The sequence below is a fragment of the Pseudomonas sp. WT-JTC genome (assembly GCF_056711565.1).
In genome coordinates this window covers 2,748,797-2,804,930 of sequence record NZ_CM160042.1, presented here as the reverse complement: position 1 = coordinate 2,804,930, position 56,134 = coordinate 2,748,797, and the positions used below count along the sequence as shown (strand labels likewise).

Annotated in this window: 55 protein-coding genes and 2 pseudogenes (1 of these 57 only partly in view); 35 read left to right on the top strand and 22 right to left on the bottom strand. The window is 59.7% G+C overall.

The window, feature by feature from the left end:
* Positions 1 to 56: 56 nt before the first annotated feature.
* From AC06G5_RS12895 to AC06G5_RS12860, 8 genes and pseudogenes are all read right to left on the bottom strand, one after another.
* Entirely contained in the window at positions 57 to 473 is a 417-nt protein-coding gene (locus tag AC06G5_RS12895) for a hypothetical protein (protein WP_480459941.1), read from the bottom strand.
* Positions 474 to 731: 258 nt separating this feature from the next.
* Positions 732 to 1,127, bottom strand: a pseudogene (locus AC06G5_RS12890) (hypothetical protein); the annotation flags it as partial.
* Positions 1,128 to 1,460: 333 nt separating this feature from the next.
* Positions 1,461 to 2,210, bottom strand: a complete 750-nt coding sequence (locus AC06G5_RS12885) for a hypothetical protein (protein WP_413428863.1) — start codon at positions 2,208 to 2,210, stop codon at positions 1,461 to 1,463.
* Between the two features lie 101 nt (positions 2,211 to 2,311).
* The gene (locus AC06G5_RS12880) at positions 2,312 to 3,901 is read right to left on the bottom strand and encodes a DUF5666 domain-containing protein (RefSeq protein WP_413428864.1); all 1,590 of its coding nucleotides are present in this window, start codon (positions 3,899 to 3,901) and stop codon (positions 2,312 to 2,314) included.
* Positions 3,898 to 4,740 (bottom strand): DUF6502 family protein, encoded by an 843-nt coding sequence (locus tag AC06G5_RS12875; protein WP_413428865.1) that lies wholly within the window; start codon positions 4,738 to 4,740, stop codon positions 3,898 to 3,900. Before AC06G5_RS12875 ends, AC06G5_RS12880 begins: the two co-directional genes overlap by 4 nt.
* Positions 4,741 to 4,871: 131 nt before the next feature.
* Positions 4,872 to 5,498 (bottom strand): hypothetical protein, encoded by a 627-nt coding sequence (locus AC06G5_RS12870; RefSeq protein WP_480459610.1) that lies wholly within the window; start codon positions 5,496 to 5,498, stop codon positions 4,872 to 4,874.
* Between the two features lie 557 nt (positions 5,499 to 6,055).
* Positions 6,056 to 6,628, bottom strand: a complete 573-nt coding sequence (locus tag AC06G5_RS12865) for a hypothetical protein (RefSeq protein ID WP_413428825.1) — start codon at positions 6,626 to 6,628, stop codon at positions 6,056 to 6,058.
* Between the two features lie 278 nt (positions 6,629 to 6,906).
* Complete coding sequence (locus tag AC06G5_RS12860) at positions 6,907 to 7,338, bottom strand: glycine zipper domain-containing protein (protein WP_413428824.1); 432 nt, start codon at positions 7,336 to 7,338, stop codon at positions 6,907 to 6,909.
* Positions 7,339 to 7,794: 456 nt separating this feature from the next.
* On the opposite strand from AC06G5_RS12860, the gene gltS reads away from it, so the two are divergent.
* The 3 genes from gltS to AC06G5_RS12845 all read left to right on the top strand — a co-directional run bounded on the left by gltS (position 7,795) and on the right by AC06G5_RS12845 (position 11,372).
* The gene (gltS, locus tag AC06G5_RS12855) at positions 7,795 to 9,009 is read left to right on the top strand and encodes a sodium/glutamate symporter (protein ID WP_413428823.1); all 1,215 of its coding nucleotides are present in this window, start codon (positions 7,795 to 7,797) and stop codon (positions 9,007 to 9,009) included.
* Between the two features lie 145 nt (positions 9,010 to 9,154).
* Positions 9,155 to 9,472 carry a hypothetical protein gene (locus AC06G5_RS12850; protein ID WP_413428822.1) on the top strand — a complete coding sequence of 106 codons (318 nt, stop codon included), beginning with the start codon at positions 9,155 to 9,157 and terminating at the stop codon, positions 9,470 to 9,472.
* 160 nt (positions 9,473 to 9,632) lie between these two features.
* Entirely contained in the window at positions 9,633 to 11,372 is a 1,740-nt protein-coding gene (locus AC06G5_RS12845; RefSeq protein WP_413428821.1) for a dipeptidase, read from the top strand.
* Positions 11,373 to 11,459: 87 nt separating this feature from the next.
* Here AC06G5_RS12845 and AC06G5_RS12840 read toward each other — a convergent pair whose 3' ends face one another.
* Positions 11,460 to 11,696 (bottom strand): hypothetical protein, encoded by a 237-nt coding sequence (locus AC06G5_RS12840; protein ID WP_413428184.1) that lies wholly within the window; start codon positions 11,694 to 11,696, stop codon positions 11,460 to 11,462.
* 485 nt (positions 11,697 to 12,181) lie between these two features.
* Here AC06G5_RS12840 and AC06G5_RS12835 point away from each other — a divergent pair, with 485 nt between their 5' ends.
* The 6 genes from AC06G5_RS12835 (at position 12,182) to AC06G5_RS12810 (ending at position 18,875) form a co-directional block, all read left to right on the top strand.
* Positions 12,182 to 12,829: a hypothetical protein gene (locus AC06G5_RS12835; RefSeq protein WP_413428183.1), complete on the top strand. Its 648-nt coding sequence runs from the start codon at positions 12,182 to 12,184 to the stop codon at positions 12,827 to 12,829.
* 107 nt (positions 12,830 to 12,936) lie between these two features.
* Positions 12,937 to 13,143, top strand: coding sequence for a co-regulatory protein PtrA N-terminal domain-containing protein (locus AC06G5_RS12830; protein ID WP_413428182.1), 207 nt, complete (start codon positions 12,937 to 12,939; stop codon positions 13,141 to 13,143).
* Between the two features lie 349 nt (positions 13,144 to 13,492).
* The gene (locus AC06G5_RS12825; protein WP_480459609.1) at positions 13,493 to 15,619 is read left to right on the top strand and encodes a TonB-dependent receptor family protein; all 2,127 of its coding nucleotides are present in this window, start codon (positions 13,493 to 13,495) and stop codon (positions 15,617 to 15,619) included.
* 188 nt (positions 15,620 to 15,807) lie between these two features.
* On the top strand, positions 15,808 to 16,272 hold the full coding sequence (locus AC06G5_RS12820; RefSeq protein ID WP_480459608.1) for a MarR family winged helix-turn-helix transcriptional regulator: 465 nt from the start codon (positions 15,808 to 15,810) through the stop codon (positions 16,270 to 16,272).
* Positions 16,265 to 17,344, top strand: a complete 1,080-nt coding sequence (locus tag AC06G5_RS12815) for an HlyD family secretion protein (protein ID WP_413428179.1) — start codon at positions 16,265 to 16,267, stop codon at positions 17,342 to 17,344. The genes AC06G5_RS12820 and AC06G5_RS12815 overlap by 8 nt, the downstream gene beginning before the upstream one ends.
* Positions 17,337 to 18,875: a DHA2 family efflux MFS transporter permease subunit gene (locus AC06G5_RS12810; RefSeq protein ID WP_413705040.1), complete on the top strand. Its 1,539-nt coding sequence runs from the start codon at positions 17,337 to 17,339 to the stop codon at positions 18,873 to 18,875. The genes AC06G5_RS12815 and AC06G5_RS12810 overlap by 8 nt, the downstream gene beginning before the upstream one ends.
* Before the next feature lie 89 nt (positions 18,876 to 18,964).
* On the opposite strand, the gene AC06G5_RS12805 is transcribed toward AC06G5_RS12810, so the two are convergent.
* Entirely contained in the window at positions 18,965 to 19,795 is an 831-nt protein-coding gene (locus AC06G5_RS12805; protein WP_413428177.1) for an oxidoreductase, read from the bottom strand.
* A gap of 130 nt (positions 19,796 to 19,925) precedes the next feature.
* On the opposite strand from AC06G5_RS12805, the gene AC06G5_RS12800 reads away from it, so the two are divergent.
* The 4 genes from AC06G5_RS12800 to AC06G5_RS12785 all read left to right on the top strand — a co-directional run bounded on the left by AC06G5_RS12800 (position 19,926) and on the right by AC06G5_RS12785 (position 24,801).
* Complete coding sequence (locus AC06G5_RS12800; protein ID WP_413428176.1) at positions 19,926 to 20,828, top strand: LysR family transcriptional regulator; 903 nt, start codon at positions 19,926 to 19,928, stop codon at positions 20,826 to 20,828.
* Positions 20,829 to 20,899: 71 nt separating this feature from the next.
* On the top strand, positions 20,900 to 22,177 hold the full coding sequence (locus AC06G5_RS12795) for a tyrosine/phenylalanine carboxypeptidase domain-containing protein (RefSeq protein ID WP_480459606.1): 1,278 nt from the start codon (positions 20,900 to 20,902) through the stop codon (positions 22,175 to 22,177).
* Positions 22,178 to 22,336: 159 nt separating this feature from the next.
* On the top strand, positions 22,337 to 23,878 hold the full coding sequence (locus tag AC06G5_RS12790; protein WP_480459605.1) for a DUF3300 domain-containing protein: 1,542 nt from the start codon (positions 22,337 to 22,339) through the stop codon (positions 23,876 to 23,878).
* Positions 23,879 to 23,958: 80 nt separating this feature from the next.
* Entirely contained in the window at positions 23,959 to 24,801 is an 843-nt protein-coding gene (locus AC06G5_RS12785) for a DUF2950 domain-containing protein (protein ID WP_413428173.1), read from the top strand.
* A gap of 52 nt (positions 24,802 to 24,853) precedes the next feature.
* Here AC06G5_RS12785 and AC06G5_RS12780 read toward each other — a convergent pair whose 3' ends face one another.
* The gene (locus AC06G5_RS12780; protein WP_413428172.1) at positions 24,854 to 25,354 is read right to left on the bottom strand and encodes a GNAT family N-acetyltransferase; all 501 of its coding nucleotides are present in this window, start codon (positions 25,352 to 25,354) and stop codon (positions 24,854 to 24,856) included.
* Between the two features lie 159 nt (positions 25,355 to 25,513).
* Here AC06G5_RS12780 and AC06G5_RS12775 point away from each other — a divergent pair, with 159 nt between their 5' ends.
* Genes AC06G5_RS12775 through arsH form a run of 4 tightly spaced genes read left to right on the top strand, consistent with a single transcriptional unit; the run spans position 25,514 to position 28,375 of the window.
* Positions 25,514 to 25,861 carry a metalloregulator ArsR/SmtB family transcription factor gene (locus AC06G5_RS12775; RefSeq protein ID WP_413428171.1) on the top strand — a complete coding sequence of 116 codons (348 nt, stop codon included), beginning with the start codon at positions 25,514 to 25,516 and terminating at the stop codon, positions 25,859 to 25,861.
* A 23-nt stretch (positions 25,862 to 25,884) separates the two neighbouring features.
* A complete protein-coding gene (locus tag AC06G5_RS12770; protein ID WP_480459603.1) occupies positions 25,885 to 27,168 on the top strand; it encodes an arsenic transporter in 1,284 nt (427 codons plus the stop codon).
* Between the two features lie 29 nt (positions 27,169 to 27,197).
* On the top strand, positions 27,198 to 27,668 hold the full coding sequence (locus tag AC06G5_RS12765; protein ID WP_413428169.1) for an arsenate reductase ArsC: 471 nt from the start codon (positions 27,198 to 27,200) through the stop codon (positions 27,666 to 27,668).
* Positions 27,669 to 27,679: 11 nt separating this feature from the next.
* Positions 27,680 to 28,375: an arsenical resistance protein ArsH gene (gene arsH, locus AC06G5_RS12760; RefSeq protein ID WP_413428168.1), complete on the top strand. Its 696-nt coding sequence runs from the start codon at positions 27,680 to 27,682 to the stop codon at positions 28,373 to 28,375.
* Between the two features lie 149 nt (positions 28,376 to 28,524).
* On the opposite strand, the gene AC06G5_RS12755 is transcribed toward arsH, so the two are convergent.
* A complete protein-coding gene (locus AC06G5_RS12755) occupies positions 28,525 to 29,352 on the bottom strand; it encodes a hypothetical protein (RefSeq protein WP_480459602.1) in 828 nt (275 codons plus the stop codon).
* Positions 29,353 to 29,583: 231 nt separating this feature from the next.
* Positions 29,584 to 29,982 (bottom strand): Hg(II)-responsive transcriptional regulator, encoded by a 399-nt coding sequence (gene merR, locus AC06G5_RS12750; RefSeq protein WP_480459600.1) that lies wholly within the window; start codon positions 29,980 to 29,982, stop codon positions 29,584 to 29,586.
* A 147-nt stretch (positions 29,983 to 30,129) separates the two neighbouring features.
* Here merR and AC06G5_RS12745 point away from each other — a divergent pair, with 147 nt between their 5' ends.
* Positions 30,130 to 30,348 (top strand): GDCCVxC domain-containing (seleno)protein, encoded by a 219-nt coding sequence (locus AC06G5_RS12745; protein WP_413428578.1) that lies wholly within the window; start codon positions 30,130 to 30,132, stop codon positions 30,346 to 30,348.
* Positions 30,349 to 30,596: 248 nt separating this feature from the next.
* Here the strand turns inward: AC06G5_RS12745 and AC06G5_RS12740 are convergent, their stop codons facing one another.
* Complete coding sequence (locus AC06G5_RS12740; RefSeq protein WP_413705044.1) at positions 30,597 to 30,983, bottom strand: YkvA family protein; 387 nt, start codon at positions 30,981 to 30,983, stop codon at positions 30,597 to 30,599.
* Between the two features lie 573 nt (positions 30,984 to 31,556).
* On the opposite strand from AC06G5_RS12740, the gene AC06G5_RS12735 reads away from it, so the two are divergent.
* Positions 31,557 to 32,768 (top strand): patatin-like phospholipase family protein, encoded by a 1,212-nt coding sequence (locus AC06G5_RS12735; RefSeq protein WP_480459599.1) that lies wholly within the window; start codon positions 31,557 to 31,559, stop codon positions 32,766 to 32,768.
* Positions 32,769 to 32,785: 17 nt separating this feature from the next.
* Here the strand turns inward: AC06G5_RS12735 and AC06G5_RS12730 are convergent, their stop codons facing one another.
* Together AC06G5_RS12730 and AC06G5_RS12725 are read right to left on the bottom strand one after the other, a co-directional pair.
* Entirely contained in the window at positions 32,786 to 33,169 is a 384-nt protein-coding gene (locus tag AC06G5_RS12730) for a MerR family transcriptional regulator (protein WP_413428575.1), read from the bottom strand.
* A 135-nt stretch (positions 33,170 to 33,304) separates the two neighbouring features.
* Positions 33,305 to 33,883, bottom strand: coding sequence for an NAD(P)H-dependent oxidoreductase (locus AC06G5_RS12725; RefSeq protein ID WP_413428574.1), 579 nt, complete (start codon positions 33,881 to 33,883; stop codon positions 33,305 to 33,307).
* 178 nt (positions 33,884 to 34,061) lie between these two features.
* Between AC06G5_RS12725 and AC06G5_RS12720 the strand changes: the two genes are divergently transcribed.
* Positions 34,062 to 35,171, top strand: a complete 1,110-nt coding sequence (locus AC06G5_RS12720) for an NAD(P)/FAD-dependent oxidoreductase (protein ID WP_413428573.1) — start codon at positions 34,062 to 34,064, stop codon at positions 35,169 to 35,171.
* A gap of 124 nt (positions 35,172 to 35,295) precedes the next feature.
* Positions 35,296 to 35,493, top strand: a pseudogene (locus AC06G5_RS12715) (amidohydrolase); the annotation flags it as partial.
* 20 nt (positions 35,494 to 35,513) lie between these two features.
* Here the strand turns inward: AC06G5_RS12715 and AC06G5_RS12710 are convergent.
* From AC06G5_RS12710 to AC06G5_RS12700, 3 genes are all read right to left on the bottom strand, one after another.
* Positions 35,514 to 36,866 carry an SLC13 family permease gene (locus AC06G5_RS12710; RefSeq protein WP_413428572.1) on the bottom strand — a complete coding sequence of 451 codons (1,353 nt, stop codon included), beginning with the start codon at positions 36,864 to 36,866 and terminating at the stop codon, positions 35,514 to 35,516.
* 168 nt (positions 36,867 to 37,034) lie between these two features.
* A complete protein-coding gene (scpB, locus tag AC06G5_RS12705; RefSeq protein WP_480459596.1) occupies positions 37,035 to 37,829 on the bottom strand; it encodes a methylmalonyl-CoA decarboxylase in 795 nt (264 codons plus the stop codon).
* Positions 37,826 to 39,055, bottom strand: a complete 1,230-nt coding sequence (locus AC06G5_RS12700; protein WP_480459595.1) for a CaiB/BaiF CoA transferase family protein — start codon at positions 39,053 to 39,055, stop codon at positions 37,826 to 37,828. The genes scpB and AC06G5_RS12700 overlap by 4 nt, the downstream gene beginning before the upstream one ends.
* Before the next feature lie 181 nt (positions 39,056 to 39,236).
* Between AC06G5_RS12700 and AC06G5_RS12695 the strand changes: the two genes are divergently transcribed.
* Entirely contained in the window at positions 39,237 to 40,181 is a 945-nt protein-coding gene (locus AC06G5_RS12695; RefSeq protein ID WP_413428569.1) for a LysR substrate-binding domain-containing protein, read from the top strand.
* Between the two features lie 156 nt (positions 40,182 to 40,337).
* On the opposite strand, the gene AC06G5_RS12690 is transcribed toward AC06G5_RS12695, so the two are convergent.
* Positions 40,338 to 40,907, bottom strand: coding sequence for a lipid-binding SYLF domain-containing protein (locus tag AC06G5_RS12690; RefSeq protein ID WP_413428548.1), 570 nt, complete (start codon positions 40,905 to 40,907; stop codon positions 40,338 to 40,340).
* A gap of 453 nt (positions 40,908 to 41,360) precedes the next feature.
* Between AC06G5_RS12690 and AC06G5_RS12685 the strand changes: the two genes are divergently transcribed.
* The 4 genes from AC06G5_RS12685 to AC06G5_RS12670 all read left to right on the top strand — a co-directional run bounded on the left by AC06G5_RS12685 (position 41,361) and on the right by AC06G5_RS12670 (position 44,226).
* Positions 41,361 to 41,570, top strand: coding sequence for a hypothetical protein (locus AC06G5_RS12685; protein WP_413428549.1), 210 nt, complete (start codon positions 41,361 to 41,363; stop codon positions 41,568 to 41,570).
* 73 nt (positions 41,571 to 41,643) lie between these two features.
* Positions 41,644 to 42,174, top strand: coding sequence for a DUF3885 domain-containing protein (locus tag AC06G5_RS12680; RefSeq protein WP_413428550.1), 531 nt, complete (start codon positions 41,644 to 41,646; stop codon positions 42,172 to 42,174).
* Positions 42,175 to 42,371: 197 nt separating this feature from the next.
* A complete protein-coding gene (locus tag AC06G5_RS12675) occupies positions 42,372 to 43,862 on the top strand; it encodes an aldehyde dehydrogenase family protein (RefSeq protein ID WP_413428551.1) in 1,491 nt (496 codons plus the stop codon).
* A gap of 91 nt (positions 43,863 to 43,953) precedes the next feature.
* Positions 43,954 to 44,226 (top strand): DUF4242 domain-containing protein, encoded by a 273-nt coding sequence (locus tag AC06G5_RS12670; RefSeq protein ID WP_413428552.1) that lies wholly within the window; start codon positions 43,954 to 43,956, stop codon positions 44,224 to 44,226.
* A gap of 55 nt (positions 44,227 to 44,281) precedes the next feature.
* Here AC06G5_RS12670 and AC06G5_RS12665 read toward each other — a convergent pair whose 3' ends face one another.
* A complete protein-coding gene (locus AC06G5_RS12665; protein WP_413705050.1) occupies positions 44,282 to 46,183 on the bottom strand; it encodes a sigma-54-dependent Fis family transcriptional regulator in 1,902 nt (633 codons plus the stop codon).
* A gap of 256 nt (positions 46,184 to 46,439) precedes the next feature.
* On the opposite strand from AC06G5_RS12665, the gene AC06G5_RS12660 reads away from it, so the two are divergent.
* The 7 genes from AC06G5_RS12660 (at position 46,440) to pqqE (ending at position 53,086) form a co-directional block, all read left to right on the top strand.
* Entirely contained in the window at positions 46,440 to 47,372 is a 933-nt protein-coding gene (locus tag AC06G5_RS12660) for a transporter (protein WP_413705051.1), read from the top strand.
* A 73-nt stretch (positions 47,373 to 47,445) separates the two neighbouring features.
* Positions 47,446 to 49,533: a PQQ-dependent dehydrogenase, methanol/ethanol family gene (locus AC06G5_RS12655; protein ID WP_413428557.1), complete on the top strand. Its 2,088-nt coding sequence runs from the start codon at positions 47,446 to 47,448 to the stop codon at positions 49,531 to 49,533.
* 118 nt (positions 49,534 to 49,651) lie between these two features.
* Entirely contained in the window at positions 49,652 to 49,723 is a 72-nt protein-coding gene (gene pqqA, locus AC06G5_RS12650) for a pyrroloquinoline quinone precursor peptide PqqA (protein WP_008365141.1), read from the top strand.
* A 127-nt stretch (positions 49,724 to 49,850) separates the two neighbouring features.
* Entirely contained in the window at positions 49,851 to 50,762 is a 912-nt protein-coding gene (pqqB, locus tag AC06G5_RS12645) for a pyrroloquinoline quinone biosynthesis protein PqqB (protein WP_413705052.1), read from the top strand.
* 152 nt (positions 50,763 to 50,914) lie between these two features.
* Positions 50,915 to 51,667 (top strand): pyrroloquinoline-quinone synthase PqqC, encoded by a 753-nt coding sequence (gene pqqC, locus AC06G5_RS12640; protein WP_057398272.1) that lies wholly within the window; start codon positions 50,915 to 50,917, stop codon positions 51,665 to 51,667.
* Positions 51,664 to 51,939, top strand: a complete 276-nt coding sequence (gene pqqD, locus AC06G5_RS12635) for a pyrroloquinoline quinone biosynthesis peptide chaperone PqqD (RefSeq protein WP_008017387.1) — start codon at positions 51,664 to 51,666, stop codon at positions 51,937 to 51,939. The genes pqqC and pqqD overlap by 4 nt, the downstream gene beginning before the upstream one ends.
* Positions 51,911 to 53,086, top strand: coding sequence for a pyrroloquinoline quinone biosynthesis protein PqqE (gene pqqE / locus AC06G5_RS12630; protein WP_413705053.1), 1,176 nt, complete (start codon positions 51,911 to 51,913; stop codon positions 53,084 to 53,086). Before pqqD ends, pqqE begins: the two co-directional genes overlap by 29 nt.
* Before the next feature lie 7 nt (positions 53,087 to 53,093).
* On the opposite strand, the gene AC06G5_RS12625 is transcribed toward pqqE, so the two are convergent.
* Positions 53,094 to 54,044, bottom strand: a complete 951-nt coding sequence (locus AC06G5_RS12625; RefSeq protein ID WP_413428212.1) for a LysR family transcriptional regulator — start codon at positions 54,042 to 54,044, stop codon at positions 53,094 to 53,096.
* Between the two features lie 421 nt (positions 54,045 to 54,465).
* Between AC06G5_RS12625 and AC06G5_RS12620 the strand changes: the two genes are divergently transcribed.
* Both AC06G5_RS12620 and AC06G5_RS12615 read left to right on the top strand, forming a co-directional pair.
* Positions 54,466 to 54,795 (top strand): DUF485 domain-containing protein, encoded by a 330-nt coding sequence (locus tag AC06G5_RS12620; protein ID WP_413428211.1) that lies wholly within the window; start codon positions 54,466 to 54,468, stop codon positions 54,793 to 54,795.
* Positions 54,792 to 56,134 carry the 5' portion of a cation acetate symporter gene (locus AC06G5_RS12615; protein WP_413428210.1) on the top strand. The gene runs 307 nt beyond the window's last position, so 1,343 of the gene's 1,650 nt are visible here — the first part of the coding sequence; the start codon lies at positions 54,792 to 54,794; its stop codon lies beyond the right edge, outside the window. Before AC06G5_RS12620 ends, AC06G5_RS12615 begins: the two co-directional genes overlap by 4 nt.

Below are 56,134 nucleotides of genomic sequence, written 5' to 3'. Positions count from 1 at the left end.
CCCCCGGGACGTATTTTTCAGGTATGCCTGCCGTGTTCATTGCGCAACGTGCAGGCCTAGTTTTGCACCTCAACTACATCGACATCACGCGCGTCCGGGGCACCGGGGACGTCCTCTCCAGCCTCTCTGGCCGCCTCTCTAGCCGCCTCGTTAGCCTCTCTGGCTCCCTGTCCAACCTCCTCGTTAGCCTCTCTGGCTGCCTCTCTGGCCTCCTCGTTAGCCTCTCTGGCCGCCTGTCCAACGTCCTCGTTAGCCTCTCTGGCTGCCTCTCTGGCCGCCTCGTTAGCCTCCTCGTTAGCTTCTCTAGCCTCTCTAGGTTCTCTGGCTGCCTTCGCCTGAGCCTTGGCAGCGTTCCGAGCCGCATCTGCAGCAGCCCGGGCAGCGTCCCTGGCCGCATCGGCGTCTGCCTTGGCGGCATTCCTGGCTGCATCTGCCGCGGCCCGGGCAGCGTCCCGGGCTGCATCGGCGCCCACTACGCCAGCAGCTCTTGCAGCGTCCCGAGCTGCGTCCGCATCAGCTCTGGCGGCGTCCCGGGCCGCATCCGCAGCAGCTCTGGCAGCATCCCTGGCTGCATCCGCATCAGCTCTGGCAGCGTTCCTGGCCGCATTGGCGTCGTTCCTGGCTGCATCGGCGGCGTTGTCGTTGTCGTCGTCATTGTCTCGCGCATTGTCCCGCGCATTGCCTGGGCCGCGGTTCCCGGCCATACCATGGTCGGCATCGCCGCGCCCTGGACCTCCATGACCGTCAGCACCATGGCCGTCACCGCCATGGCCTGCAGCACCACCATGGCCGCCTCCCTCTCCATGGCCGCCACCGCCGTCACCACCGTGACCACCACCTCCGGAACCTCCTGAGCCACCGCCACCGCCGCCGTGACCACCGCCTCCTCCGTTACCACCGCCTCCGCTACCGCCTCCGCCATGGCCACCTCCGCCATCACCACCGTGACCACCGCCTCCGGAGCCACCGCCACCGCCACCGCCACCGTGACCACCACCGCCTCCACCGCTGCCGCCATCTTTGGCATACACGCTGGAGAAACTACCGATGTAATCGGGCACCAGGACAGTCGATGCCGACAGGACTCCGCCAATCGCCACCGCCAACAAACATTTCTTGAGCAGCATGATGCACCTCCACTTGGAGTTGCGTCGTCATCTCCGTATCGAACGCAATGTCTAGTGAGTTCCCGGCCGCCCATTGGAGCGGCCAGCCAACCGGCACGAACATAAATCTGCAGCAATAACGAGCACCTGCGGTATCCGCATGATCCCTCAGAGCCAGTTAGCAATGTTGCGTGGGAAATATTCCCACATATTTAGATTAGTGCTGTCAGCCCGAGTGTCAACGACCGAACATCGGGACTGATTCTAACGGACATGAAAACTTACTGGCCGGCATCACCGAACCGGGGCGTGCAGCCGGCCCCGGCCTGATCAGTGCAGGAAAACAGGTGGGTATCAGAAGGTGTGGCTGAACAACAGTCCAGCCTCGCCATCCGGGCTGGCATCGGAAAAGCCCTTGACGGCATACAACTGGAACTTCCAGTGCTGATTGAGCTTGTGCGTCAGGAAAAGGGTGAGTTCCTTGATCGGGTCGCCCGTGGAAACAACCTTCTGCCGCCAGTCGTAGGATGCGCCCGCCGAGGTGCGCGCAAACACGGGTATGGCGAAGCCCAGACTGGTGAATATCGGGTCGTCGAAGTCGGATCCCGACGGGTCGCCGAATTTTTTCCAGCCCAGGGTGGCAAATCCGGTCACAAAACCAAAGGATTTGGTGACATCGACCTGGGCGGAATAGTCGGTTTTGCCGGTGCCCAGGCACTTGTCTTCGTCGGCGGTAGGCAACTTGACCTTGCCGATCAGGTCCACGAACAGCCCGCCAACACTGTCCTCAAACACGGCATAGTCGGCACCGGCGATAGTGTCGCCCAAACCACTTTCAACTTTGCCGCAGCCGCCGGGCAGCGGCTCGCCGTCAGGGCCGACCGAAGGGTTGGTGATCCGCAACCAGGGCACGGTGAGCTTGTAGGTCATGGGGCCGGTCTGGTATTTGCCCACCAGCGGGACGTACCAGGTTTCGGAAGTAGTGCCGGTGCCATAATCGCCCCGAGAGTAGTCGGTGCCGATCGAGGTCGAGAAAGTATCGGCCTGGGCTGGCGAGGCCAGGCTGGCAAGCAAACCGACGAGCAGGATGCGCTTGCGGTCCATGTTCACCTCGTGTCTTGCGTCATCGAAGTTCACACGCATGTTTTGTAGTGTGACTTACCCAGCCTAGTCACTTATGACGATAGTGCATCACGACTGCACTTTTAACCCGGCCTGCCAGAGTGATCGATTTTTTCAACCGGCTCGACCTTTTCGACTTTCTCTACCTTCTCGACTGTTTCTGGCCGTTCAACTTTCTCGACTTTCTCCGGGCGTTCGACCTTTTCAACCTTTTCGGGTCGTTCGACCTTTTCCGCTTTCTCTACCCTCTCTACCCTCTCGACTTTGTCGGGTTGCTCGACACGCTCCGACTTGCCGGACTTGTCCACGCTTTCCGTTCTGTCGCCGCCGCCATGACTGTCACTGCCCCCGCGGCGAGTATCGTCGCCGACGCTGTTTTCGCTGCCGGAGCGGCCGCTCCTGTCAATGCCCGAGCCCCCCGAGCTGCCGGAACTGGCGGAATTACCGGAATTGTCGGAGTTACCCGAGTTGTCCGGGCTGTTGGAGCTGCCCGAGTTACTCGATCCACTTGACTCGTCCGTGTTTTGCTCGCCGGTCCGGAGTTTCCCGTGTTGGTTGCCGGCTGGAGAATCGGAACGCTCGCGGGGCATTTCAATACGCGTGGCCTGCACATCCCGCGCGCCGCTGAACACGCCAGTGACCCGCACGCGTCGATCCAGCGCCAGCTGCGAAGGCTGCACACCCACAAATACGGTGTCGCGCGCCAGCGTCACATTAAAGCCACCCACCACCAAATGGCGGTCCTGCCGGCCCTGTACCAGGCCCTCGATCACTGCATTGCGTACCCGGCCAATGAAGGGCAGGCTCGGGTCGGGGCGGCTTTGGGTCACATCCAGCTCGCGACCGGACCACTGGCCGCGCACCAGCATTTCCTGCGCCGGGCCAGAGTGATTGCTGAGTTTGAGCCCCTGGAGGTAACCGCTGCGATCCACCGGCCCGATGGCACTGGCCTCCTTGAGCCCGGGCGCCCGGTCGATGCGGCTGGCCACCACTTCACCGCGGGCATCGCGCAGCCCGCTGACCCGTACGGGATCACCCAGGCGCAGACCGGCAGCGACTTGAGCACCGCTGGCCAGGCGTACCGGTTGCCCCATGACGCGCATGGGCATGGAAGCGCGTGGCAGGGCTGTCAAGGGGCCCTCATAGACGTGCAGGATGGAAATGCGCCCGGCCTCCAGACCGCGCCGGGATTTGAACGCTTCCACGGCAACCACTTGGCCTACTGCCAACTGGGTGCTGGTCGCGACAATGCCGTTCTCGCTGACAGGCACATTGTTGTTGAAGTGCACTTCCACGCCATTGACGCAGATCGAGGCGAACCCGGTGATGGTGCCGACAATGCCGGTGCCACCGATCCCGCCGTTGTCGTCGCTGATGCCCGTGCCACCCACGCCGCCTGCAACGGCACCGGTACCGCCAATGCCGCCGGGGCGTTTTGTGAGCGGTGCGCCGGTACCGCCCACCCCGCCGTCGTCGGTGCCCATGCCAGTACCGCCCATGCCGCCAGGCGCCACACCCGTACCGCCGGTGCCACCAGGAGCCTGGATAACCGGCACTCCAATTGTGCCCGCATCATTCTGGCTGACACAGGCTGGGGCGGCTTGCAACGCAATCGGAAGTCCGAGGCCCAGAGCGAGGGCGGTTGCTCGAATCAGGCGCAAATTGACTGTCATGGCTTAGGGGCCGTTGGTGAATCGGGATCTGAAGCTTCAGTGTAGAAGTACAGGCCGACCGTGATGCGCTGGCGCGGTTCAAGACTTGGCAGGTCCTGGAACTCCAGTTCGGCGGCGAGTCGGTTGAAGCTCAGCAGGGCCTGCATCCCCTCACTGGCAACGGCCTCGCGCAGTGCCTCGACGCTCGTCGGGGCCAGTGCGTCATAGTGGACACTGCGTTCAAAAAAGGCCGGACCTTCACTGCTCAGATTATGGACCGCGGCGCAGGCATGATCGTGCAGATTATGCCCCAGGTACGCAGCTTTCTCATCGAAGCCCTTTTGCGGCACGAAAGCCTGGGCTTCGAGATGCACGCGCTCCTGTTCGTCCAGGCGGACGACGCCCAGGCGCAGCCACTCGTCCAGCACTACCCGCGCCCGGATATCCGTGCTGACCTTCGCCACCAGGGCGTCAAAGGAACAGTCGCCGCCAGCACTGGCCAATCGAGGCAGCGGCAGTGGCTGGCCGGCGTCATTGCAGAAGGGTGCGCTGGTCCAGGCGTTGACCAGTTGCGCACCGAAGGTGATGTTTTCCGGAAGCGTAGAGGAGGCGGGATCGCTGATGTTGCGCAAACGCCGTACATCCTTGCGGTGCACGCCAGTGAGCAAGCTGATGCGGCTGTCGGTCGGTGCCTTGTCGCCCAGACGAAACTCACGGTCCGCCACTTCGACGAAAACCTCCTTGAGCAGGTCGGCAAACACCAGATAGGTGACACCTTTACGCAGCATCAAGCGTACCAGCGGCCGCATGACATGCCGCAAGGCTTTGAGGAGCGAGGTGGGCAAGGTAGACGATTGCATTCAGTGCATTCCTGGTCAGATAACCCCAGTATAGCCATGTGGGAAATAATCCCATGAATGCAGGCATGTATTTCTGCCGTGCCTCATGCAAAGCCCGTCCCCCGGGTTTTGCATGAGGTCATCAGCCCGCCTCACATCTGGCTATTGTCGTCGCCGGGTTCGCCGCCAACATGGACGCCGCGATCGTCACCCGGCTCGCCGCCGACATGGACACCGCGATCATCACCCGGCTCGCCGCCGACGTGGACACCGCGGTCATCACCCGGCTCGCCGCCGACATGGACACCGCGGTCATCCCCCGGCTCGCCGCCGACGTGGACGCCGCGGTCATCACCCGGCTCGCCGCCGACGTGGACACCGTGATCGTCACCTGCTTCTGCATGGGTGCCACCGCGACCGGAGTTCGAACTTCCAGGACCGGAATTGCCTGAGTTCCCATTCCCATGGTCGCTGCCACTGTGACCACTGTTGCCACCATGGCCTCCACCACTGCTACCGCCACCGCCGTTGCCACCGTGGCCGCCACCGCCGCTACCGCCGTTGCCACCACCGCCACCACCGCCGCTACCGCCTCCGCCGTGGCCACCGCCACCGCCACCACCGCCGCCGCCACCGCCGCCGCCGCCGCCGCCGCCATCCTTGGCATAGGCACTCGAATCATGGGAAACGAAATCCGGTACCAAAACGATGGAAGCCGAGAGGACGCCGCCGATGGCCAGCGCCAGTAAACCTTTCTTGAAAAGCAGGTAAGTGTTCATCGTGCATTCTCCTGATGATTTGCCGCGAGCAGTGCCAACGCTATCCGCGCTGCAAACCGGGAGCGGCAAGGGAGCAACCCGTCAGACTTACAGTCTATCTTGAATATTCCGCGTGGGATTTTTTCCCACGTATTGAAATTAGCCCTTTCTGGCTCAGGGTCAACCGGCACAGGAAAAAGCCGACCGGCGGTTGGGGACGCCATCGAATTATCGGGGGACGGCCAATTGGCCATGGAAAAAGGACGAGTGGTCGAGAAGCCTCTACCACAGGCGATCACCGGGAAGTGACGGCGGCTGGGGCAACACCGAAATGGGGGGAGTACTGCCAGCATCAGCTGATCAGCCTTTTCGACTGGAGGCACAGGCCAGGAACATCCCGGTGCAGTTCTTGCACAGCCGCAGGTCTGCAAACAGTCGATGGACTCGCCCTCTGCTTCCCGGACGAAGGCATCCTTTGATTACGCAAATGCCCCGTGACCGCAGCCCGATTCGTTGAAGCCCGCCACAATTCGACGGAGTTCGTTTAAGCCAACGAACCGGCTGCACGTCATTGAAAGCTACCCCGGGACCGAGTTTTCTTGCGCACCGACACTGCCCGCCCTGCCGGCGACTGCAAGTGCCACGCAACAAGCCAGTAACGAGAATGCAGCGAATGCGCCCATCACATGTTGATAAGGCAGCACGTGATTCCAGGCTCGAGCTACCCCAAGGAAAGCGGCGAACAGCCAACCGCTCATGGAAAACGCGCCCAACAACGCGAGCCGCGTACGGCCTGCACTGCGCAGTGCGACGAATGGAGCCTTTTGCAGCAACGGGAAGCCGACTCGATGCAACAATGCACCGTTCAGGCTAAGTAGCGCGACGACAGTCACCTTGGCCCAGAGTTTCTGATTGAGCAGATACGCGTCGCCTTCATTGAGATACCCCTGGAGCACCAGCAACAATCCGCTTGCCCAAAGGGCCAGCAGGGCGAGGCTGACGATCCTCTGAGTTTCTTCAACGTACTCAAGCCGCACCTGATCCAGTGTTTCCTTGCGCCAACTCCAAAGCTTGTGATCCGCCTGCAACACCCTCCCCAGGGCAATACACGTAGCGAGCAGATGACCGTATACGAGAAGCATTTTGAGCATTGCCTTGACCTTATTATTGTTTGGGCGCTGCGTTCCCTGCTTCGCTGATTTTGAAAACTAATGATACAAATTAGCATTTGCGTTTTCAAGATAAGCTTTCATCAACATGTGCTGAACCAATCGCAATACGACGGTGTTTACACATGGAGATGGTCATTGCTGTGGAAGATGAATGTAGCCGGGTCGCCGGCCTGCGCTGTTGGCGGCAATCAGGGGGAGCGTTATGCTCGCCCCCTTTTGAAACAACTGTCTCGATAGCACTATCTCAGTACCGGCAATCAGTCGTCATGCTTGTGTTTGTGCTTATATTTATTCTTGTTCTTATGTTTGTAGTCGGAATTGTGGTGGTCATCGTCATCGGCCATATTGTTGCCGATAGCACCACCTGCTGCGCCGCCCAGTCCGGCGCCGATCAAGCCACCAGTGGAACCGCCGACACTGTTGCCGATGACCTGACCGCCCGCTGCACCGAGACCACCACCAATAGCCGATTCAGTCTTCTTGCCGCTCTTCGCCGTCATTGCGCCCCCAGCCGCGCCGCCTACACCGGCTCCGATCGCGGCGCCCGTGCTACCTCCCATGGCTTGGCCGACCACGCTTCCAAGGGCGCCGCCGAGACCGCCACCGACCGCCGTGTTGGTGGCTTCGCCGGCAAGGGAGTACTGCGATACAAGAAAACTTAACGCTACGACGGAAAATGATTTACGCATCAAACAGACCTATTGGAAATACACAAGAGAACGAAAGTCTGTTGGTACGAAACAGTCAGGTCAACATATTTCCGGCCGTACATTGATAACAATCTACTTACTGTAGGAGCGAGCTTGCTCGCGATGGTCGTTAACGATGCCGCGTGATTACTGACTAAACGCAGCGCTCTTGAGTCCATCGCGAGCAAGCTCGCTCCTACAAGTCTGATCGAGCGGCTAAAGTCAGATATTTGATTGGCCATTGGGAGCGTTATGGCGGCCTATGCCAACGCAGCCGGGTTTTCCCATTTAGGCTAGGCTGTCCTCACTCCTGGCGCGCAGACGTAGCTGATAATCGGACAGCCATCTGGAAAATCTAGGCTGGCATTTGCTGTATCGACCGATTCATTGATACAGGTCCAAACATTGACTGACCGAATCCTGATAATGATTTTCCAGTTTTTAGGCAGGCCTTAAATGACTTCACAGCTCTTGCAAGTTCACGGCCTCGTGAGTTTTACCCTTGCCATCCTCCTGCTTTTCCTCGGTAAAACCCTCGTCCAGCACAACGCCTTTCTCCGTCAATACTGCATCCCCGAGTCGGTCGTCGGCGGCTTCGTCTGTGCGGCGGTTACGTCCCTGCTTTACTTCGGCCTGAATATCCAGATCGAATTCGATCTGCAAGTTCGCGACACCCTGCTGCTCTATTTCTTTGCCGGCATTGGCTTGAAATCGGACATGCGCCAACTGCTCAAGGGTGGGCGCCCGCTGCTGATCCTGCTGCTGCTCGCCGCGGTGTTCATTCTCCTGCAGAACTCGCTGGGCATGGGTGTGGCCGAGGCTTTTGGGCTCGATCCCAAGGCCGGCTTGATGGTGGGCTCCATTTCCCTCACGGGCGGGGTCGGCACCACCCTGGCCTGGGCACCGCTTTTCGTCGATAAACTGGGCATCGGTAACGCGCACGAGCTGGGCATCGCCAGCAACACCGTCGGCCTGATTGCCGCATGCGTCATCGGCGGCCCTATCGCCAACCGACTGATACGTCGCTATCAACTGACGCCGTCGCGGGATGCGGACCTGGAAGTCGGCATTCTCGAGCAACAACCGAGCAAACCACTGGACTATTACGACGTGCTCTGGGCCTGGATGTGGCTCAACCTGACCCTGATGCTCGGCTATGGGCTCAACCTGCTGCTGGTCGAAGCCGGCGTCACCTTGCCGAAATTTGTCAGTTGCCTGTTCGCGGGCATCGTCATTCACCACCTCGTTCTCGCCTTTGTGGGCGATCAACGACTGAAAACCTGGAGCGGCGCCAGCCTGGGCCTGTCGCTGATCTCCGATATCTGTCTGGGCATGTTTTTGACCATGGCCCTGATGGGGCTTCAGCTATGGCAACTCAGCGGCGCGTTGATGTTCATTCTGTGCGCATTGACCCTGCAGATTCTGCTGACGGTCCTCTATACGTATTTTGTGGTCTTCCGCTGCATGGGGCGCGATTACGAAGCCAGCGTGATTGCTTCCGGATTCGGCGGGATTGCCCTCGGATCCACGGCGACCGCCATCGTCAACATGTCGACCGTGACGCAAAAGTACGGTGCGGCCCACCAGGCCTTCCTGATCGTGCCGCTGGTGTGTGGCTTTTTCATTGACCTGGTCAATGCCGTGATCATCAGTATGTTCAGTGGTCTATAGAGCCAATCGGACAGGACCAATGCTAAAAAACACATGACTCTTTTGATTGAGGAAAAAACCAGCCGAGGTTGGATGATGTCCTGACAGGGGCCTAATCTGAATAGACACAAACTTGAACACGCCTCTTGAGACAGGGGGAACCGGGATGACAGGACAAACTGCGCGCCGACGCTCGTCATGGATCCTGTTTTCCCTGCTCGCCGCCAATCTGGCGCTGCTGGCCGGATGTTCAGGCAAAGCCAGCACGGCTACGGTTACGGCTCAAGCTCCAACTCCAGCCGCAAACATCGGCTCGGTCTGCTTTGCAAAGGCACTCCCCACCGTCGGCGAGGGTGGCCTCGCCTGGGGTGACACTTTGGACATCGCTCGCCAGAAATCCCTGGATAATTGCATACGCTATTCCGGCCGATCCGGCGGCACGCCGGGTACCTGCAAAGTGACGTTCTCGGAATGTAAGCATTGATAGAGCGGTTTTTCGTTTCTGCGCCGCTTTTGCATTTCTGTGCGACAGATCCCACTTCAGGGGCTCCCGTTTCACACGCTTGTGGTGTTAGTTTGCAAATGTTTCTGATCAAACGATCAGATATTTCTTACAAACCACCTGCAAAGGAATGCCCCCAGCAATGGATTTTTCACTCAAGCACCTGGCTGCGACCACTCTCATGCTCGCCAGCCTTTCATCGTTCACCACCGCTGCCCACGCCAACATCACGCCACAACAGAGCGCACTCATCCTGAAGTCCTTCAGTGATGCGTCGGTCAAGGATTTCAAGCAGTTCCTGGAAGGTTTGGCCAAGAGCGATATAGCCACAACCGACGACCTCGGTCCGGCCATCCGTGCGTTCCTCGACAACAAGTCGCTTACCGCCGAGCAGCAAAACCAGATCCATCGTTTGCTTGGCCTCTATGCCCGGGTGAAATACGGCAGCGCAGCCACCGAAACCCTGAAGGAGCTGGTGGCCATTGCGACCGTGCGCGTGGACGGCGTTGCCCAGCACGACAACCCCGAATTCATCAGGATTGCCGAGAAGATCAAGGGCCTCGCCCAGGCGTTCAACCTGAATTTTCGCAACATCGACAACCGCGTCTATGAGATCTCCCTCGAAGGCACCGGCGATGAAGTCGTGGGCATTCACGCCCATGCCGATGTGGTGCCAGTGACGCCAGAGAACTGGGTGCTGCAGGACGGCACCCGCCTCGATCCATTCAAGGTCACCCTGGTCGGCGATCGCATGTATGGCCGCGGGACCGAGGATGACAAGAACGGCATCGTGGTGGCGCTCTACGCCATGAAGATCATCAAGGAAGAGAAACTGCCGCTGGCCAGGAACTTCAAGCTGCTGGTCGACACCACCGAAGAAACAACGGGCGACGCCATCCCCTACTACTTCGAACGTAACCCGACCCCCGACTACAACCTGGCGCTGGATGGTGGCTACCCGGTGGTGATCGCCGAGAAAGGCTACGGCACCGTCATGGCCAGCTTCGCCAAGCGCAACGCCCAAGGCCGGGGCGCGGAAATCACCGCAATGACCGGCGGCCTGGCCACCAACCAGATTCCGTCGACATCGGTTGCGACCCTGGTGACCGACAAGCCCGCCGAACTGGCCGCCAGTCTGCAAAAGGCCGGCACCGAGTATGCCAAGCGCAACGGCGGCAACTTCGAGGTGGCTGCCAAGGTCGACGGCAAGGACGTCAAACTGACGGTCACCGGCGTGTCCGCGCACTCCTCCGAACCCGAGTCCGGCGTGAACCCGGTGGCCAGGATGCTCGACTTCATCAATAGCCTCGACGGCAAGGTGGCGCTCAAGCACAACCAGATCACTGATGCTGCCCGCTACGCCGCCGACAACTGGGGGCTGGATTACCTGGGTGGCAAATTGGGTGTCGGCTTTTCCGATGAGTTCATGGGCCCGCTGACCACTTCCCTGACCTATGTCGGGATGAATGACAAAGCCTTCAAGCTCGCGGTGAACCTGCGCGTGCCGAAGGGCAAGTCACCTGAAGCACTCAAATCCGAAATCGCCGGAAAGCTGGACGCCTGGAGCAAGAAGACCGGGATCGCACCGGCCTTCGACCTGTCGATTGCTGAACCGATGTACCGCAACCCCGAGGGTGAATGGGTCAAGGCCCTGCTCGCGGCGGCCAGCGAAAACCTCGGCATGGAACACAAGTTCGGCACCTCCGCCGGCGCCACATCGGTGCACGAACTGCCGAATGGCGTGCAATTCGGCCTGGCCATGCCGGACGTCAAATACACCGGTCACAACGACAACGAGTTCAAGACCACCGGGCAGTTCCTGCTGGACTTGCAGATCGTGACCGAGATGATGGGCCGCATCGGGCAATTGCCGAAACTCTGACCCCCTTTGGACCCGCCCTCGTGGCGGGTCCGATTCTTGACCTGTCATGACGATCGACAGTCATCGTAGCGGCGGCCGCCAGCCAACTCAGTTTTTCAATCGAACGGAATGCTTGAGCAGCGCAATGTTCAATAGGGGGCAACAACGGTGCATCATCGGGTAAAGCCAGGCGAATGTCTGACCATTGGTCGATTGCTGCCGGTCACAATATAAAATCATCCACTGTGGCCATGCCGAAAATGTGCTTTTTCGAGGGGAAAATGGCAGTGCTTTTAACTGGTTGGTTAACCAGACCAAGGGGTTTTTCATGGCTGATTTGGTCATACCTCTCCGATTTTCCCCATGCAATCCGGAAAAAAAGACGAAAAAATCGGCGGTGCTATCGACTACCTTCCGACTCGTCGAAAAGCCAGTAACGACGCGGGCCGCGTCGCCAAAGATGGCAATGTACAATCAGCCATGGACACTGCCGTTGGTCAGTAAAACTGATCAAAAAATGAACGGAGACGGGTTTTTCCGTTCAGAATACGCAGCAGGTGACACCGGCTCTGACCCTCACCTGACCCCCAGAAGCGGAAGTTAAACCTCATATGCACCAAGTGCGATTGGGGTTTTTTGTTACCTAAAAATGGAAGTGTCGAATGACTAACTAATAGTTCATTCGTGAAACTCACATTTATCTTGGCCGCGTAACGCCGCAAGATTAATTAATAGTAATGAGTGGATATTGACTGCCATCCGCAACGGAAAATTCCAATTAATCCGTGCCGAGCGTCATGTTGATTCACTATTAAAACAAAGAGGCAACCATGGATCTTAGTTTTCTTTCTTCGCCAGCCGTGGAATATGTTCGTTTGGGCGTTGTGTATTTCCACCTTATCGCCTGCTGTGTGGCAATCGGCCTGGTATTGACCAGTGACGTCGCAATGGTCAAGCAACTCCTGAAGGGAGATGCGTCAGGTCACCATGATGACGCACACATGGAAAGCCTGCAAAAAACCGTAGTACTTGCACTTTGGGCCCTTTGGATTACGGGCATTGGTATTGTCGGGATCGATTATGCCGGCAAGGGGATGGAGTATTTCCTCAATCCAAAACTGCAAGCCAAGATCGGGATCGTTGTACTGTTGACCTTTAACGGCTTCGTGTTGCATAGCGCTGTATTGCCGGCGCTGAAAAAAGCCGGTTCGTTACTTAATCTTTCCTTCAACCTGCGCATGCTGGCGCTGTTCTCCGGTGCGCTCTCTGCGGTGTCGTGGTTCTATGCCGCCATGCTGGGTGTTGGTCGTCCGCTGGCCTGGAAATACTCGCTGGTCGAATTGCTGGCAGCCTATCCGGTTCTCATCGTCGGTGGATTCGCGACGATGGTACTGCTCACCGCCTATGCAAAAAACAAAGGCAGCGAAGGACGTCTGGAACAAGACACCTGGAGCGCACGACACGCCGCCCTGGCTTGATGGTAAAGCCAGGTTGAACAGGCAGGTTCTGCGTTAGCAGATACATACCGCTATTCGTTATTTACAAATTCTAGTTATTTACCAACTCTCAATTTGAGGAAACCCAAATGAAATCCATGAAAGTTCTCTTCGTAGTCGCCGCCCTGACCGCTTCTTCCCTGGCAATGGCCACAGGTGGCGGTGATCGTACCTTCACTCGCATGGAGTCGGCCCGGAAAGTCTCGATGGAAGCCTTCCAGGTTGCCCAGAAGCAGAAAGCTGAAGCCGCTGTAGCCGAAAGCAAAGCCAAGGCCGCCGATCACAGCAATAGCTGATCCGTGTAGCAAGTCCCGAGGCCGTCGGAAATGTGCGGCCTCAAGCTTCAAATGCTGCACCCAAGGTGCCGCTGTGTGGGTTTAGCCGGGATCCTGGTTACAAGAATCCAATTCGTTGAATCACCCCGTTGAATCCACAATAGTAAGCAGCCTTTCGCGAAGGGCTGCTTCACGTCCCGAATCACCGCAGCAAGAATGCGGCCTCCTGCTCCCTCCCCCTTTTCATGAATCTGCTGCGTTGTCAGGCCGGCATAGCCCGGAATGATTCCTGCGATTGCCATGTGTTTCCTTCGTCCTTTCATGCGTCGCACTGTTCATTGCCCGTTGCCGTATGTCTGGAGTTTCCCCAATGCCCTCGCCTGAATCCTTGCCCGCTGCCTTGCTGGGCCTGGCCCTTGTTTGTCCGGCCATGACCGAGGCTCAGAGCCTGGAACTGGGACAAGTGCTGATCGGGGCTGAGGACCGGAGCGACGAAGACCAGACGATCGAGGCCGCCAAGGCGCGGCTGGCCCAGGTGCCCGGCGGTACCAATGTGGTCGACCTGCGCCGCCCGCTGCAGGGGCGCGTGGCCAGCAACCAGGATGTGCTGGCTTACCAGCCCGGGATCCATGCCCAGTCGGCGGGTAACGAAGGGGTGAAGATTTCGATCCGCGGATCGGGCATCAACCGTGCACCGGGTGCCCACGCCTCGGGACTGTACGCCATGCTCGACGGTCTGCCTCTGACCGGCCCTGGCGGCACGCCCTATGAATTGCTGGAACCGCTGTGGCTCGACCATGTGGAAGTGCTGCGCGGCGCCAACGGATTCGACCGGGGCGCACTGGCCCTGGGCGGTGCCATCGATTACGTCAGCCACACTGGCTACGACTCACCGTTGTTGCAGGTGCGCTACGCGACCGGCAGCCACGGCTACCTCCAGCGCCAGGTCAGTTCCGGGCAAGTGCTCGGCGACTTCGATTACTACGTGGCCATGACCGAGGCAAACGCCGACGGCTACCAGGACCATACGGCCAGCGAGAGCCAAGGCGTCATCACCAACTTCGGTTATCGCCTCAATCCCGACCTGGAAACACGCTTCTACCTGCGCCACCGCCAGACCGACAACGAGCTCGCGGGACGCGTGACCAAGCACTCCATCGAGCACGACCCTCGGGCGGCCAACCCCGCCTACGTGGCGCGGGATGACCGCCGCGACGAGCCGGGCAGCACGTTTATCGGCAACAAGACCACCTGGTACATCGATGACGATTCGAGCATCCAGACCGGCCTGGTCTACCACGACTATCCCATGGACTTGAGCGAGGGACCAAACCGCCTGAAGGTGGCATACACCGACGTCAGCGGCACCTTCGACTACAAGCGTCGCGACACGCTCTGGGGTCTGCAAAGCCAAAGCACGCTGGGCCTGCGCGTGACCAGACACCTGCCCAATGCCGGCGCCAGCGAGTTCGTGCGCATCCCCACCGGCAACACTGCCGGTTACGCGCCGGGCACGCCGATTCGCAACTTCACCTATCAGGGCTCGGACACCGTCCTGCATGCCGGCAATGACCTGGAGATCGCCGACGACCTGTGGCTGACCACCGGCCTCGCTGCGATCTACACCCGCCGTGAAAGCGACGTCACCTACCCGCAGGAAGGTGGCAAGACCAGCCTGCACGACTGGGACTACGCCCCGCGCGTGGGCCTGCGCTATCAATTGACACCTGACCTGCAACTGTTCGGCAATCTCAGCCGCTCGGTCGAGGCGCCACACCCCTGGTCGCTGATCTATAGCTCCAACATTCGACTCCCTGCAGGCAGCGGCGTCGCCACCGGAGCCCAGCGCGATCCGGTGAAGCTGCAAAACCAGACCGCCACCACCCTGGAAATCGGTGGCCGCGGTGACAGCACCTTGGGGCAATGGAGCCTGGCCTGGTACTACGCCCAGGTGCGCCATGAATTGCTTTCGGTGTTGCCGGATGCCAATGCCACCACGCCCTACGAGCTCAACGCCAGCCCCACCGTGCACCAGGGCGTGGAAGCCAGCCTGCTGAGCCCGCTCTGGTCACCGGATGATGGCGGCCAATTGAGCCTGCGCCAGAGCTATACCTTCAGTGACTTCCACTATCGCGACGATGACCGCTTTGGCGACAACCGCCTGCCGGGCCTGCCGATGCACTATTACCAGGGCGAACTGCGCTACGACTGGCCACAAGGCTTTTTCGCCGCACTCAACACGCAATGGGCATCCAAAGTGGCCGTCGACTACGCCAACAGCTACTACGCCGATCCCTACGCCATATTCGGTGCGACCCTGGGCTACAACGCCCCCAAGGGCGACTGGCAGACCTGGCTGGACCTGCGCAACCTGACCGACAAGCACTATGCCGCCACCGTCACGCCGGGCTACGACGACAAAGGGCTGGACGCGGCACGATCCACACCCGGAGAAGGCATGGCGATGTACGTCGGGGTGTCGTGGAGCCTGCTCTGAGGTCGGGTTTACCGGCCGTAAGGCACTTCGAAAGGCACGCTCACGGAGTACTGAAAGATGCCGCTCACTGCCAGCCACCCTGGCTCCGTCGAGAGAATCGATTCACCTCAATTATTTTGCAAATATAGATAGCTCACTAATTACAAGCTCAACTATGATGAGTTAACTCATCAGCAGCAGATTTCAACATGACCGACCCATTGACCCTTGGTTTTGCCCTGCATGACAGCGCCCGGCTGATGCGCAAGCGGTTTGAGCAGCGCGCGCGGCATATCGGCCTCACCCGGTCGCAGTGGCAAGTGCTGGCCATGCTGTCGACCCATGAAGGTATCCATCAAAAAGGGCTCGCGGATCTGCTGGAGCTGGAATCGATCACCCTCGTGCGTCTGCTGGACAAAATGGCCGAGCGCGGTTTGGTCGAGCGACGTCGGCACCCCACGGATCGACGCCTGTCCCTGCTGTTCTTGACGGAGCAGGCTCATCCGCTGCTGCAACTCATGCGGGACATGGGCCGGGTTACCCGTCAGGAAGCCACGCGCGGATTCTCTGCCGAGGAGGAACAACTGCTACTGCAGATGATGAAGCGGATGAGGTCCAACCTGATCGAAGCCTGCAATCTTCCCGTTGAAGAACAGGAGCATCGTCATGATTGAGAGACGGCAACTCGTGCGCACCACGCTCTTCGCCTTGCTCCCCATCGTGCTGGTGGTCGGCGGCTATCTGTATGTAACGGGCGGGCAGATCATTTCCACCGACAATGCCTACATACAAGCCGACCATGTCGGCGTCTCCACCGATGTCTCGGGGCTTGTCGCCTCGGTTGATGTAAAGGACAACCAGCGGGTGGTCAAGGGCCAGGTCCTGTTCACCCTCAAGCCCGAACCCTTTGAGATTGCGTTGGCCAGTGCCAGGGCGCAACTGAGCAATGTGCGTAACCAGATCCTCAATCTCCAGGCCAATTACAAGCAGGCGCAGGCCGAAATCGACCAGGCGCAAATCGACCTTGCCTACTACCAGGCCAGCTTCCAGCGTCAGCAAACCCTGCTCAGCGTATCCGCGGTTTCCAGAACCAACTACGACGATGCCAGGCATGCGCTGGACAGCACCCGGCAAAAAATCACCGTGGCCAAGGCCACTGCACAAATGGTGCTGGCGCAACTCGGTGGAAATATCGCAACCCCCGTCGAACAACAGTCCACGTATCTGGTCGCCCAGGCCGCCGTCGACGAAGCACAGCGCAACCTGAACAACTCGGTGGTCAGGGCTGCGTTTGACGGAGTCGTGACCAACGTCGATTCGCTGCAAGTCGGCTCGTACCTGCAACCACCACAATCGGGCATCAGCCTGGTGTCGGCCGACCACCTGTGGGTCGCGGCGTCGCCGAAGGAAACCGAACTGACCCACATGAAACCCGGCCAGTCCGTCCAGATCAGCGTCGACAGCTACCCCGGCGTGCAGTGGCACGGCACCGTCGACAGCATCAGCCCGGCGTCGGGTTCGAGCTTCTCGTTGCTGCCCGCGCAAAACACCACGGGCAACTGGGTCAAGGTCGTGCAACGGATTCCCGTGCGCATCAGCATCGATGACGCCGGAGAAAAACCTCCGCTGCGCACCGGCATGAGCGTGCAGGCAGAAATCGACACTGGCTCGGCCCGTGGCCTGCCGCACCTGTTCTCGGGGCTGCTGGCGGACAAGGTCTCTGCCCCGGCTCTGGCCCATGAATGACCCGGCAGCGACCGAACCCGTGGCCCATCGCGGGATGATCACCGCGTGCGTCGTGCTGGCCGTGATCATGCAAGCGCTCGACACTACCATTGCAAACGTCGCCCTGCCCTACATGCAAGGCAGCATCTCGGCCAGTTCCGACCAGATCAACTGGGTGCTGACGTCCTACATCGTCGCCGCTGCAATCATGACGCCGCCGTCTGCCTTTCTGGCCCGACGCTTCGGGCGCAAACGCGTGCTGCTGTGGGCGATTATCGGTTTTGTGGTCTCGTCGATCCTTTGCGGCCTGGCGCAGTCGCTGGAAGAAATCGTTCTCGCCCGCCTGCTGCAGGGCCTGGCGGGCGCGGCGCTGGTGCCTCTGTCCCAAGGCATTCTGCTGGACATCTACAGCCTCAAGGAGCGCGGTTCGGCCATGGCGCTGTTCGGTGTGTCGGTCATGGTCGGCCCCGTGCTGGGGCCGATGCTCGGTGGCTGGCTGACTGAGCACTTCAGTTGGCGCTGGGTGTTCTTCATCAATTTGCCCATCGGAATGCTGGCGCTGGCCGGGATCGTCTATTACGTCAGCGAAACGACCACCGACACCACGACCCGCCTGGACTGGCTCGGCTTCGGCTCGCTGAGCGTGGCGATCATGGCCCTGCAACTGTTCCTCGACCGGGGTGAGCAACTGGGCTGGTTCGCGTCCGGTGAAATCCTGGTCGAAGCGATCGTGGCCGCTGTCGCCTTGTATGTGTTCCTGGTCCACACCTTCACCACAGACACCCCCTTTATCAGTCCCAAGCTGTTCAAGGATCGCAATTTTTCGATCAGCGTCATCTTCATTTTCATCGTCGGTATTACCTACCTGGCCTCACTGGCGCTGATGACGCCTTACCTGCAAACCCTGATGGGCTATCCGGTGCTGACCGCCGGCATGGTGATGGGCCCGCGAGGCCTGGGCACGATGCTGACCATGTTCCTCGCCGGCCGACTGTTGGGCAAAGTCGATACCCGCCTGTTACTGCTGACGGGCCTGGGATTGTCAGCGCTGTCGATGGGGTTGATGACCGGCTGGACGCCTGATGTGTCGATGCAAACCGTCATCTGGGTGGGCTTCATCCAGGGCACCAGCCTGGGCATGCTGTTTGTGCCACTGACCACGGTTGCCTTCGCGACCCTGCCCGCCTCCTTGCGCGCCGAAGGCACCGGGCTTTACAGCCTGTCGCGAAATGTCGGCTCCAGCGTCGGGATCTCCATCGTGACCGTGCTGCTCACCCAGAACATCCAGGCTAACCATGAGCAGATAGGTGCCTACGTCACGCCTTTCAACCGGGCCTTCGACGCAGGGTCGATCAAGAGTTACCTGGACCCGATGGCCGCCTCCGGCCGCGCCACCCTGGACGCCCTGGTCAACGTGCAAGCCAGCTGGATCGCCTACGTGGACGACTTCAAGCTGCTGATGCTGTTGTCACTGGCGGTCATGCCATTGTTGCTGATTATCAAAGCCCCAAGCCCCCAGACACAGAAAGAGCCGGCACCGGTCATGGAATAAAGAGCGGCGTGAGCTTATCTGCACAAACGCAAAAACCGGGACTCGCCCGGTTTTTACGCACCTGTTGAAACCAGCGTTGGGCCGCCACGTCAGACCTTGAAGTCGGTGGACAGCGCCAGCGCTTTCCATTCGGTCAGTTCCGCCTGCACAAAGCGGTTTTTCGCCTCGATTCGGGCCACGGTGTCGCTGCCCAGCGCCAGGCGTTGTGGTGGCTCTGGGGCGTTGACCAGCGCGAGCATCGCTTCGGCAAACTTCACCGGATCGCCAGGCTGCGCATGGTTGGCGCCTTCGGCAAACTGGCGCATCTTGCCGACGGTTTCCTCGTAGTCCGGCAGTTCCAGGGCGGTCTTGATCAGCGACTGCTCGTCCAGGAAGTCGGTGCGGAAGAACCCGGGCTCGACAACCGTCGCATGGATGCCCAAGGGCGCCAGTTCCTGATGCAGCGCTTCGGTAATGCCCTCCACCGCAAACTTGGTGGAGCCGTAGACACCCCAGCCCATGTAGGCCTGATAGCCGCCGATCGATGAGATGTTGATGACATGACCACTACGCTGGCGCCGCATGTGCGGCAGTACGGCGCGGGTGACATTGAGTACACCGAACACGTTGGTGGCGAACAGACGCTCCGTTTCGCTGGCACTGGTTTCTTCCACCGCGCCCAGCACACCGAAACCGGCGTTGTTGATCAGCACGTCAATGCGCCCGAAACGCTTGATGCCTTCTGCGACAGCCTGATGCGCCTCTTCCTCGCGAGTGACGTCCAGCCGCACGGCGAGCAGGTTCGGGTAATCACCCAGGCGATCAGTGATGTCTTGTGGATTGCGGGCAGTGGCGATAACGGCGTCGCCGGCACGCAAGGCGTGTTCTGCGATGAGGGTGCCAAAACCACGGGAAGCGCCAGTAATGAACCAGGTACGCATTTCAACTCCTCCTGTCAGCGACCCGTGCGACATTGCCGGGCCTTCTCGATGAGTTGATGCGACTTTAAGCGCGTGCTACTGATGTGATAATCCCAGCAATTTTGCATGTCTTAGTGAAAGGCGCTCACAAATGAAATCCCCCTCCACCGCCGACCTGTCGATTTTCCTGTGCATCGCCCGGCACCTGAACTTCAGTCGTGCGGCAGTGGAACTCGGTCTCACGCCCTCAGCCTTGAGTCACTCATTGCGCGCCCTGGAGAATCGCCTGGGCGTACGGCTGTTCAACCGCACCACCCGCAGCGTGGCCTTGACTGACGCCGGGGAACGACTTTACGCCCGGCTGAAACCGGCCTTTCGTGACATCGACGATGCACTGGAAGACCTCAACAACTTTCGCGACAAGCCCTCAGGCAACCTGCGCATTACCGCAGGTCGACAGGCGTGTGAGTTGGTGTTGCTGCCGATTGTCAGCCAGTTCTTGCAGGCGTACCCGGATATCCGCCTGGAGATCGTCGAGAGCGACGCCTTGGTGGACGTGGTCGCCGGCGGTTTTGACGCGGGGGTACGCTTTGGCAATCGCCTGGAAGCCGACATGGTTTCACTGCCCATCGGGCCGAACATGCGCTCGGTGGTCGTGGGCTCACCGGCATTCTTCGAACGGCATGTCGCACCACACAAACCCGAGGACTTGCATGGCCTGCCGTGCATCCGCCACCGCTTCCCCAGCGGCGCGATGTACCGGTGGGAATTCGAACGCGGTGGGATCACCCAGGAAATCGAAGTCAGTGGCCCGCTCACACTCGGCGATGTCAGCCTGATGATCGGGCCGGCATTGCAAGGTGTGGGTTTGGCCTATGTGTTCGAGGACATGGTTGGCAGGTATCTGGCCGATGCGCGCCTGATCCAGGTGCTGGCCGACTGGTGCCCCTACTATCCGGGCCTGCACCTGTATTACCCGAGTCGCCGCCATGTGCCGGCAGCGCTCAAGGCATTCATCGACTTCGCCCGGGCGACCCGCCAGCTCAACACGTAGCCAGCTCAACACGTAACTGCGCGCGACGACTAAGCTTTTGTAACGTCACTTCGTCCCTCAAGGAGATATCCATGAGCGCCGCCAGCCTGTCCGAGCTCGATGCTGCCCTGCCCGGTCTGACCCGCAAGATCCGCGTGCTCGATGCCCTGTCCTGGCCGGATGGGGTCGAGGAAGACTTCCTGGCGAAATGGCGCGGCGGGCGTGCCGAACTGCCCAGGGTCGAGTTGCAGCCCCGCGACCACAGTGCCGATATCGCCGCCCTGGAAACCTTTATCAGCCGCTGCGATGTGGGGCATCCGGCCGGGAATTTCCTCGCCATGACCGCCCGTAGCTATGCCACGGCCGGACACATGCTGGGCGCCATTGGAACCCCGGCGTTTACCCACTATTCGTCAGCGCTGTACCGACGTCCGGACTTCTATTACACGCGCTTGCAACTGAGCATGCTCGACGCGGCCAATTTCTTCCTCAAGACCACCGACGCCCTGCTGGGCGGTGCGCAGATTCCACCAAGCCCGGCCGAAATTCCGGCCAAGGCGTTCGCCGCCTGGCTTCAACCGGAACTGGACCGCTTCTTCGGCGTCGGACAAATTACGGTCGTGCTCGATCTGAACCTGGCCGCCAAGGCCATCGCCGGATCGAGTCGCATTCGCCTGCGGGCCAGCGCACTGTTCTCGGAGCTGGACAAAAATCAGCTGTTGCAACACGAAGCCTTCGTGCATATCGCCACGGCACAAAACGGCGCGCGGCAGCCCAACCTCATAAGCCTGGGTCTGGGCGCACCGCGCACGACCCAGACTCAGGAAGGCATTGCCACCCTGGCCGAACTGTTCACCGGCAGCATGGACATCAACCGCTTGCGTCGCCTGGCCCTGCGCGTACTCGCCGTCCAGCAGGCGCTGGAGGGCGCCGACTTCATCCAGGTGTTCGAAGGTTTCCTGGCGGCCGGGCAGACACAAGAAGAGTCCTTCCGCTCAACCCAACGGGTGTTCCGTGGCGTCGATCTGCGTGGCGGTTCGGCGTTTACCAAGGACGCCGCTTACCTGACCGGGTTGCTCGGCGTCCACACCCTGCTGCGCATTGCAATCCGCGATAACCGGCCGGAACTGGTCGGGCATTTGTTTGCAGGGCGCCTCAGCCTGGCTGACACCCTGCGTCTGGCGCCACTGTTCGACTCCGGCTGGCTCAAGGCACCGGTCTACCTTCCGGCCTGGGCCTCTGATCTGCGTATCCTGGCTGCCAACCTGGCCTTCTCGGCGTTCATCGCCCAGATCAAGCTGGACGTGCTGGACCTGAAGGTATTCATGGCATTCGCCGAAGAACACGAAAGCGATGCCAGCGCACATTGATCGGGATCACACCCTTTTAAAGACAACCGGGGTTCTTGAAATGAGCTGCTACCATTAGGAAGCGGTGTCGAGGCTGAGCTCTGTGGCTTGCAAAGCCGGCTTGCACCTGCCAGGGATGATCCACTCATTTCAAGCCTGCCTGACCACATGGGGGGTGCAATGCACATTCCATTACTTTACGCGTTGTCGGCCGTACTGTTTTTGAGCGGATATTCCTGCCTGGCACTGGGTGCGGATGCGACCGCACCGGCACCGGCACCGGCAAGCGCGGCCAATGCGGCGCCCGTCACAGCGGCGACCAAGGACCCCGTGTTCACCCAAGAACAAATGGATCAAATGCTGGCGCCCATTGCGCTTTACCCGGACCCCCTGCTGGCACAGGTACTGATGGCCACCACGTACCCCGGGGAAGTCGGTGAGGCGGTCAGCTGGTCCAAAGCGCACCCCGATGCCAAGGGTGACGATGCGGTCAAACAAGTCGCAAGCCAGCCCTGGGATCCGAGCGTGCAGGCACTGGTCGCCTTCCCGCAGGTTCTGGCAACGCTGGGGCAGGACCCCGTCTGGGTACAACGCCTGGGTGATGCCTTCCTGGCGCAGCCCGACGATGTCATGAACGGCGTACAACGCTTGCGTCGTCAGGCCCAGGCTGCTGGCAACCTGGAGAGCAACCAATACCAGAACGTGACGATTCAGAATGTCGCGGCACCGGCCAAGGCAACCACCGCCACAACACAGGCAACGGCTCCAGCTCCGGAAGCGGCACCGGCCAGCAGCTCCACCATCATCATCCAGCCTTCAGATCCACAGGTGGTGTACGTCCCCACCTATAACCCGACAACCACCTACGGCACCTGGGCCTACCCGGCGTCGCCGCCCGTGTACTATCCACCACCGCCCGCCTATTACCCCGGTCAGGCCTTGATGGCGGGGCTGGCGTTCGGCACTGGCGTGGCCATCGTCGGGGCATTGTGGGGTGAATGTGACTGGGGCAATAACGACGTCGACATCGACGTCAACCGCTACAACAACATCAACGCCAACAACCGCATCACCAACAACCAGAACAAATGGCAGCACAACCCGGTGCACCGCAATGGCGTTCCCTATCGCGACAACAAGAGCCGCGAACAGTACGGCCGCCAATTGAACGGTGCCAGTCAGCGTGAAGCCTATCGAGGGGACAACGCCCAGCGCGCTCAGGCCCGTGAAAATGCCCGCAGCTCAATGGACAGGCACGGTATCGAACGACCTGCCACCAGCAACCTCCAGGCCCGTGATCAAGCGCGCAAACTCCAGTCCGGAACTGCGGACGGCAATCGCTTGCAGGCCGGTGCAGACAGACCGAAGGCGGCTGACAGAGGCCAGGGTGCTGCCAGGAACACCCGGGACAATCAGCAGCCCAGGAACGTGAATCGTCAGGCCGATCAGCAACCCAGGAACCAGGGCGCCCAGTTGAATCAGCGCAAAGAGGGCGCCGTGCAGACGCGTCAAGGAACCAACAAGCGGCCGGCCGCCAGCGCCGGCAGTGCCCGCAACAATGCTTTCGCCGGCGCACGTTCACCGTCCCAGGCCAACCTCCAGGCCAATCGTGGCCGGTCGAGCCAGGCATCCGCCCAGCGCCCCAGTGCCTCACGATCGGCTGGTCAGCAGATCAGTCGGCCGTCCAGTCCACCAGCGCGTCAAAGGGGGGGCCGCCGTTGAAAAACCATCCTCGAGTGAAGGGACTCACGGGCTTGCTCCCTCATGTCCTTGCGATAGCTGTCGGCTTGGCGTGGTCGTGCATGGCGACGGCACAGCAAGCCTTTCCAACACCAGAAAAGGCCGCTGAAGCGTTCGTTGAAGCGCTGGGCACGGAACATTCCGATCAGGCACGCCTGACCGAGCTGCTGGGCAGTGACTGGCACAGTTACATCCCCCGTGAAGGCGTGCAGCGCGAAGATGTGGATGCGTTTTTGCAGCAATACCGTGAGCAACATCACATTGAAAACACCAGCGACCGCAAGGCAGTCCTGGCGGTTGGCAGCAAGAACTGGACACTGCCCATCCCCATGACAAAAGCCACCGACGGTTGGCGCTTTGACTTGAAGGCCGGTAGCGCCGAGATCCGTGCACGTCAGATCGGCCGCAATGAACTCGCCGCTGTGCAGTCGGTGCTGGCCTATCACGACGCCCAGATGGACTATGCGTCAGTCGATCGAGACGGTGATGGCGCTCTTGAGTATGCGCAGAAAATCTTCAGCACCCCCGGCAAGCACGATGGACTCTATTGGGCAGAAGACGATAGCGACCAGATCAGCCCCCTGGGGCCTTCGTTCGGCAAAGCCATTGCCGACGAAGACTGGCATGGTTACCGCTTCCGCATTCTCGATGGCCAGGGACCTTCGGCACCGGGTGGCGCCTACAGTTACCTCATCGGTGACAAGATGAGCCGGGGCTTTGCACTGATCGCATGGCCAGCGAAATACAACGACACCGGAGTGATGAGTTTCATGATCAGCCATGACGGCCAGGTGTTCGAGAAGGACCTGGGACCCGGTGGTGAAAAACTGGCGAAAGCGATGAAGCGCTTTGACCCGGATGACAGCTGGAAAGAGGTGGATGAAGATCAGGCGCCGCAGGAGTGACCGGGGCGTCACTGACCTGCTGCGACGCTCCGAATCGCAGGGGGGGTCTTGTCTAGATCAACAGGACGAATCGCTCTTCGTTCCCCGTGTTGTCGTGACAGGTGGGTTGCTCAAGCTTGAAACCGCACCGATCAAGGACTGTTCTTGAACCCACATTTTCCTTGTAGGCAAAGGCAACCAGTTGCGTAAGCCCCCAACGCACTTGAGCCTGCTGGATCAGATGCCTCAGCGCCAACGTTGCCAGGCCCTGCCCGCACGCGCGTTGAGCGATCCGATAGCCCACTTCAGCAGAACCCATCGCCAGGTCGATACTTTTCAGATTGGCTCGACCAACGATTGTCTGACTGGAGTCCACGATGACAAACGGGTGCCAGGCGCCGATGGCAAAATCGGATAAATAGCTTTCGATATGATCGACTACACCCCGCAACGAGTAAAAAGCAGGGTCGCGCGCATCAATATGGGATTCAAACCATTCACGGTTATGGACTTCGAACGCCAATAACGCTTCAGTGTCAGTCTTTTTCAGCTCGCGAACGCTAAACGATTCCATTCATCACCTCTCCTTTGTCGTGCGCCGAAATGGCTCAAGTTTATCTCATACCTGAACAACCTTGCCGAGCCTGACCTTCCCCTTCCAGAGCCCGAACGGCTTGCAGAATATATACGGATAAACGTATATTCGTATTTCCATATGTGTCGAGCCCCGCAAATGCTCAATCCTGCCGCCGTATTCAAATGTCTGTCCGACGAAACCCGCGCCCGGGCCACCTTGCTCATCGCTCGTGAAGGCGAGTTATGCGTTTGTGAGCTGGTCTGTGCCCTGGACGATAGCCAGCCTAAAATTTCCCGCCATCTTGCACAGCTTCGCGGATGCGGCCTGCTGCTGGACCGCCGCCAGGGGCAGTGGGTGTATTACCGGCTCAATCCTGACCTGCCGGCGTGGGTTCGTGACGTTCTCGAGACAACGTTGCTGGCAAACGCCGATTGGCTTGAAGACAACAACACTCGCCTGAACGCGATGGGCGACCGCCCTCTCAACACTTCCGCCTGCTGCTGACCCTTCATTAGTCGAGACTGTGCATGTTGACTGCATTTAGCATTTTCCTGCTCACCATGGTGCTGGTCATCTGGCAACCCAAGGGCCTGGGTGTCGGCTGGAGCGCCTCCCTGGGAGCCGTTCTGGCCCTGTTTGCGGGCGTCGTGACGCTGGACGATATTCCACTGGTGTGGAGCATTGTCTGGAACGCCACCGCGACGTTCATCTCGCTCATCATCATCAGTTTGTTGCTCGATGAGGCCGGATTTTTCCAATGGGCCGCATTGCATGTGGCGCGCTGGGCCAAGGGTGACGGACGGCGCCTGTTCGTATTCACGATACTGCTGGGAGCCGGCGTATCCGCGCTGTTTGCCAATGACGGTGCAGCGCTGATCCTGACCCCCATCGTTGTTTCAATCCTGTTCGCGTTGCGGTTTTCGCCAGCGTCGACCCTGGCGTTCGTCATGGCGGCCGGTTTTATTGCCGACACCGCGAGCTTGCCCCTGGTGGTGTCCAACCTGGTCAACATCGTTTCGGCAGACTACTTCGACCTGGGTTTCAGCGAATACGCCTCGATCATGGTGCCGGTCAATTTCGTTGCCGTGGCGACCACTCTTGCGGTGCTGTACTGGTTTTTCCGGCGTGACATTCCCAGGCACTACTCACTGGAAGACGTGCTGGATCCGCGACGTGCCGTGCGAGACCCCCTGACCTTCCGCGTCGGCTGGATTGTTTTGGCCTTGTTGCTGATCGGGCTGTTTGCGCTGGAACCCCTGGGCATTCCAATCAGCGCAATCGCAGCGGTCTGTGCCGCGATGCTGTTCGCCGTCGCTGCGCGCGGGCATGTGATTTCCACCCGACGAGTGCTGCGTGAAGCGCCCTGGCACGTCGTGATCTTTTCGCTGGGCATGTACCTGGTGGTTTACGGGCTGAAAAACGCCGGACTGACCACCTCCATGACAATGGCCCTGAACCACATGGCCGAATTCGGCATCTGGGGCGCCGCGTTGGGCACCGGCCTGCTCACGGCTTTGCTGTCATCGGGCATGAACAACATGCCCACGGTGCTGGTGGGCGCCCTGTCGATTCAAGCCAGCGACGCCACGGGTGTGGTACGTGAAGCCATGATCTACGCCAATGTCATCGGCTCTGACCTGGGCCCCAAAATCACCCCCATCGGCAGCCTGGCTACCCTGCTCTGGCTGCATGTTCTGGAGCGCAAGGGCATCCGCATTACCTGGGGTTACTACTTCAGGGTCGGCGTGGTCCTGACGCTGCCGATCCTGCTCATCACCTTGTCCGCCCTGGCCCTGCGCCTGAGCGTTTAGCCCCTGAGCGACTGCAAAGAGGAGTCACCATGCGCGTTCTGTTTATGTGTACCGCCAATAGCTGTCGCAGCATCCTGTCCGAAGCCATGTTCAACCATCTCGCCCCGCAAGGTTTCCAGGCGATCAGTGCCGGCAGCTTCCCCAAGGGACAGGTGCTGCCCCGCAGCCTGAGCACGCTGCAAGAGGCCGGCATTGCCATCGACGGCTTGAGCAGCAAAGGCAATGACGCTTTCGAAACCAACCCTCCGGACATCGTCATCACGGTCTGCGACAAGGCCGCCGGCGAGACGTGCCCCGTGTACTTCGGACCGGCACTGAAAGCGCATTGGGGCCTGGAAGACCCATCGGACATAAAGGGCGATGAAGCAACGGTATCGGCGGCGTTCCACTCAACCCTGGCGCACATTGAAGCGCGCTGCCGGGCATTCCTGGACCTGCCTTTTGCACAACTTGACCGCGATGCGCTGAAGCGGGAACTCGACCGCATCGCCACGCTGTAACCGGAGCCCCCATGACCCATCCGTTGCCCAATCTCGACACTTCACTGACTCAACCCATCGCCGATGGACGCGACGACCAGCACAAGCCGCGCATCCTGTTGCTATACGGCTCCACTCGTGCGCGGTCGTTCAGTCGCCTGCTGGTCGAAGAAGCCGCCCGGTTGCTCGAGCACTTCGGCGCCGAGACGCGGATCTTCAATCCTTCAGGCCTGCCGTTACCGGACGACGCGCCCACCGATCACCCGAAAGTCCAGGAACTGCTAGAACTGATGCAGTGGTCTGAAGGACAGGTCTGGTGCTCGCCAGAACGCCACGGCTCCATGTCCGCCGTATTCAAGGCACAAATAGACTGGGTGCCGTTGGCGTTGGGGGCCATTCGCCCGACCCAGGGAAAAACCCTTGCTGTCATGCAAGTCTGCGGCGGTTCCCAGTCCTTTAATGTGGTGAATCAACTGCGTGTGCTGGGGCGCTGGATGCGCATGTTCACAATCCCCAATCAATCATCCGTGCCAAAGGCTTTTCTGGAGTTTGACGCCGCCAATCGCATGAAGCCCTCGTCGCTGTACGACAGGGTGGTGGACGTTATGGAGGAACTGGTGAAATTCACCCTGCTGCTACGGGATCGCCCCGATCTGGTTGACCGCTACTCGGAAAGAAAAGAATCAGCGCAGGAACTGACTCAGCGCGTGAATCAACGGTCGATCTGAATGTAGAGGTCTTCCCCTTGGCTCGATAGCCGAAAAAAGTCGCAAACCCCGATGCATCAGGGCTTGCGACTCTTTGCCGATACGTCCCTCAGACTCCCGGGACGTTTTCTGCGGGTATGCCTGCCGTGCTCATTACATCAGGCGCAGGCTTAGTGCTCTACCTCAACCACGTCGATATCCGGCGCGTCCGGGGCGTCCGCCACATCCTCTCTGGCTTCGTTCGCCTCAACCTTGGCAGCCTCTCTGGCTTCCTTCGCCTCAACCTTGGCAGCCTCTCTGGCCTCCTTCGCCTCAACCTTGGCAGCCTCTCTGGCTTCCTTCGCATCGACTTTGGCAGCGTTGCGGGCCGCATCTGCGGCAGCCCGGGCAGCGTCCCTGGCCGCATCGGCGTCTGCCTTGGCGGCATCCCGGGCTGCATCTGCCGCGGCCCGGGCAGCGTCCCGGGCTGCATCGGCGCCTGCTACGCCAGCAGCTTTTGCAGCGTCCCGAGCTGCATCCGCATCAGCCTTGGCGGCATCCCGGGCTGCATCCGCATCAGCTCTGGCAGCGTCCCTGGCTGCATCAGCGTCGTTTCGGGCAGCGTCCCTCGCTGCATCGGCGGCGTCGTTGTCATTGTCATTGTCATTGGCGTTGTCATGCGCATTGCCCGGGCCTCTGTTCCCGGCCATACCACCATGATCAGCGTCGCCACGCCCTGGACCTCCATGACCGTCAGCGCCATGGCCAGCAGCACCATGATCGCCACCCTCTCCATGGCCGTTGCCACCGTGGTCGCCTCCGCCGTCACCGCCGTGGCCACCGTGACCACCGCCTCCGGAGCCACCGCCACCGTGACCACCACCGCCTCCACCGCCACCGCTGCCGCCATCTTTGGCGTACACGCTGGAGAAACTACTGATGTAATCGGGCACCAGGATCGTCGATGCCGACAGGACACCGCCAATTGCCAGAGCCAACAAACATTTTTTGAGCAGCATGTTGCACCTCCGCTTGGAGTTGCGTCGTCATCTCCGTATTGAACGCAATATCCAGTGAGTTTCCGGCCGCCCTTTGGAGCGGCCAGCCAACCGGCCCGAACATAAATCTGCAGCAATAACGAGCAACTGCGGTATCCGCTCGATCCCTCAGAGCCAATCAGCATGGTTACGTGGGAAACATTCCCACATTTTTTTTAGATAAGTGCTTTCAGCCCGAGTTCAAAAAAAGAATCAGTCCCTGTTCAACACATCGATGATTGGGCAAGACGCCCCGCCGTCGCCTGCATCGCATTTGTGCACCAGTTCGCCCAGCACCTGCTGCATTGCGGCAAGGTCGGCCATCTTTTGCTCGATCATGGCCAGCTTGCGCACGGCCAGTGCCCGGGTCTCGCTACAGGTGCAGGCCGCATCAAGTGTCAGCAGCATGCCCACCTCATCCAGCGTGAATCCCAGCGCCTGCGCCCTCTTGATGAAGCGCAGCCGTTTGACCTGCTCCGGTAGATAGTGCCGATAACCGCCGAGCGGCTTTGCCGGCTCATCCAGCAAGCCGCGTCGCTGGTAATAGCGAATGGTCTCGATGTTCACCCCGGCCGCTTGCGCCAACTTGCCGATACTCAGCCCTGTTGTCATCACATGCCCCTTGATTCTGTACCCGGGTACGGAGTGTAGAGTGACTCTAGGTTAGATCGATTCAATGGAGAAGACGATGGCTCAGGCTCCAGCAGAAACCATCAGGCTCGACATTCAGAATCCCCACCGTGCACAAGTGAGGCAACCATGAGCGCCGTCATCCTCGAATCCATATTGACCTGCCCGCATTGCGGCTTCGCCAAGCAGGAAGCCATGCCCACGGACGCCTGCCAGTTCTTCTACGAGTGTGGCAGTTGCAAAACCCTGCTACGCCCGAATCCTGGTGACTGCTGTGTGTTCTGTTCGTTTGGCACGGTGAAATGCCCGCCGATTCAGGAGCAGCGCGGATGCTGTGGTACGGGATAGATTTAAGTTTATTCGGTTTATCAGACGCCCCCAACGCGCCTCAAACCGCGATTATGGGAGGTTAGTGTCATGTGGAATTACGCTCTGATGCTCGTGGTGATCTACCTGATCATCACTCTCTGCATCGGCTGGTTGTATACCATTGCTCTCCTGCATTGGTTTTGATCCGACGGGAGAAGTACTGCTACAACCATTCACCGAACTGGACGACAGCTTCACTCCCCCTACTCGCGTCGATCCTTTGCCAATCACCCCAACGCTCGCCACGCCCCAATAGCGACAATGGACCACGTCAGTACGATGAGCACCGCAGCAAACCAGTTCACCGGGCACTGCAAGTCTCTAGCCTCCCACTCCGCCGCTTTGAGCTGACACTCCTGCAGCACCGCTGATGGCATCAGACGGACAGCAAGCAGAATGCCAAGCGGCAAAATAATCACGTCATCCAGGTATCCAAGCACTGGAATAAAATCGGGAATAAGGTCGATTGGGCTCAACGCATAGGCCACGACAAAAACCGAGACCCACTTGGGTAGCCAGGGTGTTTGCGGATGCTGATAACAAAACCGGAGCACCATGGTTTGCCGTTTAAGCTTTCGGGCCCAGCCACGCAGGCAACAAAGAAGGCGGTTCATGTCGTTGTCATCAGAACGTGGGGGATGCGATCACAAGCGTAGCGCCATTGGAAAGCGGCTGCCATGAGTTGCTTGCAGCCCTTGGTGACAGGCAGAAAACGGCTGAAGCGGACTCTCACGAAGGGCAACTGTCAGCCAATCGCGCCGTATCCTGTCCAGGTCTGGTTTATGGGGAAGCCAGGAAACGCAGGGCCGGGACAAGGCCACTATGACTTCGTTTCTCTGCAGGCAGGTCTGCTCCTCTGATTCATCACGACAACGCGCGCGAGTTGATGGCGAAGCTCGTCAAAGAAACTCCGAAAGTTTGTGCAGACACTGCTCCTTTCAAGATGTGACCCGTCCTGAATATCGCGCCCTGCCCATTAACCTGGATACTTCAAGGGCTTTCGTATAGAACCTGGAGCGCGCGGCCAATGAGTTTTTTTATCATGTAAAGGAGCGCAAAATGAGCTGCCTGGCGTTCGAATGACGTGTCGCAGTCGACTGGCGCGCAGTCATCTCGGGCACCATGGGTAAAGTTTCGGGCACGATGAGCGCGCTTGCTGTCGACTACAGGAGACCGGAGGAGGTGTTTTGAAACCATTCCCGCTAAGACCTGGCGCCTCAACTCTGAACATGTTCCTGCAAGGGGGATTGCCACGCCGTGACGCTGTGCCGCAAACGTTAACGGAAAAAGCGGTGATCCCAGGCATTCCAAATGCTCGCTACTGGCTGGACCACGACCTGACTCTGTTCATTCAGGATGCAATTGAGGGCAACAAACGCGAGAGCGAGGCTCTCGCCAGGGCTGGCAAACCGAACAACGTCCTGCCGCAGGCAAGTATGCTGGCAGTTTCGGGAGGCGGTGACGCTGGCACATTCGCAGCGGGACTCATTACGGGGTGGACCACGCATGGGACTCGACCCATGTTCAAGGTCGTCACGGGCATTAGCGCGGGCGCCCTGCTCGCCCCGTTCGCTTACCTGGGATCAGGGTACGACGACGTCATTCGGTATATCGCCAACGCCATCGGTCCAAAAGACGTTTTTCATTCGCGAAACGTGCTGACCCGTCTTGCCAGCGACGGTATAGCGGACAGCAAGCCACTGTTACGGCTCATTACAAAGTACGTCACTGCGGAGATTCTTGCGGCGATTGCAACGGAATACGCCAAAGGACGAATCCTGCTGATCGGCACAACCGACCTTGATTCAGGGCGGCCAGTCACGTGGAACATGGGCACCATTGCCTCTAGCGAAGCACCGGGAGCGCTCGACCTCTTCCGCAACATCATGATCGCGTCGATGAGTATTCCCGGCGCAGTCTCACCCGTGATGATCGATGTGGACGTTGACGGCAAACAGTTTCAGGAAATGCACGTGGACGGAGGAGTGATCACTCAGGTGTTCCTTTACCCACCTGGCACCAAGATGGCGCTGAACAGAGCCACCGGAGCACCGTTGCGACTCGAACGTCATTTCTATGTCATTCGCAATGGGACACTGGAGCCACAGTGGTCCGGGACGAAACGCCGTACATTGAGCATCGGCGGTCGAGCCATCAGTGCGTTGATTCAAACTCAGGGGATCAGCGACCTGGAGCGAATTTACCGTATGGCGCTGCAGGATGGAGCGGATTTCAATCTTGCGTACATTGGCTCCGACTTTAACTTTGCGCACAATCAGAAATTCGATGGCGAGTACATGAAGCGTTTATTCGATTACGCTTTCCAACTCAGCGCGAAGGGCTATCCGTGGCATAAATCGCCGCCCTCGGAAAACACCAGACTACGAAACACCCGCTGAAAGATTGCCTGAATCGTTCAAGCGGTTTTGGCGAGATGTTCAAACTGGCAGTGATACCGGGCGTCCTTGAGGCTGGCTTCAAATTCCTCCAGCCCCGCATAGACCTTCTGCAACCCTTGAATCCGGGTCATCAGCTCCAGTTTTTTGTCGGTGATCGCCTTGTTCGCCACATCCCAGGGCAGCTCCTGGCCCCGGTGATCCTTGAGGATCGCCTGCATTTCCTTGAGTTTGAAGCCCAATTGCTGAGCGCATTTGATGAACGTCAGCAGTTCAACGCTTTGCTGGTTGTAAACCCGATATTTGCCTTCACGCCGGGGCGGCGGCAGCAAGCCTATGTCTTCATAGTGGCGAATGGCTTTAACGGTCGTGCCCGACAACCGGGCGGCTTTGCCGATATACATGAAAAGTCCTTTTTCTCGCACAGGAACGGGGGCGTGTACTGGCGCGCCGCATCTTTGCATACGGATGCGGAGTCGGGAACCCGAGGGTGTCAAATGGCAGAGTACTGGCAAGGACGATGCTGCATATCGTGTGTATCAGTGACTGGCGATATCCTCGGCTTGCTTGAGCCAGGCTTCCCGCTGGTTGGGTCTGGAGCCGAGCAGCGGCCCAAACGTCAGGGTCTTCAACGGTTTGATGCCACAGAACTCCAGCGTGGTCTTGCGCACCTGGTGCAGGCCAGGCATGCGGTAGACCCATTTGAAGTACCACGGTGGAGTATCCATCGTAACCAGCAGGTGAGCCGTCCGCCCCTTTAAAAGCTTGTCGGGAAAGGCTTTACCTTCGCGGTACTTGAAGGCAAAACCGGGCAAGAATACCCGGTCGAAAAAACCTTTCATCAACGCCGGAATGCCCCCCCACCAAATCGGATAGACCAATGCCAGGTGCTCAGCCCAAGTGATATCGGCCTGGGCCTTGAGCAGATCGGGTTCCAGTTGCTGAGTCTGTATGTAGCCATCGTGCAACACCGGATCGAAGCTCAGTGCATCCAGTCGTAACAGACGAACATCATGCCCGGCACTTCTTGCAGCTTCGACATACCTCTCGGTCAACGCACCACAGAAACTGTCGATTGAGGGGTGACCCAGAATCACCAGTACTCGTTTGCTCATCATCACTGCATCCTGAAAGTGGAGCTTTCAACATAGGGTGTGCCCTTAACGGGAGAGTCAATGGGCGGTAGCAGGAACAGCCAGAAGCGAGCACTCAAAGAAGTCACGAACGACCAGGCTCTCACGTCAATCAATCCTCCGACTGTCGTACCATCGCCAGATCGACAGAACGGAGGTTGATATGAGGAATGGTGCAGGCAAACGAGTCGTTGTCATTGGCGCAGGCATAGTGGGCGCGTCCTTGGCGTATCACCTGGCTGGCAAAGGTGCCAATGTCATCCTGGTCGAGGCTGAAGACATAGCGTCCGGCGTGACAGGACGCTCTTTCGCATGGATCAACACCTCCCACAACGGGCCCGACTCCATCGCACAGTTGCGCGCTGCAGCCATCAAAGAGTACCGCCAACTCCAAACCGAGCTGCCCAGTCTGGAGATACGATGGACGGGGTCCCTGTCTTACAGCGCGAGCCTGGGTGAAGTGCCGCCCGCCTCAGGTCAACAGCCTTCGGCAACTCTGGTATCCCGCTCCCGGATTCTCGCCTTGGAGCCGAACCTCAGGAATCCCCCTCAGCATGCCTTGTATGAAGCCGAAGAAGGCGCGCTGGACGCCGTGCAAGCAACCCATGCCTTGATCGCAGGTGCCCAGGCTCATGGGGCGAAGGTTTTCACACAGACTCGAGTGCTCGGCTTCATGACCCGGAGTGCAAAGGTGATCGGAGTTGAAACCGTAATGGGCAACATTGAGGCCGACATTGTCGTACTGGCAGCAGGGACCGGCATCACACAGCTGACAGAGACGCTGAACGCGTCCCTTCCAATAGAAGCCTCTCCTGCAATATTCATCCGCTACAAGACACAACCCAACCTCGTGAACACCATCATCTCCAGCCCTGAAATGGAAGTGAGGCAAAGCACGGACGGTACGTTACTGGCGGCGGAAGATTATTTGGGAGACGCTCTGGAAAACCAGCCGGAAGCGATAGCACTACGAACTGCCTGGGCCATCCAGAACGAACTCTACGGGGTTGTTTCCATTGAGCCTGAGTTGGCGTGTGTCGGACTAAGGCCAATACCTGTCGATGGCACCCCCATCATCGGCTATCTACCCAATATTGGCGGTGTGTACGTTTGCTCGATGCATCCTGGCGTCACTCTGGCGGCGATAGTCGGCCGACTTGCCAGCGAGGAGATCATCGACGACAAGGCATCTCCTGCCCTTGACCCATGCCGTCCTGAGCGATTCTTCCAGGCGCAGGAGCACTTGTCTTTGTCTTCAGTCCAACACTCGTGATCACCAGCCTGAGTTCGAAGCGGCGCTCTTCTGGCCATATCTCGCAACCTGTCACCGGCTGCCATGGATCGCTTCCGGTCAGGCGTGCCAGGCAGAAATCGGAAAAGAAGCCGTTATTCCGGTCTACGCAGAGAAGGTGCCGGGTCTGTTCGTGCTCCTTGGGGCAACGCCTACAGACCAGGACATGCAGAAAGCCCCGAACAATCACAGCCCCTACTTCACCGTGGACGATGCGACCCTGGCTACAGGGGTGAAGGCACATGTCCGGTTTGTGCTGAATTATCCAGGGCGGATGGCGGAAAAATTGAGTCCATCAGGCTGATCAGGGCCTGACCCGATAGCTCAGAGCACCCCGGGCACCACCAGGGTCAACCAGGCAACACAGGGCCCCACCAGGGCAACCACCGCGCTGTAGATCAGCAGGCTGCGCAACACTTTTTCTCGCTCCTGCGGGGGTGTATTGGCAACCACCAGCGCACCATTGGTGGAGAACGGGCTGGTGTCGACAATGGTGGTGGAAATGGCGATAGCCGCGACCACGCCGACCGCACTGATGTGGCCCTGGCTCAAGAATGGCACGGCCAGGGGAATGATCACCCCTAGCAACGCCGTGGACGAAGCGAAGGACGAGATGATTGCGGCAGTGAAGCACAGCAGCAAAGCGACCAGCAGCGGTTCACCCAGGCCGGAGATGCCATGGGCGACATAGTCGATGGTACCGATGGTCTGCATCACTCCGATGTAAGTGATGATCCCGGTGATCAGCAGAACAGTCGACCAACTGACCTTGTCAATGGCCGCCTTCTGCGCCTTGGGCGCGAACATGGCCAGGACTACCGCGACCGTCATGGCCACCAACCCGATATTGAACTTGAACACTAATGCCGAGATCGCCAGGGCCAACAGCCCGACCAGCGTCGACAGCTTGGCCCCGTCCAGGCCGCTGAGGGTATGTAGCGGCGCACCGGCACCCGTCAGGTCAGTACGATGATAAGCAGGGGACGCCGGCGTACCGCCGTGGCCAAGAATGGCCAGCGATGCACCAGCAGCATGCAACCCGGGACCGGACGGGGCCACCACCAATGACAGGCGAGCGCTGCGTAAACCACCGAAGGCTACGAATACCACCATGGCAATCCCCAGGTTGAACAGCAGGCTGGCGATGAACAGAGTGAACGGTGCATAAGGCAGCCCGGAGGACGCAACGATCTGATTGGTTATGCCACCGAAAATACTCACAGGGGAGAAACTGCCGCCTTGAGCGCCGTGAATCACCATCAGCCCCATGAGCACCGGGTTGATGCGGTACTGCACGGCGAAGTTGAGCGCAATAGGCGCGAGGATCGCTGCCACCGCAGGGCTCAGTGCACCGAAACCGGTGAGCAGCGCCGCCACCACGAACATCACCCAGGGTATCCAGGCGACATGGCCACGCACCATCAACACTGCCCGTTCGATCAGCCAGTCGATGGTGCCGTTGTTCTGGGCAATGCCGAACAAATAGGTGACACCGACCAACGTCAGGAACAGGTCACTGGGAAAGCCGGCGAAGATGGTCGCCGAAGTCATGTCCATTATCACCGAACCGACGATAAAGGCCGCCGCGAACGCCAGCGCACCCATGTTGATGGGCAACACGCTGGCGATGCCGAAAATCACCACTAGCACTAAAATCGACAGAATTTCATTATTCATTTCAATCTGACTCCCCGCATTCGGACGGTCCCGCAGGTACCGTCCTTGTTGTTATTGTTTCGGGATGTTTAGCAATCGACTCACGTCGGCCGAGCGTGCCGAAACGAGGACGCGTGGCTTGCCTGCGAAGTCGGTCGTACAAACACAGAAGCTTTCAAATCTGTCGTGCTAATTGCCATTGAATGCTGCTGGCCGGCGCTCGGCAAAGGCTGCCAGTCCTTCGCCAAAGTCAGCACTTTCGCAGGCTTGTCGGCGCAGTTCGGCAATCTGCTCCATCGCCTGCACCGGAATCGGTTGCAGGTCTTCGAGGATACGCAGCTGCTCCTTGACCGCCGCAACGGCTAACGGCGCTTTGCTGGCGATGCCGTGTGCCAGTTCCAGTGCGGTCGCTTCCAGCACATCAGTGTCGACCAGGCGGTTGACCAGACCAAACCGTTCCGCCCGCTCCGCATCGAGCTTTTGTGCAGTGAAAAACATCTCCTTCAACACATGAATCGGCAAATTGTTGAAGAAGCGCAGCAATCCACTGGTGGTGTACGGCAACCCAATGTTCACCGGCGTCATGGCAAAGCTTGCGCTGCGGTCCGCGACGACCATGTCGCAGCTCATTACCAGATCCACCGCGCCGCCCCACACCGAGCCGGACACCAGGGCAATCACCACGCCGGGATAGGCGCGGATGCGGCGCAATACCTGTTCGAGCGGTTTGCCATAGGCAATCGGGTCGCGGTCGTGTTGCAGTTCGCGGATATCGTGGCCGGCACTCCACACGGATTGGCCGACTTCGCTGCCGAGGATCACCACCGGGATGCGTTGTGACGCGAGGGCGATAAGACTTTCGTCGAGCGCCGTCAGCAGTTGCGCGCTGAGTGCATTGCGGTGTGTGGGGTTGCTGAAGACCAACCGCGCGATGCGTTCATCGACCCGGTTGACGGTCACGGTTGCGGAAGAGGCTGGATTCATTGTGCGGCTCCTGTCGATTGCGCGCCGGTCATGTCATCGGAGTTCTGGAACACTACTTTAGCGGCGAGCAGTGCGTTGATTGATGCAGCGTCGAAACCGGCTTCGCGCAATACTTCGACGGTGTGTTCGCCAAGCAGTGGCGGTGGGCGGCTGACAACGCTGTCAGTGGCGCAGAACACCGGGGTCACTACCTGACGCAGTGCACCAAGTGTCGGGTGCGTGAGTGTCTCGGTCAGTTGGCTGTGCAGCACCTGCGGGTCGTCGAAGACCTCATCGAGTGTGTTGATCGGGCCGGCGGGCAATCCTGCTTCGACGAACAGCGAGGTCCACTCGCGTTTGCTGCGGGTTTTCAAACGACTCTCCAGAATCACTCTCAATTCGTCACGACGTTCGACCCTCGCTTCATTGGTGGCGAAGCGCGAATCGTCCGGCAGCTCGGGCAAATCGAGCAGTACGCACAAACGCCGCCACATGGCCGAGGTGATCGGCGCCAGATTGAGCGGGCCATCCTTTGTCTGGAACACGCCGTAAGGTGCAATCACCGAATGGGCGTTGCCGGTGCGGCGCGGCACATCCCCCAGGCTGAGGTAGCGTTGGCCGTGCACACTCAGCAACCCGACCAGACTGGCCAGCAGCGACGTGCTGACGTGTTGGCCGCGCCCGGTGCGCTCGCGCTCGAACAGCGCGGCCAGCACCGCTGTCACCAACCACATGCCCGAAGTCAAATCGCCGATGGCGGTGCCGGTGCGTGTCGGGTCGCCATCGACGAAACCGGTCAGGCTCATCAGCCCCGAGTAGCCTTGGGCGATCTGGTCGAAGCCCGGCCAACTGCTCATCGGCCCGTCGGCGCCAAAGGCGTTGATGCTGCCCATTACCAGTCGCGGATTGCGGGCGCTGAGCACCTCATAACCCAGGCCCATGCTTTGCAGCGTGCCAGGTTTGAAGTTCTCGATGACGACGTCGGCCTCATCGATCAGCTGCTGGATGGTGGTCAACCCTTCGGGATTGCGCAAATCAATGCACATGCCGCGCTTGTTGCGGTTACACGATAAATAGTAGGTGCTCACGCCCCGGTCGAAGGGGCCCCAGGTGCGACTCATATCGCCAGTCGGGCCGGGCTCGATCTTGATCACATCGGCACCGAGGTCTGCCAGCACCATGGTGCAGAACGGCCCGGACAGTGCGCGACTCAGGTCGACGATTCTCACGCCTTGCAAAGCTTGCATAGGGTTCTCCATTGAAGGGTTGAATACGGGCCATTGCGCCAAGGCCTTTGAAGCGCTGTTCGCCTCTGACGACCGTTAGCGCTTCGTGTTGTGAGACGAGTCTAGGCGCCGTATCTCATATCCTTCAAATATGATATTCCTCTAATCTCATCGGAAAATCCTATGGCTTGGGAGGGTACACATGGACCTGCGCCAGTTGCGGTATTTCATCAAGGTGGTCGAGTGCGGGAACATCACCCGCGCCAGTGAAACGCTGCATATCGCGCAGCCAGCCATCAGCCAGCAGATGCGCAATCTGGAACAGGACATGGGCATGCAACTGCTCGAGCGCAGTGTGCATGGCGTTGTTCCCACGGCGGCTGGGCAAACGCTTTATCGGCATGCCATCGAACTGCTGCGCCAGGCCGACGGCACCCAGGAACTGCTGCGCCAGGACGCCGAATTCCCGCGAGGCAAAGTCTCGGTCGGCATGCCGTCGAGTACGGCGCGCATGCTGGCAATTCCGCTCGCGCGCACAATTCGCAGCCGTTATCCGGGTATCAAGCTGGAATTGATCGATTCTCCGAGCGCCGAACTCGGACGTCTGATCACGGTAGGGCGAGTGGCTCTGGCGGTGAATGTCGATGCGGTCGAAACCCGGGGCATGGCTTTCCGGCGGCTGTTAACCGAAACGTTGTACTTGGTGGCGTGGCCGGAATTTCCATTATCGGATGAACCGGTGTCGATTGAGGCATTGGCGAAGATGCCGCTGGTGCTGCCTTGTGCTCCGAACTCCATTCGCAGTCGGGTCGAATTTGCACTGCAGGAAGCCGGCCTGAAATGCGAGGTTGAATTCGAAGCCAACTCCACCGACCTGTTGTTCTCAGCCGTCAAGGCGCAGCTCGGTGTCACGATCCTGCCGTGGGCCGCGGCCCATGTTGAGCTTGTGCAACACAGGCTCAAGCTGGCCAGGATCGATCATCGACTGTTCAAGCGGGATCTTTCGCTGTGCTGGCATGACACGGTTGTAGAGAGCAATGCCGTGCAGAAGGTCAAGTCGACCATTTTCGAGCTGTTCGAGGAATTCGAGCGGCAGCCGGGGTGGGCCGATGAACTGGTCAAAGGAAAGAACCTCCAAGACTACTGACGGACTATCTATATTGGGTCGTTTCCTGCCTCTCGCAATTCCCCGAACTACCCCGACCCGCCCCGAAAGATTGGCCCAAGAATTGGCCCAGCCATCCCCGGCGTTCTGCCGAACCAACACCATCCCAAAAATCAGCTCGGTGCATAGCCGACGGTCTCAGCGACTGAGCTTGCTAATCTTTGAACCCTGCAATCCCACCCCAGCCATTAAGCCCTTTTGATCAAAGATGAACGCATAGATATCAGACTGAATCGTTGAAGTAGTCAGCGACTTGGCCATGCCTGCATCTTCGACCACGATGCTTGGACCCACGCCGACCTCAAACCCACTGCCAGTTTTCAGATCCTGCAGCGCAGAATCACTCATGAAGAACATCACGTACCCAAACCTCTGCACGCCTGCCTGAAGGCCGTATGAGGCTGCTGTAGTCGAGTAGTACCCCGTGACTTTGCCGTTCTCGATCAATTCGCCTTCGCCATGGTGAGCGCCGGCGATGAACCCCGCTTTCACCACATCCGGGAAAACGAGGATACCCTTGGCTCGCTGCGCCAGGGCGCGGGATTTCGGTGTATTGGTGTACAAACTCTGTAACGCCGCTTTCGCTTCCTGGTCCATCGCAGCGTCCACAGCCTTTGTACCAGAGGCGGAAGTTGATTGATCCATTTGGCAGCCCGCAGTGATTGCGAGGATTGAAATCATTGCCATCATTCGAAGGTATTTGATCATGAGAAATACTCCGTTTCTGCACTTGCCGTTGAGGAGCCTGAGTGATCACAGTCGCTACGGATCAAAAACTGACGGAGCTGACCTTTATTGTGTCGCTACTCACAGACAATAGACTTTAATCCTGATACGTGATTGGTCAAATGCTATGCAGATGCATGTTCAAATCAGCTCAATAGCGGTGTTGCACTCAGTTCTTTCAACCGCCAGGCCTCCTTGCCTCGAAAGTCCGTCCAATCCAGGACAACCGAAATTTACCTTCCTCCGGCGTCCTGCCGACTGAACACAATCCATCTTTCGCAGTAGTGAACCATCAAAAAATCGCTGGTAGTCTCGCCGCCACGTTCGCTCGACATTAAGGGATGTAGGCGAAAATAGAAGCCCCGTGGCCGCGAACCTACGGGGCTTTGCTTTTACTGTCTGGAGCTATGCTGACCTCATACCCGAGGAACTGTTATGCCAAATTCTGACCTACTCCCTTCCCTGCTTTTCAAAATCAACGAAAACCAGCTTGCCCTTGAGGCTGCAACTCTTGATCTCTCCAACTGGGTCGAGCAACGCGAGTCAGCTGAGGTCGCCGAAAACGTGCGCTGCGCTCTGGAAGCAATTGACCGCAATGAAGAGTTCATCAAGATGACGCTCGCGCTGTTGATGGCGCCGGAGTGACTGCAATCGGTTGTGGATTCAACCGGTCGATGCGACACAACTAAATTCTGTGTGAGCAGAAGGAGTGTTGCAGATGAAGCAGAGACCTCTTTTCTATTCGTATCCAGGAGGGCTGCGCTTTGAACTTTCCGAAACCGGCTGGGTGATAGAGCAGTTCCTTTCGGCACTGCGAAAATCAACGAAGATTTGCAGCGATATCTTTGTTGGTGAAACGACACTTGTTGCTTGCCTACGCATTCACTCCGCAAGCAATCCATTTGCTCATCGTGCCGCGATTCACGCTCTTCGATCTGCTGGCATTGACATACCCACTGAACGGTCAGTCTGGAGCGAGGAAATAGATCCAGGTGAGTGGTACTGCGAAAATGAGCCGGAGCATTGGATCAACGTGGCATTTGAAGCGCCTGTGATCCCGCTTCAAGCAATTCTTTGGTGTGCATTGGCTAAAGACTTCGCCGTGATACAGCCTAAGCCCGGATGTGATTTCTATCTGTTCAATTTGAAAAAACGCATCATGGCTTTTCCATATGACGATAGGGGCATGGATGTGGTTGGCCCCAATACACGCCTGCTCTTACAGTTGTACCGCCATCATCATGCATAGACATGATCGTATCTGCATCCCTTGCGACTGCCCCTTTCTGAGACAGTTGTACGGGTTCGATACAACCCCTTCACGTCCGTAACTGCCTGGGTGTCTGCCGACAAGAGCCGAGCCCGGTTCCCACGACACTTCCCCATGGCTGGCACACCCGTTGCACCAGGGTCACGAACAAGACCCACAACAACGAGGCTTCACCCATGGACCATCTTCTGCTGCATCCCAAGACCGTCGAATTCCTTGCCAGGCAACCGCGCATGTTGATCGGCGCCGAATGGATGTTTGCTTCCAGCGGCGCGACCATGGCCGTGCGCAATCCGGCTACTGCCAACCTCTTGCTGGAAGTGCCATCCGCTGACCATGTCGATGTGGACCACGCCGTACAAGCCGCGCGCCGTGCCTTCGACGACTCCCCCTGGAGTCGCATGCGCCCGCGTGAGCGGCAAAACCTACTGTGGCGTCTGGCCGAACTCATCGAACGCGATGCCCAGGTAATCGCCGAACTCGAATGCCTGAACAACGGCAAGAGCGTGCAGATGGCCCGCCTGGTGGACGTGCAATTGTCCATCGACTTCCTGCGCTACATGGCTGGCTGGGCGACCAAAATCTCGGGCAGTACTGTGGATCCGTCTCTGCCGCTGATGCCCGATTCTGACTTCCACGCCTTCATCCGTCGTGAGGCAGTAGGTGTGGTCGGCGCCATCGTTGCCTGGAACTTTCCCTTCATGCTGGCGTGCTGGAAACTTGGCCCGGCCTTGGCCACCGGTTGCAGCCTGGTACTCAAGCCGGCCGACGAGACACCGGTCAGTGCGCTCAAGCTGGCCGAACTGGTACTGGAGGCTGGTTATCCCGCCGGCGTGTTCAACGTGGTCACGGGAACCGGGCTCAATGCCGGTGCTGCCCTTACCCGCCACCCCGGCGTGGACAAGCTCACGTTCACCGGCTCCACCGAAGTGGGCAAGCAGATCGGCAAGACGGCCATGGACAACATGACCCGCGTTACCCTGGAACTGGGCGGCAAGTCCCCCACCATCGTCCTCGCCGATGCCGACCTGCAGCAGGCCGCCGCCGGCGCTGCCAACGCCATCTTCTTCAATCAGGGCCAGGTATGCTGCGCAGGTTCGCGCCTGTATGTGCAGCGCAAGCACTTCGACCGGGTGGTGGGTGACATCGTCGATGTCGCCAATGGCATGAAGCTCGGCAACGGCCTCGATCCGAGCGTGGACATGGGGCCGCTCATCTCCGCCAAACAGCAGGACCGGGTGCACCACTACATCGAGATGGGCCGCGAGTCGGGCGCCACCATCGCCTGCGGTGGCGAGAAATCTGGCCCCGGTTACTTCGTCAAACCCACGGTGATCGTCGACGTCGACCAGACACATCGCCTGGTCCAGGAGGAAATCTTCGGCCCGGTGCTGGTGGCAATGCCCTTCGACGATATCGACGAAGTCGTGCGGTTGGCCAACGACAACCCCTACGGCCTGGGGGCGAGCATCTGGTCTAACGACTTGGGGGCGGTACATCGCATGATCCCGCGCATCAAGTCGGGCTCGGTGTGGGTCAACTGCCACAGCGCCCTCGACCCGGTACTGCCCTTTGGCGGCCACAAGCTTTCCGGTGTCGGCCGCGAAATGGGTGCGGCGGCCATCGAGCATTACACCGAACTGAAAACCGTCATGATCAAACTTTGATTCCCCCTTTCAGGTCGGGGCCGTCTCACGCGGCCTCTGCCTGTTTTTTATTCCGGGCGGCTCGCCCTTCACTGCTTTCGAGGAAACCACCATGCCGAAATATGTCATCGAACGAGATATCCCTGGAGCCGGAAAGCTTTCGGCGCAAGAGCTCCAGGCGATCTCACAAAAATCGTGTGCCGTGCTTGGCACCCTGGGGACACAGATTCAATGGCTGCACAGTTATGTGACGCAGGACAAGATCTACTGCCTGTACATCGCGCCGAACGAGCAACAGGTTCGCGAGCACGCCGCGCAGGGCGGCTTCCCGGCCAACCGCGTGTCCGAAGTGGTTGAAATCATCGACCCGACCACCGCCGAATAAAGCGTCTGCGTGAACAAGGCTGTCGCCCCGCTGGAGCGCAGCCTTGCTCACAGCATCAACCTTCCTCCATGCCTTTGAGCTTGCGGTACAGCGTCGCCCGGCCGATACCCAGGCTGCGCGCTGCCGCCGAGAGATTTCCGCCGTTGGCTTCCACCGCCGCCTTGATGGCACGCAGTTCGGTGGCATGCAAGGTCGTCCGCTCCTGAGAATGCGGTGTGTCAGGATCCACTTCGGTCTGAACGGTACAGGTTTCCAGGACCTCATCCGGCAAGTGCTGCAAGCCAATTTCCCCTTCATTTTCCGCCAGAGCGGCTGCCAGACGCAGGGTTTGGTAAAGCTGTCGGATATTGCCTGGCCAGCGGTAGGCCAACAGCGCCTGCAGCGCCTGGTTGCTCAGTTGAACCGGCTGGTGTGCGGAGGTTTCAGCGCGCAGCAAATGGCCGATCAGTGCCTGAAGGTCACTGCGTTCGCGCAGGGCTGGCAGGGACACACGCAGGCCGTTGATGCGGTAGTAAAGATCCTCTCGAAAGCCCCGGTTGTCCGTGAGTTGTTTGAGGTCGCGGTGGGTGGCACAGATCAGCGCGCAATCGACCTTGATCAACTGGCTGCTGCCAAGACGGCTCAGGCTGCGCTCTTGCAAAACACGCAGCAGCCGCCCCTGAAGCTCCAGGGGCATGTCGCCGATCTCGTCGAGAAAAAGCGTGCCCTTGTGGGCGTCTTCGATCTTCCCGCTGGCGCCTCCCTTGCGGCTACCGGTAAAGGCACCTTCAACGTGGCCGAACAGCTCAGCCTCGATGAGGCTGGCCGGGATGGACGAGCAGTTGATCGCGACGAAGGCCTCGCCAGCACGGTTACTGCCTTCGTGCAACAGTCGGGCGAAGACCTCCTTGCCGGTGCCGGTTTCGCCGTTGACCAGCACCGGGATGTCGTGGGCGAAGGCCTTGCGTGCGCGGGTCAGGGCACCCTGCAAGGCAGGATCCTCCAGACAGGGCCTGGATTGCGGCGCTGGAGGCTGTTCGGCGACGATGGCCGGCAGGAACTTCGCAGGCTCGCGCCGCGCCGGTTTCTGGCCAGGCGTCATGGTGATGCAAGCGTGCAGCTCGCCGTTATGGTGGCTGCGCAGACGCAGCGGTGCGCTGAGGTCGTGACGGCGGTAGCAGGCGGCATGGATGAAGGGCATGTCGAACAGCTCGGAGAAATCCAGGCCGATCTGGATTTCTCCGAGCTTCAACAACTGACCGGCGATGCGGTTGGCGCACCGTAGCTTGCCGGCCGGGTCGAAAGCCAGCAGCCCCTCCATGGGCGTTCCAAGGATGTCCAGGCGGTGGTGCACATGCACCAGCAGCACCTCCCCAAGCTGGGCGAACATGCGGTTTTCTATGGCACGGGCGGCAAACACCAGGGACTCCAGGGTGTAGATCGAAGGTGCCCCCTGCTTACTGCTCGCATCCAGGACACCGACGATGCTGCCGTTCAGACCGAAGATCGGCGTGGCCAGGCAGGAAAACTGGCGTGCCTCTTCCAGATAGTGTTCCTCGCCGACGAAAAAAACCGAATCGCATTCGGTCAGCACGCAACTGGGCGCGGTAGTACCGACATTCTGCTCGGAAATCTGTGCGCCAACCCGGAAGACCTGGTTCAACTCACGATTCTCTGTGTTGCGTCGGCCCAGGCTGCTGATTACCACGCCTTCCAGATCAAGGCACGCCAGCACCCAGTCCTTGGGCGACAGGGCCGCGTGCAGTTGTTCCATTTCAGGAGTGGCACAACTCAACAACAGGCGATTGCTTTCGGCGATCTGCGAACTGCTGGCGACGACCGGCGCTTCGAAAAGCAGGTTGTCGCGATGACATATTCCGTAGTTCCGCGAACGCTGCCACGAGCGTTCGACAACTTGGGAATCGACGAATCGTTTGCGCGAAGGAGGCGTCTCAGAGGGGTGGCTGATTTTGCGCATGGCAGGCATCTCGCGGGCGGGTGTCTCGAACTGGGTCGACCTGACCCCAAGCCACTGTCTCAGTTTGAGTCAGCGATACAGCGGGACAACCCCCGCGCTTGCATCGATCACTTTTAATGTTATTCATATTATTGATTTATATGAAGTTTTTCACTAAACAGAAAAACTGGCACAGGCCCTGCTCAATGACATCACCAAGCCGGACATCCCCTCCGGCCTGGCGTTAATCATAAACAAAAACAATAAAGGTGATGTCATGAAAATGAGCACAGGGCCGGCTCGCGCCAACCCGGGCCGGTTATCGCGCGAGCTTCTTCAAGCGCATCTGTTGCACGCTTCGCTGTTTAGCCTGATGGCCGGTTTTTCCTGCGGCGCCCTGGCCCTGGATGTCGATGCCGGCGATTACACCGCGCTTCCCAAGGACACCAACCTGGGACTGCTTTATTACCAACATGCCGAACGCAATGCGCTCTATGCCGATGGCCACAAGGTGCCGATCCATGCCGGGCTGGATTCGGATATCGGTATCCTGCGTGGCGTGCATTTCATGCAGTTGGGCGATTACATCGTGGATCCACAGTTTCTCCTGCCATTCGGCAACCTGCGGGCCAGGGACGACCTGAAGGACCTGGGCAGCGACAGCGGCATCGGCGACCTGATCCTTGCCGCTACCGTCTGGCTGGTGAATGAACCCGAAAAACGCCGCTACTTCGGCATCACCCCTTTTCTCTTCGTGCCCACCGGCAGCTACGACAAACACAACGCGATCAACTTGGGCGAGAACCGCTGGAAGTTCACGTTGCAGAGCGGCTACATCACTGGGCTGACCGACAAGCTGACCCTCGATCTGGTGGGCGATGTAACGCTTTTCGGCCACAACAATGACTACGGCAGCGCAGGCGTTACCCAAAAGCAGGATCCGCTCTACCAGGGCCAGGCTTTTCTACGCTACAACTTTACCGAACGCTTCGATGTACGCGCCGGAGTATCGAAACTCTGGGGCGGCGAAAGCGAAATCGCCGGGCTGGACATGGACGACAAACCCGGCACCAGCAAATACACCGTGGGCACGTCCTACTTCGTCACGCCGAGCACCCAGCTGATGGTCAATTACGGCCAGGACATGTCTGTGGACAATGGCTTCAAAGAGGAAAGGCGAATCAATCTACGCCTCCTGCAACTGTTCTAGCTTTCACGCGTTCGCGCGCACAGCACGCAAAACGATCTACCTACAACAAGCACAATAGGACTCTTGCGTAATGATCAAGACGCAGTCAGCACCTCTGAAAATCGCCAGCCTTGCCCTGGTTCTGCTGGCCCCGATGGTCGGCGCCACCCCGGTCGATCAAGCCGCCATCGTCGCCAGCGAGAACGACGGCAGCCAGTGGCTCAGCCACGGTCGTACCTATGCCGAGCAGCGCTTCAGCCCGCTCAAGCAGATCACCGAACAAAACGCCGATCAATTGGGCCTGGCCTGGCATCTGGACCTCGATAACCACCGGGGCCTGGAAGCAACGCCGCTATTCTCGGACGGCGTGCTTTATGCGTCTCTGTCCTGGAGCCGCGCCATCGCCATCGACGTCAAGACCGGCAAGCAACTATGGTCCTTCGACCCGCAGATTGATCGCGGCAAAGCCCGCGATGCCTGCTGCGATGCAGTCAACCGCGGTGTCGCACTGTGGAACGGCAAAGTCTATATCGGCACCCTCGACGGCCGTCTTATCGCCCTTGACGCCAAGACCGGTCAGCAGGTGTGGAGCCAGCAGACAACCGACAACAGCCTGCCCTACACCATTACCGGTGCGCCACGGGTGGTCAAAGGCAAGGTGATCATTGGCAACGGCGGCGCCGAATATGGCGTACGCGGCTACTTTTCTGCCTACGACGCCGAAAGCGGAAAAATGGAATGGCGCTTCTACACTGTGCCGGGCGACCCAAACAAACCCTACGAGCACCCGGAGCTGGCCGAGGCAGCCAAGACCTGGACCGGTGACCAGTACTGGAAGTTTGGCGGTGGCGGCACCGTGTGGGACAGCATGGCCTACGATCCGCAACTCGACCTGCTCTACATCGGCACCGGCAACGGCGGCCCCTGGAACCGCAATATTCGCAGCCCGCGCGGCGGCGACAACCTCTACCTGTCATCGATCCTCGCCATCCACCCCGACAGCGGCCGACTGGCCTGGCATTATCAGGTCACCCCAGGGGACAGCTGGGACTTCACCGCCACCCAACAGCTGACCCTGGCGGAGCTGGACATTGCCGGCAAGCCACGCAAGGTCATCATGCAGGCGCCAAAGAACGGTTTCTTCTATGTTCTGGACCGCGAGACCGGCAAGCTGCTCTCCGCTGAAAAATTCGGCAAGGTGACCTGGGCCGAAAAAATCGACATGACGACCGGCAAGCCGGTAGAGGTCCCAGGTGCGCGTTACACCGACAAACCTGTCGTCATGTGGCCGAGCCCCTTCGGCGCACATGGATGGCATTCGATGTCGTTCAACCCGCAGACCGGCCTGGTGTACATCCCCTACCAGGAGATCCCGGGCGTCTACCGCAACGAAGGCAAGGACTTCGTAAGGCGCAAGGCATTCAACACCGGCGCCGGGTTCTCCGACACCACTGAAATTCCGCGTGAGGCTGTATCCGGTGCGCTGCTGGCCTGGGACCCGGTGAAGCAAAAAGAAGCCTGGCGCGTGCCCTATTCGCACTACTGGAACGGCGGCACCCTGAGCACCGCGGGCAATCTGGTCTTCCAGGGAACGGCAGACGGCAACCTCATCGCTTACTCTGCGGACAAAGGCAAGAAACTGTGGTCCTTCGGCGCCCAGACCGGCATCGTCGCGGCCCCCATCAGTTATCGTTTCGAAGGTGAGCAGTACATAGCCGTGATGGCGGGTTGGGGCGGTGTCGCGCCCCTGATCGGCGGTGATGCCGCTAATGCGCCGGGGATGGGCAACGTCAGTCGCCTGCTGGTGTTCAAACTCGGCGGCAAAGACTCACTGCCGCCATTGCCCGAAAAAGCGCAGGTCGTCAGCCGCATTCCGAAGCCGGTCGACGCATCCGCCACAGACCTCGCCGCGGGCCAGCAGATGTTCGGCACCTACTGCTCTGTCTGCCACGGCGTGGGCGCAGTCAGCGGCGGGTTGATTCCCGACCTGCGCAAGTCCGACGAGTCGCGGCGCAGCCTGTTCCAGCAGATCGTCCTTGATGGCGTGTTGAAGCCTTTGGGCATGCCTTCATTCAAAGACACGCTGGAGCCCGCCGATGTCGAGAAAATCAAGCAATACGTGATGAGCCGGGAGCACGCGGACTACCTCAAGGCACAACAGTCGGCCAAAGCCACGCCATGACCGCGCTTCGCTAACGCGATGACGGCGAGCCAGCCTGACCGGGCTCGCCGTCATGTCGAGCAAGGATGCGCAACAGCTTTTTGAGATGAACCATCCAACAATAGTGAGGAACTCGATCATGTGGACCAAACCTGCCTACACCGACCTGCGTATCGGCTTTGAAGTCACCATGTACTTCGCCAGCCGCTGACCCGCAAGCGTGGTGCTGTGCGCTGCTCCACTCCACAGGCATGGCACCGCATCAATTTGGCCCCGGTGCGCCGGGGCACTTTTTTTGCGCAGTCGCGCCCTGACGCGATTGTTTGTCGGAACAAATCATGTTTATCCAGATTCTAGGTTCCGCCGCCGGCGGCGGCTTCCCCCAGTGGAACTGCAACTGCGTGAACTGCGCAGGCTTTCGCGACGGCAGCCTGCGGGCCAGCGCGCGGACGCAATCGTCCATCGCGATTTCCGATGACGGCGTGAACTGGGTGCTGTGCAACACCTCCCCGGACATCCGCGCCCAACTCCAGAGCTTCGCCCCGATGCAGCCGGGCCGGACCCTGCGCGATACCGGGATCGGCGCGATCATCCTGATGGACAGCCAGATCGACCACACCACCGGCCTGCTCATGCTGCGTGAAGGGTGCCCGCATCAGGTCTGGTGCACCGACATGGTCCACGAAGACCTGAGCAGCGGTTTTCCGCTGTTCACCATGCTGACGCACTGGAACGGCGGGCTGAACTGGAACCGCATCGAGCTCGATCAAAGCTTCACCATTCCCGCCTGCCCGAACCTGCGTTTCACCCCGCTGCCTCTGCGCAGCGCCGCGCCGCCGTACTCGCCGCACCGCTTCGACCCCCATCCGGGCGACAACATCGGCCTGATCGTCGAAGACCGGGGCACCGGCGGCAAGCTGTTCTATGCGCCGGGGCTGGGCAAGGTCGATGCGCCGCTGCTGGAGATCATGGCCGGCAGCGATTGCCTGTTGGTCGACGGCACCTTGTGGGATGACGATGAAATGCAGCGGCGTGGCGTCGGCACCCGCACCGGCCGGGAGATGGGCCATCTGGCGCAAAACGGCCCCGGCGGCATGCTCGAAGTGCTTGAACAACTGCCCGAACAGCGCAAGGTGCTTATCCACATCAACAACACCAACCCGATTCTCGACGAAGACTCGCCGCAGCGGGCGGAGCTGGAGCGGCGCAACGTTGAAGTGGCGTATGACGGCATGAGTATTGTGCTGTAGCGGATGGCCCCTTCGCGAGCAAGTCGGATCGCCGCACCGCCGCTCCCACATTGGGTCTATGGCGTACACAAAACCCTGTGGGAGCGGGCTTGCTCGCGAAGGCGTCCGCCCAGACACCAAAGAACCCACCGGATGTTCCCCGGAGAACCGCAATGACCGACACCCCGCTGTCCCCCGCCGAATTCGAAGCGGCCCTGCGCGCCAAGGGCGCCTATTACCACATCCATCACCCCTACCACGTGGCGATGTATGAAGGCCGGGCGAGCCGTGAGCAGATCCAGGGCTGGGTCGCCAACCGCTTCTACTATCAGGTGAACATTCCCCTGAAGGACGCGGCCATTCTGGCCAATTGCCCGGACCGCGAGATTCGCCGCGAGTGGATTCAGCGCCTGCTCGACCACGACGGTGCGCCCGGTGAGGACGGCGGCATCGAAGCCTGGCTGCGCCTGGGCCAGGCCGTGGGCCTCGACCCGGACCAGTTACGCTCCCAGGAGCTGGTGCTGCCCGGCGTGCGCTTCGCCGTGGACGCCTACGTCAACTTCGCGCGCCGCGCCCGTTGGCAGGAAGCCGCCAGCAGCTCGCTGACCGAACTGTTCGCCCCGCAAATCCACCAATCGCGCCTGGACAGCTGGCCCCAGCATTACCCGTGGATCGATCCGGCCGGCTACGAATATTTCCGTACGCGCCTGGGCCAGGCACGGCGGGATGTCGAGCACGGTCTGGCGATCACCCTGCAGCACTACACGACCCGGGAAGGCCAGGAGCGCATGCTGGAAATTCTCCAGTTCAAACTGGACATTCTTTGGAGCATGCTCGATGCCATGAGCATGGCCTACGAACTGAAACGCCCGCCGTATCACAGCGTGACCGGGGAACGGGTCTGGCACAAAGGAATCACCTTATGAGTTTCGATCGCAGCAAGACCCCGACCTGGCGCCCCGGCTACCGCTTCCAGTACGAGCCGGCGCAAAAAGGCCATGTGCTGCTGTACCCGGAAGGCATGATCAAGCTCAACGAAAGTGCCGCGTTGATCGGTGGTTTGATTGACGGGCAACGGGATGTCGCGGCGATCATCAATGAGCTCGACCAACAGTTCCCCGGCGTGCCCGAACTCGGTGACGACATCGAGCAATTCATGGAGGTGGCCCGTGCGCAGCACTGGATCGAACTTGCCTGAGGCATCGGTGCAGGTGCCGCCCACACCTGAAGTCGGCCTGCCGCTGTGGCTGCTGGCCGAGCTGACCTATCGCTGTCCGCTGCAATGCCCCTACTGCTCCAATCCGCTGGATTTCGCCGAACAAGGCCAGGAGCTGAGCACCGAGCAATGGATCAAGGTGTTCCGCGAAGCGCGGGAAATGGGTGCGGCGCAACTGGGCTTTTCCGGTGGCGAACCGCTGGTGCGCCAGGACCTCGCCGAACTGATTGCCGAAGCCCGCCAGCTGGGTTTCTACACCAACCTGATCACCTCCGGCATCGGCCTGACCGAGCAGAAAATCAGCGACTTCAAGAAGGCCGGCCTCGATCACATCCAGATCAGTTTCCAGGCCAGCGACGAGCAGGTGAACAACCTGCTGGCCGGGTCGAAAAAAGCCTTTGCGCAGAAACTGGCAATGGCCCGGGCGGTGAAGGCCCACGGTTATCCGATGGTGCTGAATTTCGTCACCCATCGGCACAACATCGACCAGATCGACCGTATCATCGAGCTGTGCATCGCCCTTGAGGCGGACTTTGTCGAGCTCGCCACTTGCCAGTTCTACGGCTGGGCACAGCTCAATCGCGTCGGGCTGTTGCCGACCAAAGAACAACTGGTGCGCGCCGAACGCATCACCAATGAATACCGCGCCAGACTGGAAGCCGAAGGGCATCCGTGCAAGCTGATTTTCGTCACCCCGGACTATTACGAAGAGCGCCCGAAAGCCTGCATGAATGGCTGGGGCAGTATTTTTCTGACGGTCACCCCCGACGGCACCGCCCTGCCCTGTCACGGTGCCCGACAGCTGCCAGTACAGTTTCCCAACGTGCGCGACCACAGCATGCAACACATCTGGTACGACTCGTTCGGCTTCAACCGCTTTCGCGGTTACGACTGGATGCCCGAACCGTGCCGCTCCTGTGACGAGAAAGAACAAGACTTCGGCGGCTGCCGCTGCCAGGCGTTCATGCTCACGGGTGACGCCAGCAATGCCGACCCGGTGTGCAGCAAGTCGCCACAACACGGCGTGATCCTCAAGGCTCGCGAAGAAGCCGAACACGCAACCCAGACCATCGACCAACTGGCCTTTCGCAATGAACGAAACTCACGCCTCATCGCCAGGCTCCGATGAACCGCCCTCAGGGTGACGGTAGATAGCTCATCAAGCGTGACTCGCCCATCAGTAACGGACGATTCAGTTCCGCGCAGGCGCGCAGGTACTCGGCCACCAGGGTGATCCGTTTCAGCTTGCGCAGATCTTCGCTGTAGTACATCCAGAATTGTCGCGTGATCTCCACTTCACCGGGCAGCACTTCGCACAGGCGGGGATCGGGGCCGGCGAGGAAGCAGGGCAGGACGGCCAGCGCCCGTCCTTCCAAGGCTGCGTGGTAATGGGCCACCACGCTGGTGCTGCGCAGGCGGCTGATGGCTCCGGGCATCAGGTCGTTCAGGTAGAGCAGTTTGAAGCTGAAGGCCAGGTCCTCGACGTAGGTAACAAACGGGTGGCCGTCCAGGTCCTCGCGGCAACCGATCGGCGGATGATTCGCCAGGTACTCCGGCGTCGCATAAAGGCGCAGGCGGTAGTCGCACAATCGCGAGCACACGTATGGACCGCGCTCGGGCCGCTCCAGGGTGATGGCGATATCCGCCTCGCGCCGTGACAGGTTGATGAAATGCGGGACCGGCAAAATATCCGCCGAGATATTCGGGTAGTGCTCAAGGAAGTGGCTCATCTGCGCAGTGATGAAACAGGTTCCGAAGGCTTCGGTACAGCCGATTCGCAGATGCCCGGCGAGCCCCCCGGTGGTGCCGAAAACCTGCTCGCAGGCTACCAGCAGCGTACTTTCCAGGGATTCGGCGTGGCCGACCAGTCGCTGCCCCTCCACGGTCAGGACAAAACCGGACGTTCGCGACTTCTCGAACAGCAGGGCGCCCAGGCACTGCTCCAGTGCGCGGATACGCCGCGACACGGTGGTGTAGTCCACTCCCAGGCGACGGGCCGCACCGCTGGCGGTGCGAGCACGGGCAACTTCGAGGAAGAAACGCAAGTCGTCCCAGTTCAGTGGGTTCTGCGTTGTGCATTTTTGCATATCCATCGGGCTTTTCCGCCAATACATATGGGAAATATGCACTTATATACTCGCATCTCACCCAACTTGGCCAGCATCGTTTTCAGGCCAGGAAAGCCCCCCACCCCAATAATAAATATCGAGGGCTGACAGCATGAGCGCATGGATAAACACCGGCTTGCACGCCGGACTCAAGCAGCTGCGCAACAGCGCAATCGCGGCCACGGTTCTCGTCTGCCGTTGGCCCGATCCGCTGCTCGCAGCGCAGCGAATCGCCCCCGCCCTCCTGCACCGCCCTCTCTCCACCGCAAGGTCATCCGGGCGGCAATAACTCCAGCACATCAGCATTCAGGTGGCGTCCCGCATCGGGTCGCTGCCCGGGTACCCGTACGCCCCTCAAAAGGCCGAACAACAAAAACAACTAGAAATGCGGAGCCTCACCATGACGACCGACCATCCGAACCACGTCCAGACCTGTGCACGGGTCAGGGCCAACCCCAAGTTCCACCGGCTCGCGCGCCAGCGTGCACTGCTGGCCTGGACGCTGAGCGCCGCGGTCCTGGCTATCTATTACAGCTTCATCATGGTGGTGGCTTTCGCCCCTGCCTGGCTGCACCTGCCGCTGTACGACGGCAGCCACCTCAGCCTCGGCATGCCCATCGGCGTGACGATCATCCTGTTGTCCTGGCTACTCACCGCCTGGTACGTGCACAGCGCCAACACCCGCTTCGACGTACTCAGCTCGCAGATCCTGCAGGAGTCCCGCGCATGAAACGCCTGTCCGCCCTTCTCGCCCTCAGCCCTGTGCTGGCCCATGCCGAGCCCATCATTGCGCAGAAGCAACCGCTCAACCTGCACGCCATCGGCATGTTTTTCGTCTTCGTCCTCGCCACCCTGCTGATCACCTGGTGGGCGGCGCGACGCACCCGCTCCGCTGCCGATTTCTACAGCGCCGGTGGCGGTATCACCGGCTTCCAGAATGGCCTGGCAATCGCCGGCGACTACATGTCGGCGGCAACTCTGCTGGGCCTGTCGAGCCTGGTCTTCGCCAAGGGCTACGACGGCTTCGTCTACATCATCGGCTTCTTCGTCGGCTGGCCCATCGTCACCTTCCTGATGGCCGAGCGCTTGCGCAACCTGGGGCGCTACACCTTCGCCGACATCGTCTCCTACCGCCTCGATCAAACCCGCGTGCGCAGCTTCGCCGCCCTCGGATCGCTGACCGTGGTGTGCTGCTATCTGGTGGTGCAGATGGTCGGTGCCGGTCAACTGATCAAACTGCTGTTCGGTCTCGACTACCGCACCGCGGTGGTGGTAGTCGGACTGCTGATGCTGGTCTATGTGATCTTCGGCGGCATGCTCGCCACCACATGGGTACAGATCACCAAGGCGGTCCTGCTCCTGGCGGGCGGCACTACCCTGGTGCTGATGGCCCTGAGTCGCTTCGACTTCAGCTTCGAGACGCTGGCCGCCCAGGCTGTGGCCGTGCATGCCAGCGGCGTGCAGATCATGGGCCCGGGCACCTTGCTGGCCGACCCGATCAACGCGGTGTCCTTATCTCTTGGACTGGTCTTCGGCATTGCCGGCCTGCCGCACATCCTGATGCGCTTCTTCACTGTGCCCAATGCCAAGGAGGCGCGTAAATCCGTGCTGTTCGCCACAGTGTTCATCGGTTTCTTCTTCCTGGTGGTCTGCGTCCTGGGCTATACCGCCATCGTCATCGTCGGCACGGATCCTCAGTACTACGTCGATGGCAAGCTCGGTGGGACCATGATTGGCGGCAGCAATATGGTGGCCATGCACCTGGCGAAGGCGGTGGGCGGTAACCTGTTTCTCGGTTTCCTCTCTGCCGTGGCTTTCGCCACCATTCTCGCAGTGGTGGCTGGCCTGGCCCTGGCCGGTGCCTCGGCCATCTCCCATGACCTTTACGCTTCGGTATTGAAGAAGGGCTGCGCCGACGAGAAACAGGAAATGCGCGTGTCGCGCATCGCCACCGTCTGCCTGGGCATCGTTGCGATTGCCCTCGGTATTCTGTTCGAGGGGCAGAACATCGCCTTCCTGGTCGGCCTGACGTTCGGCATTGCCGCCTCGGCGAATTTCCCGGTACTGAT

Bases quoted from the DNA above. Each gene is read 5' to 3' on its own strand.
- AC06G5_RS12850 (WP_413428822.1), top strand. From the start codon at position 9,155: ATGACAGGACAAACTGCGCGCCGACGCTCGTCATGGATCCTGTTTTCC.
- AC06G5_RS12720 (WP_413428573.1), top strand. From the start codon at position 34,062: ATGAGGAATGGTGCAGGCAAACGAGTCGTTGTCATTGGCGCAGGCATA.
- AC06G5_RS12880 (WP_413428864.1), bottom strand. From the start codon at position 3,901: ATGACAGTCAATTTGCGCCTGATTCGAGCAACCGCCCTCGCTCTGGGC.
- AC06G5_RS12745 (WP_413428578.1), top strand. From the start codon at position 30,130: ATGAGCGCCGTCATCCTCGAATCCATATTGACCTGCCCGCATTGCGGC.
- AC06G5_RS12805 (WP_413428177.1), bottom strand. From the start codon at position 19,795: ATGCGTACCTGGTTCATTACTGGCGCTTCCCGTGGTTTTGGCACCCTC.
- AC06G5_RS12755 (WP_480459602.1), bottom strand. From the start codon at position 29,352: ATGCTGCTCAAAAAATGTTTGTTGGCTCTGGCAATTGGCGGTGTCCTG.
- AC06G5_RS12660 (WP_413705051.1), top strand. From the start codon at position 46,440: ATGAAAATGAGCACAGGGCCGGCTCGCGCCAACCCGGGCCGGTTATCG.
- AC06G5_RS12740 (WP_413705044.1), bottom strand. From the start codon at position 30,983: ATGAACCGCCTTCTTTGTTGCCTGCGTGGCTGGGCCCGAAAGCTTAAA.
- AC06G5_RS12680 (WP_413428550.1), top strand. From the start codon at position 41,644: ATGAAGCAGAGACCTCTTTTCTATTCGTATCCAGGAGGGCTGCGCTTT.
- AC06G5_RS12810 (WP_413705040.1), top strand. From the start codon at position 17,337: ATGAATGACCCGGCAGCGACCGAACCCGTGGCCCATCGCGGGATGATC.
- AC06G5_RS12790 (WP_480459605.1), top strand. From the start codon at position 22,337: ATGCACATTCCATTACTTTACGCGTTGTCGGCCGTACTGTTTTTGAGC.
- AC06G5_RS12685 (WP_413428549.1), top strand. From the start codon at position 41,361: ATGCCAAATTCTGACCTACTCCCTTCCCTGCTTTTCAAAATCAACGAA.
- gltS (WP_413428823.1), top strand. From the start codon at position 7,795: ATGACTTCACAGCTCTTGCAAGTTCACGGCCTCGTGAGTTTTACCCTT.
- AC06G5_RS12865 (WP_413428825.1), bottom strand. From the start codon at position 6,628: ATGCTCAAAATGCTTCTCGTATACGGTCATCTGCTCGCTACGTGTATT.
- AC06G5_RS12795 (WP_480459606.1), top strand. From the start codon at position 20,900: ATGAGCGCCGCCAGCCTGTCCGAGCTCGATGCTGCCCTGCCCGGTCTG.
- AC06G5_RS12730 (WP_413428575.1), bottom strand. From the start codon at position 33,169: ATGTATATCGGCAAAGCCGCCCGGTTGTCGGGCACGACCGTTAAAGCC.
- pqqB (WP_413705052.1), top strand. From the start codon at position 49,851: ATGTTTATCCAGATTCTAGGTTCCGCCGCCGGCGGCGGCTTCCCCCAG.
- AC06G5_RS12845 (WP_413428821.1), top strand. From the start codon at position 9,633: ATGGATTTTTCACTCAAGCACCTGGCTGCGACCACTCTCATGCTCGCC.
- pqqD (WP_008017387.1), top strand. From the start codon at position 51,664: ATGAGTTTCGATCGCAGCAAGACCCCGACCTGGCGCCCCGGCTACCGC.
- AC06G5_RS12780 (WP_413428172.1), bottom strand. From the start codon at position 25,354: ATGGAATCGTTTAGCGTTCGCGAGCTGAAAAAGACTGACACTGAAGCG.
- AC06G5_RS12670 (WP_413428552.1), top strand. From the start codon at position 43,954: ATGCCGAAATATGTCATCGAACGAGATATCCCTGGAGCCGGAAAGCTT.
- AC06G5_RS12665 (WP_413705050.1), bottom strand. From the start codon at position 46,183: ATGCGCAAAATCAGCCACCCCTCTGAGACGCCTCCTTCGCGCAAACGA.
- AC06G5_RS12785 (WP_413428173.1), top strand. From the start codon at position 23,959: ATGGCGACGGCACAGCAAGCCTTTCCAACACCAGAAAAGGCCGCTGAA.
- AC06G5_RS12765 (WP_413428169.1), top strand. From the start codon at position 27,198: ATGCGCGTTCTGTTTATGTGTACCGCCAATAGCTGTCGCAGCATCCTG.
- AC06G5_RS12695 (WP_413428569.1), top strand. From the start codon at position 39,237: ATGGACCTGCGCCAGTTGCGGTATTTCATCAAGGTGGTCGAGTGCGGG.
- scpB (WP_480459596.1), bottom strand. From the start codon at position 37,829: ATGAATCCAGCCTCTTCCGCAACCGTGACCGTCAACCGGGTCGATGAA.
- AC06G5_RS12625 (WP_413428212.1), bottom strand. From the start codon at position 54,044: ATGCAAAAATGCACAACGCAGAACCCACTGAACTGGGACGACTTGCGT.
- AC06G5_RS12825 (WP_480459609.1), top strand. From the start codon at position 13,493: ATGCCCTCGCCTGAATCCTTGCCCGCTGCCTTGCTGGGCCTGGCCCTT.
- AC06G5_RS12820 (WP_480459608.1), top strand. From the start codon at position 15,808: ATGACCGACCCATTGACCCTTGGTTTTGCCCTGCATGACAGCGCCCGG.
- AC06G5_RS12620 (WP_413428211.1), top strand. From the start codon at position 54,466: ATGACGACCGACCATCCGAACCACGTCCAGACCTGTGCACGGGTCAGG.
- merR (WP_480459600.1), bottom strand. From the start codon at position 29,982: ATGACAACAGGGCTGAGTATCGGCAAGTTGGCGCAAGCGGCCGGGGTG.
- AC06G5_RS12775 (WP_413428171.1), top strand. From the start codon at position 25,514: ATGCTCAATCCTGCCGCCGTATTCAAATGTCTGTCCGACGAAACCCGC.
- AC06G5_RS12840 (WP_413428184.1), bottom strand. From the start codon at position 11,696: ATGACCAAATCAGCCATGAAAAACCCCTTGGTCTGGTTAACCAACCAG.
- AC06G5_RS12675 (WP_413428551.1), top strand. From the start codon at position 42,372: ATGGACCATCTTCTGCTGCATCCCAAGACCGTCGAATTCCTTGCCAGG.
- AC06G5_RS12885 (WP_413428863.1), bottom strand. From the start codon at position 2,210: ATGGACCGCAAGCGCATCCTGCTCGTCGGTTTGCTTGCCAGCCTGGCC.
- AC06G5_RS12875 (WP_413428865.1), bottom strand. From the start codon at position 4,740: ATGCAATCGTCTACCTTGCCCACCTCGCTCCTCAAAGCCTTGCGGCAT.
- AC06G5_RS12860 (WP_413428824.1), bottom strand. From the start codon at position 7,338: ATGCGTAAATCATTTTCCGTCGTAGCGTTAAGTTTTCTTGTATCGCAG.
- arsH (WP_413428168.1), top strand. From the start codon at position 27,680: ATGACCCATCCGTTGCCCAATCTCGACACTTCACTGACTCAACCCATC.
- AC06G5_RS12690 (WP_413428548.1), bottom strand. From the start codon at position 40,907: ATGATCAAATACCTTCGAATGATGGCAATGATTTCAATCCTCGCAATC.
- AC06G5_RS12830 (WP_413428182.1), top strand. From the start codon at position 12,937: ATGAAATCCATGAAAGTTCTCTTCGTAGTCGCCGCCCTGACCGCTTCT.
- AC06G5_RS12800 (WP_413428176.1), top strand. From the start codon at position 19,926: ATGAAATCCCCCTCCACCGCCGACCTGTCGATTTTCCTGTGCATCGCC.
- AC06G5_RS12770 (WP_480459603.1), top strand. From the start codon at position 25,885: ATGTTGACTGCATTTAGCATTTTCCTGCTCACCATGGTGCTGGTCATC.
- AC06G5_RS12815 (WP_413428179.1), top strand. From the start codon at position 16,265: ATGATTGAGAGACGGCAACTCGTGCGCACCACGCTCTTCGCCTTGCTC.
- AC06G5_RS12710 (WP_413428572.1), bottom strand. From the start codon at position 36,866: ATGAATAATGAAATTCTGTCGATTTTAGTGCTAGTGGTGATTTTCGGC.
- AC06G5_RS12835 (WP_413428183.1), top strand. From the start codon at position 12,182: ATGGATCTTAGTTTTCTTTCTTCGCCAGCCGTGGAATATGTTCGTTTG.
- AC06G5_RS12700 (WP_480459595.1), bottom strand. From the start codon at position 39,055: ATGCAAGCTTTGCAAGGCGTGAGAATCGTCGACCTGAGTCGCGCACTG.
- AC06G5_RS12725 (WP_413428574.1), bottom strand. From the start codon at position 33,883: ATGATGAGCAAACGAGTACTGGTGATTCTGGGTCACCCCTCAATCGAC.
- pqqC (WP_057398272.1), top strand. From the start codon at position 50,915: ATGACCGACACCCCGCTGTCCCCCGCCGAATTCGAAGCGGCCCTGCGC.
- AC06G5_RS12870 (WP_480459610.1), bottom strand. From the start codon at position 5,498: ATGAACACTTACCTGCTTTTCAAGAAAGGTTTACTGGCGCTGGCCATC.